Raw genomic sequence first — 56,004 nt, forward strand, 5'->3', positions numbered from 1 at the left:
GGCGCGGTCGCCGTCCTGCTCTGGCGCCCGCCGGATCGTGCGCGGTGGCTACTCCTTGCGGAGCATCGCGTCGACCACCCGGGCGGAGGCCTTGCCGTCGTCCAGGTCGCAGTAGGCCTCGCGGAACGCGGCGGCCCGGTCCGCGTACTTCGCCGCGACCTCGTCCACCCGGCCGAGCACCGAGAGGAGCTCCTCGGAGGTGGCCGGCATCGGGCCGGGCGCCTCGGCCTCGAAGTTCAGGCTGAAGCCGCGCAGGTTGTCCCGGTAGTGCTCCAGGTCGTGCGTGAAGAACACGATCGGCTTGCCGGTCGACGCGAAGTCGAACGCGCTCGCCGAGTAGTCGGTCACCAGGACGTCGGCGATCAGCAGCAGCTCCGCCATGTCGGGGTAGGTGCCGACGTCCCAGATGTAGCCGTTGCCGGCGCCCGGGATCTGGCCGCACATCAGGTGGTGCCGGCGCACCAGCAGCACCTGGTCGTCGCCGAGCGCGGCCTTGGCCGCCGCCAGGTCGATCCGCAGGTCGATCTGGTAGCCGCCCTGCGGCCGGCGCCGGTCCTCGCGCCAGGTCGGCGCGTACAGCACGACCTTCTTGCCCTCGGGCAGGCCGAGCCGCTCCCGGACCTGCTCGGCGGTCTTCTCCCGGTCGGTCGCGAACAGCAGGTCGTTGCGGGGCGAACCGCTCTCCAGGATCTCGCCCTTGAAGTCGAAGGCGCGCCGCAGCACCGGGGCCGACCAGCGGTTGCCGGCCACCAGCAGGCTCCAGTTCGGGACTTCCCGGGCCAGGCTCTTGAGGTACTTGGAGTCGGTGAACCAGACCTTCTCGAAGTCGAAGCCGATCTGCTTCAGCGGGGTGCCGTGCCAGGTCTGGACGACCACCTGGTCGGGGCGGCGGACGAAGAAGTCGGGCAGGTGGGTGCTGGCCACGACGTACTTGGCGGTGGCCAGCGCCTCGTACCACTCCGGGCTGCGGTACCGGAGCGCGGTCGCGCTCTGCGGCAGCTCGGCCTGCATGTCGTCGTTGCCCCACAGGTGCTCCAGCGACAGGCCGCGGCGGACCAGCTCCTCGTGCACCGCCCGGGGCGAGCCGGAGTACGTGCCGTACTTGCCCGTGTGGTACAGCACCGTGTCGCGCACCGGCAGCCGGCGGGCGGCCGGGTAGTCCACGCTCTGCAGCTGGCGCTGGCGGTAGCCGGCCCGCTCCTCGGGCAGCAGCACCGAGTGCGACTCCAACGACAGGGCGTCGTGGTCGCGGCGCTCCAGCACTATCCGCTTGCCGCGGGACTCCACCTCGACCGGCAGGACGTCGAAGCAGTCCGGGGTCACCAGCGCGGCGGCGTCCGGCAGTTCGGGCGCCGGCACGCCGACCGGGCGGAAGACGACGTTCCAGGTGCCCCGGGAGAGCGGCACCCGGCCGGCGAAGGAGGCCGTCGGCACGGCGGGCAGCGCGGTGCGGAAGCGGCCGTCGGAGATCTCCACCGGGTAGGCGTGCTCCTCCTCGCGCCACTCGTGACGGACCACCAGCTCCCAGCGGTGCGCGCCGGGCAGCGGGAACGAGCCGCTCAGCAGGAAGCCGTCGGCGCCGCGCGAGGAGACCTCGTCCACCAGCGGCTGGAGCACCTGGTCGGTGAACTGGAGGTGCCCGTGGGGGGAGGGCTTGGAGTAGAGCGCCCGGCGCTCGGCGACCGGGGCCTGCGGGTTCAGCGCCAGGTGCAGCCGCTCGGGCGCGTTGCGGTCGTCCCAGGCCAGCTGGACGGTGCTGCCGTCGGCCAGCAGCAGCGCGCCGTCCCAGTGGTCGCGGCTGCGTTCGGCGGCCACCGGGTCCAGCTCGGCCCAGGCCTCGCGGACGGCGGTCAGCTCGGCGACCGGGAAGGCCGCGGTGAACGGCTGGAGCGAGCCGACCGGAGCGCCCAGCTCCAGCGGGAAGGTCAGGTGGCGGTCCGACTCGGTGTGGGTGAGCCGCAGCCGCGCCCCGGCGAAGCTCGGGCCGGAGCGGGCCGCGCCCGAGACCTCCAGCCGGTCGCCGTGGGCGGCCAGGCCGGTCACCCGGGCCTTGACCGTCTCCACCCGGAGGTAGACGAAGTTGTCCCGGATCCACGGCACGATCCGCACGTCCGGCTCGACCCAGTGCGACGGGAGGTACAGCGCGCTGTCGCTCCACCCGGCCGAGATCCGGCCCTTGTAGACCCCGCCCTTGCCCGCGCCGGCCACCAGGAGGCGCCAGTTGCCGTCCTTCCACTGGCCGCGGTGCCTCAGCTTCTTCGGGTCTATGGCCACGGTGAAGCCGGACCAGTCGCAGCTGTACAGGTCGTGGTGGCAGCTCGCGGTGGCCTCGGGGCTGTACGTCGTCCGCATCGGCACCGCGATGACCCGGCGGCCCTTGGCCTCGCGCAGCACCAGGGTGCGGACCATGTCGTGCTTGCCGGCCGCGCCCAGCTGCTCCGGGTACGCGTGCCCGGTCAGCCGGAGCTTCCCGTCCTCCCAGGTGCTGCGGTACAGCCGGCTGCGGATCACCAGCGAGTTGTCCAGCTTGAGCACCCCGGCCGGCACGCTCTTGCGCCCGCCGCGCAGGAACGGGTAGTCGGCGTACGGGCGCAGCAGGCCGCGGGCCTGGACACCGCCGCCGCTCTCGCGCTCGTACGTGATCTGCTCGACCAGCTCGTCCATCCGGCCGGACAGGGTCAGGTGGTACTTCAGCCGCAGCGGTGCGCGCAGCCGGGCGACGTGCTCGGCGCCGATCGACCGGAGCAGCCGGCCGACGTGCTGGAGGTAGGCGTCCCGGTACTCCTTGTCCCCTTCGACGAGGGACGAGAAGAACATCGGGATCTCCTCGACGAGGGTGTTCTCGTCGTAGGAGCGCAGGTACTCGGCGAAGCGCGGCTCGGTCTGCTTCGTCAGCCAGGCGCGGACCAGCTCGACCGAGGCGACCCGGTCGATCAGGCCCCTGGGGTTGGTGCGCATCTGCGTGATCGACATCTCGCCGACCTCGCGCTCGCGCCAGTGGTAGATCGGCTCGGAGAGCACGTCCACGCTCTTGGCCAGGTAGTGGTGCGGCACGCTGACCGGCGCGTCCTCGTAGAGGATGCCCTCGGGGTAGAGCAGGCCGGCCGCGTCGAAGAACGAGCGGCGGTACACCTTGTTCCACGCGGTGCGGTCGGTGACCAGCGCCGGGATCTCGGTGATGTGGGTCTTGAGCCTGGTCTCCTTGAACGGCTTCAGGTGGCCGCCGGACTGGTAGTAGCCCACGGCGCGGAAGCGCAGCACGTTGCCGGTGCAGAAGTCCGAGCCGGTCTCGTCCAGCGTGTTGATCATCAGCTCGTACGCGCTCGGCGGCATCGAGTCGTCGCTGTCCACGAAGCACAGGAACTCGGAGTCCGGGTCGATGTGCCGGATGCCGGTGTTGCGGGCCGCGCCGAGGCCCTTGTTCACCTGCCGGACCAGCCGGAACCGGGAGTCCTGGGCCGCGTACGCCTCGGCGAGCGCCGCGCTGCCGTCCTTCGAACCGTCGTCGACCATGACGCACTCGAAGTCCGTGAAGGTCTGGGCGGCGATCGAGTCGAGGCATTCGACGAGGTAGCGCTCGACGTTGTAGATCGGGACGACGATGGAGAGGCGGGGAGCCATCGGCTACGCAGGCCTTTCTCTGGAGGAGCGTGGCAGCCCGTACGGGGTCTGACCGCACTTGGATCGGTGCGTACGTGCGCCCCCGATCCTACCTCCGGGGACCTCGCCCACCCGGGGACCACTACGCTGGGTCCGTGTCCCGTTTCAGCGTGATCGTCCCCGTGTACCAGGTCCAGGACTACCTCGCCGAGTGCCTCGATTCGGTGCTCGGCCAGGACGGCCCGGACGTCGAACTGATCGCGGTGGACGACCGCTCCCCGGACGGCTGCGGCGCGATCCTGGACGGGGCCGCCGCCGCCGACGCCCGGGTCCGGGTGCTGCACCTGCCGGAGAACGTCGGCCTCGGCCGGGCCCGCAACGCCGGCCTGGAGGTCGCCACCGGGGACTACGTGATCTTCCTCGACAGCGACGACACGCTGACCCCCGGATTGCTGAAGAGCATCGACGAGCGGCTCACCGCCACGGGTGACCCGGACATCCTGGTTTACGACTACGCCCGCACCTACGCCGACGGCCGGATCACCCGGGCCGCCTCCGCGCACGTCTTCGGCGCCGCCTCCCCGGACGTCTTCGACCTCGACGCCCGCCCCGACCTGCTCGACCTGCTCCAGGTCGTCTGGAACAAGGCCTACCGCCGTGACTTCATCACCGAGCAGCGGCTGGTCTTCCCGGCCGGCTACTACGAGGACACCCCCTGGACGTACCCGGCGCTGCTCGCCGCCGCCCGGATCACCCTGCTCGACCAGGTCGGCGTGCACTACCGCCAGCGCCAGGAGGGCGGCAACATCCTGGCCACCGCCAGCCGCAAGCACTTCGACGTGTTCGCCCAGTACGACCTGGTCTTCGCCTTCCTCGACGGCCGCCCCGACCTGGACCGCTGGCGCCCGGTCGTCTACGGGCGGATGCTGCACCACCTCAACACCGTGGTCTCCAAGCCCGGCCGGGTCCCGCCCGGCGACCGCCGCGAGTACTTCCGCCGGGCCGCCGAGCACTGCGCCCGGCTGCGCCCGGCCGGCTACCGGCCGCCGGCCGGCGTGGACGGCGTGCGCACCGAGCTGCTCAGCCACGGCCGCTACGGCGCCTACCAGGCCGTCCGGGCCCTCGCCAAGGCCCGGCGACTCGTCAAGCGCTGAGCGCGAACTGACGCCCGTTCGGGGGACGGACCGGCTATAACCGGTAGGTGGACTTCCTGACCCGCCTGCCGGTCGTCGGCCCGCTCGTGGCCCGGGTGCTGCGCAGCCGCCCGTACCGGGTGTACGAGTACTTCTCCGCCGCCCGGGGCAACCGGCTGGCCGGCGCCGTCACCTTCTTCGGCTTCCTCGCGCTCTTCCCGCTGCTCACGGTGGGCCTGGCGGTCGCCGCCGCGACGCTGAGCGACAGCCGGGTCCACGAGCTGCAGGAGCACATCTCCGACCAGCTGCCGGGGCTCTCGGACGCGCTCAACCTGCCCGCCCTGGTGGCCAACGCGGGCACCGTCGGGCTGGTCGGCGGGGCGCTGCTGCTGGTCTCCGGCCTCGGCTGGGTGGACACCATGCGCACCTCGATCCGCGACCTGTGGCAGCTGCCCCAGGAGGAGGGCAACCCGGTCCTGCGCAAGGGGTGGGACGTGGCGGTGCTGGCCGGCCTCGGCCTGGTGTCGCTGTTCTCGCTGGCCACCTCCGCCGCCGGCACCACGCTCGCCGGCCGGATCGCCGACGCGATCGGCCTCAACAGCGGGTACCTGCTGACCGCGGTCGGCGTGCTGATCGCCATAGCGTGCGACATGCTGCTCTTCGCCTACCTGCTGGCGCCCTTCCCCGGGATCACCGACCAGCGCCGGCGGGACCTGGTGCAGGCCGCGCTGATCGGCTCGGTCGGCTTCGAACTGCTGAAGCTGCTGCTCGCCTCCTACCTGGGCTCGGTCGCCGGACGGAGCCTGTACGGGGCGTTCGCCACCCCGGTGGCGCTGCTGCTGTGGATCAACTTCGTCTCCCGGCTGCTGATGTACTGCGTGGCCTGGACGGCGACGGCGGACCCGGTGGCCGCCCGGGACCGGACCAGGGCGCACGGGCGGGCGCTGCTGGAGGCGGCCGACGAGGCGGAGGCGGCGGCGGAGGCGGACGCGGTGGAGCGGGCCGCCCGGGCCGAGCAGCGGAAGAAGGAGAAGGAGAAGGAGCAGGAGCAGGAGAACGGGGAGGGCGAGGGCGGGGGGAGGGCCCGGCCCCGGGACTGAGGCCGAGCCCTCCCACCCGTCGGCGGGTCAGCCGGCGGAGCGCCGCCGCAGCAGCACCAGCGCGCCGTACCCGGCCGCGGCCCCGGCCAGCACCACGGCCGACCAGCCGCCGAGGCCGAGCCCGCCGCGCGTGCCCATCGCCGCCGTCGGGGCGGTGGTGGCCGCGGGGTGCGGCGGCGGTGCGGGCGTGCCCTCGGCGCCGCCGGCCTGGCCGGTCGGCTCGGCGCCGGCGGGCGGGAGCTCGTCGACCAGCCTGCCGACCGGCTGGACCTTGCCCGCCGCGGCGAAGCCCCAGTCCAGCAGGGCGGCCGTCTCGTCGTACACCCGCTGGTAGCTGGCCGGGTGCATCACCGTCACCAGCAGGGTGCGGCCGTCGCGCTCGGCGGCGCCGACGAAGGTCGAGCCGGCGTTGGTGGTGGTGCCGTTCTTCACCCCGATCAGGCCGGGGTACTTGCCCAGCAGCCGGTCGGTGTTGGCGATCCCGAAGCTGCCGCGCTGGCCGGTGTTCCGGTCGACGGCGCCCGGGAACATCGCGTCCCGGGTGGCGCAGTACGTCCGGAAGTCCGCGTTGCGCAGGCCGGCCCGGGCGAACAGCGACAGGTCGTAGGCCGAGGAGACCTGGCCGTCCATGTCGTAGCCGTCCGGGGAGATCACCCTGGTGTCCCGGGCCTGGAGCGCGTCGGCGCGCGCCTGCATCTCGGTGACGGTCTGCTGGACGCCGCCGTTCATGTGCGACAGGACGTGCACCGCGTCGTTGCCGGAGCTCAGGAACACCCCGCGCCACAGGTCCTCGACCCGGTAGTCCAGGTTCTCCTTGATGCCGACCAGGCTGCTGCCGGGGCCGATCCCCTGGATCTCCTCGTCGGCCACCCGGTGCACCGCGTTGCGGTCGAACTTGGGCAGCACGGTGTCCGCGAAGAGGATCTTCAGGGTGCTCGCCGGGGGCAGCCGCAGGTGCGGGTTGCTGGCCGCCAGCACGTCGCCCGACGCCGCGTCGGAGACTATCCAGGACTGGCCGGTGAGGTCGGAGGGCAGCGGCGGGGCACCCGCCATCGGGGCGACCTGGACCCCGGGGAGCCCGAGCCGCTCGCCGCCGACCGCGGCCGACGGGGGCGGCTGCTGCGGGGTCGCGCCCGCCGGGGCGGCGAGCAGGACCGGGAGGGCCGCGGTGACCGCGGCGCACAGGCGCGCGAACGTGAGTCGGGGTGTGGGCACCAGCTGACCGTACCCACTCGGGGCTCCCGCTGCCCTCCCCCCGGAGCCCGTCCTCCGCAGGAGGGGCCCGCCGTACGCCGATCGGCGGCCCGCGCATACTGGGGACGCACACCGCCTTCACAAGCCGAGGACCCCCATGAAGCTCAGCCGTCGCACCTCCTGGTTCCTGACCGCCTTCGGGGTCTGGTCGATCATCATCTGGACGACCTTCGTGAAGAACCTCTGGAAGGACTCCGGCGGCCAGGCGTTCACCAACGGCGACCACTCCCAGCCCACCGCCTTCTTCTGGGTCCACCTCCTCCTCGCCGTCACCTCCTTCGCCCTCGGCATCGCGGTCGGCGCCATCGGCCTGCGCGGCCTGCGCGCCACCCGCCGCACCCCGGCCACCGACTGACCCGGAGGACGGCAACGCGAAGGCCCCCGCCCGATCCGAGGATCGGGCGGGGGCCTCCGGTGTGGCGGGTGGGATCAGAAGCGGCGGGTCACCAGGGCCCGCTTCACTTCCTGGATCGCCTTGGTGACCTCGATGCCGCGCGGGCAGGCCTCCGAGCAGTTGAAGGTGGTGCGGCAGCGCCACACGCCCTCACGGTCGTTGAGGATCTCCAGGCGCTGCTCGGCACCCTCGTCGCGCGAGTCGAAGATGAAGCGGTGCGCGTTGACGATGGCGGCCGGGCCGAAGTACTGGCCGTCGTTCCAGAACACCGGGCAGGACGACGTGCACGCGGCGCACAGGATGCACTTGGTGGTGTCGTCGAAGCGCTCGCGGTCCTCGGCGGACTGCAGGCGCTCGCGGGTCGGCTCGTTCCCCTTGGTGATGAGGAACGGCATGACGTCCTTGTACGCCTGGAAGAACGGGTCCATGTCCACGACCAGGTCCTTGAGGACCGTGAGGCCCTTGATGGCCTCGATCGTGATCGGCTTCTCCGGGTTGACGTCCTTGATCAGGGTCTTGCACGCCAGCCGGTTGCGGCCGTTGATCCGCATGGCGTCGGAGCCGCAGATGCCGTGGGCGCAGGAACGGCGGTAGGTGAGGGTGCCGTCCTGCTCCCACTTGATCTTGTTGAGCGCGTCGAGGATGCGCTCCTTCGGGTCCATCGTCAGCTGGTAGTCGACCCACACCGGGTCCGGGTGCTCCTCCGGGTTGAACCGGCGGATCCGGACGGTGACGGTGATCGGCTGGACGGCACCGGCTTCGACCGCGTCCAGAGCGGCCGAGTGCTTCTCCACGGTCGGAGTGCTCATCAGTACTTACGCTCCATCGGCTGGTAGCGGGTCGTGACGACCGGCTTGTAGTCGAGGCGGATGGAGGTGCTGCCGTCGGCGGCGACCTCCTGGTACGCCATGGTGTGCTGCATGAACTTCACGTCGTCACGGGTCGGGAAGTCCTCGCGGTAGTGGCCGCCGCGGGACTCCTCGCGGGCCAGCGCGGAGACGGCCAGCACCTCGGCCAGGTCGAGCAGGTTGCCCAGCTCGACGGCCTCCAGGAGGTCCGTGTTGTAGCGGAAGCCCTTGTCCTGGATGGAGACGTTCTTGTAGCGCTCCTTCAGCGCGGCGATGTCCTCGACCGCCTGCTTCAGGGTGGCGCCGGTGCGGTACACCATGGCGTTGGTGTCCATGGTCTCCTGCAGCTCCTTGCGGATCTGCCCCACGGACTCGGTGCCGGTGCCCTCGCGCAGGCCGTCGACCAGGGCCTGGACCTTCTCGGCCGGGTTCTCGGGCAGCTCGACGAAGCCGTTCGCGTTGGCGTAGTCGGCGGCGGCGATGCCCGCGCGGCGGCCGAACACGTTGATGTCCAGCAGCGAGTTGGTGCCCAGGCGGTTGGCGCCGTGCACGGACACGCAGGCGACCTCGCCGGCCGCGTACAGGCCCGGGACGATGTCGGTGTTGTTGCGCAGGACCTCACCCTCGACGTTGGTCGGGATGCCGCCCATGGCGTAGTGCGCGGTGGGCTGGATCGGGATCGGGTCCGTGTAGGGCTCGATGCCGAGGTAGGTGCGCGCGAACTCGGTGATGTCCGGCAGCTTGGCGTCCAGCTGCTCCGGCGGCAGGTGGGTCAGGTCCAGGTAGACGTGGTCGCCGTCCGGACCGCAGCCGCGGCCTTCGCGGATCTCGGTGTAGATCGCGCGGGAGCAGACGTCACGGGACGCGAGGTCCTTCATGACGGGGGCGTAGCGCTCCATGAAGCGCTCGCCGTCCTTGTTGCGCAGGATGCCGCCCTCGCCGCGGGCGCCCTCGGTGAGCAGGATGCCCATGCGCCAGATGCCCGTCGGGTGGAACTGGAAGAACTCCATGTCCTCCAGCGGCAGGCCGCGGCGGTAGACCAGGGCCTGGCCGTCACCGGTGAGGGTGTGGGCGTTGGAGGAGACCTTGAAGAACTTGCCGGTGCCGCCGGAGGCGAACACGACCGACTTGGCCTGGAAGACGTGGATCTCGCCGGTGGCCAGCTCGTACGCGACGACGCCGGCCGTCTTGCCCTCGTTGATCAGCAGGTCGAGGACGTAGTACTCGTTGAAGAACTCGACGCCGTGCTTGACGCAGTTCTGGAACAGCGTCTGGAGGATCATGTGGCCGGTGCGGTCGGCCGCGTAGCACGAGCGGCGGACCGGGGCCTCGCCGTGGTTGCGGGAGTGGCCGCCGAAGCGGCGCTGGTCGATCCGGCCCTGCTCGGTGCGGGAGAAGGGAAGGCCCATCTTCTCCAGGTCGAGGACGGCGTCGATGGCCTCCTTGCACATGATCTCGGCGGCGTCCTGGTCGACCAGGTAGTCACCACCCTTGACCGTGTCGAAGGTGTGCCACTCCCAGTTGTCCTCCTCGACGTTGGCCAGGGCGGCGCACATGCCGCCCTGGGCCGCGCCGGTGTGGGACCGGGTCGGGTAGAGCTTGGTCAGGACGGCGGTGCGGCTGCGCTGCGTCGACTCGATGGCCGCGCGCATGCCGGCGCCGCCGGCGCCGACGATGACGGTGTCGTACTGGTGAATCTGCATGGGGGGTTAACTCGCCTCTGGCCTCTGCCGATGGTCGATGGTGCTCGCGGCTCAGATGTTGGGGTCGAAGGTGAAGATCACCAGGGTGCCGAGCAGCACGGTGAAGACCGTGGCGGTACCCATGAGCCCCTTGAGCCAGAGCCGGGTCGAGTCCTTCTCGGCATAGTCGTTGATCACCTGACGCATGCCGTTGGCGCCGTGCAGCATGGCGAGCCAGAGCATCAGGAGGTCCCAGCCCTGCCAGAACGGCGAGGCCCAGCGGCCAGCCACGAAGGCGAAGCCGATCTTGGAGACGCCGCCGTCGAGCACCAGCATGATCAGCAGGTGGCCGAGGATCAGCACGACCAGAACGACACCGGACAGGCGCATGAAGAGCCAGGCCAGCATCTCGAAGTTGGTGCGGGTGCGACGCGGGGTCTTCGTGGTCCGCTTGCGCGGAGGCTCGATGACGAACGCGTCGGCCGGGTTGCCGGTGCCCAGTCCCTTGCCGGTGTGCGCCTGCTTCGAGGGGACGACGATGGCGTCGGAGTATTCCGTGGACATGTCTCGGCTCACTTCCCGAACCAGGAGATCAGCGTGTGCTGGAGGATCCCGTAGAAGGAACCGGCCATCAGGACGACCCAGACGCCGACGACGCTCCAGAGCATCTGCTTCTGGTACTTCGGGCCCTTCGACCAGAAGTCCACTGCGACGACGCGCAGGCCGTTCAGGGCGTGGAACAGGATGGCGGCCACCAGGCCGTACTCCATCAGGTTCACGAGCGGAGTCTTGTACGTCTGGATGACGGTGTCGTAGGACTCCGGCGACACTCGCACGAGGGCGGTGTCGAGGACGTGGGCGAACAGGAAGAAGAAGATGAGGACGCCGGTGACTCGATGAGCCACCCAGCTCCACATGCCTTCCCGGCCGCGGTACAGCGTTCCAGCCGGCACGGAAAAACCCTCCGGAAGCGATTGGGGGCTCGGCCGGCTTCGGTGTCGGTCAGCCCGGCCGGGTACGGTCCACCGGCCGCCAGCATCCTATCGACGCCTTGTCGTGAACCGCCTCCGGGGGCCCCAGGTGTGATCAATCAGGCACTTCTGGCCTAGTGGGGCGGGAACCAAACCCGGAGTCATCACGATGGGTGACGGCATGCTCGCGCCCCGCGTCGGTGGGCGCGGGGCGCGGCGGTCGGATCCGGTGGCGGGGTCGGTTCACTCGTCCGGGCGGTTTCGTGATCGTTGTCACCCGGCAGGGTGAAGAGGGGGCGTGATGCGGGCTCAGCGCGCCGCGGTCTCCGGGTGGGTGGCGACCAGGTGCTCCAGTCGGGTGAGGGCGATCCGGCGGAGTTCGTCGGACGCGATCAGCCGCTCCTCGTCCGGGTCGTTGGCGAGGCGGGTGCGGATCGAGGAGAGCACGGTGTCGAGCATCTCCTCCGGGGCGACCCCTTCCAGGCAGACCACGAAGACGTGGCCGAACCGGGCCTCGTACGCGGCGTGCGCCGCCCGCAGCGCGGTGTGGGCGGCCTGGCTGCCGGGAGCCCGCATGCCGAGCAGCGGCTGCGGCATCCAGCTCTCGTCCGCCAGGGCCTCGGTGAGGTCGGCCGGTCGGAGGTCGTAGGAGGCCTCGCTGGCGGCGGCCAGCAGGGACTCGATGTCGGGGTAGGGCCGGTGCGCGGTCAGGCGCAGGGCCCAGCGGTGGCTGCCGCAGCAGGCCAGGAGGGCCTCCTCGGCGGCGCCGGCGTCGGCTTCGTTGAAGCGGTGCAGCCCGAGGAGGGTCGGCTCTGTTCTGACGTCGAGCCGCTGTGACGGGATGTCGCTGGCCAGCGGGTCCTCCTCGTGAGGGCGGGAAGGTGCCGGTGGAACGGGGTGGTGCGCAGGTGGGATGGGGGCTGCCGAGGGGCGCGCGAGCGCCGGTCGTTCAGCGCCTCAAAGGTAGTTGAGCGGTCATCAGTTGGGGAGGGCGCGCGCCGAATTCATCCGGACGAGCTATCAAGTTGTGACGTTGACACCTGCACGTCAGCGCCCTCCCCGCCGGTTCCCGGGCTCAGTCGCGGTGGACCTTGTGGTTGGCGGCCTGCGCCCTCGGGCGGACCACCAGCAGGTCGATGTTCACGTGCGAGGGCCGGGTGACCGCCCACGCCACGGTGTCCGCGATGTCCTCCGAGGTGAGCGGTTCGGCCACGCCCGCGTACACCGCGGCGGCCTTCTCCTCGTCGCCGCGGAAGCGGGTGACCGCGAAGCCCTCGGACTTCACCATGCCGGGGGCGATCTCGATCACCCGGATCGGCTCCCCGCACAGCTCCAGCCGTAGCGTGGCGGCGATGGTGTGCGCGGCGTGCTTGGCGGCGACGTACCCGCCGCCGCCCTCGTACGCGGCCAGCGCGGCGGTCGAGGAGAGCACCAGGACCGTGCCGTCGCCGGTCGCCCGCAGGGCCGGCAGCAGGGCCTGGGTCACCTGCAGCACGCCGAGCACGTTCACCTCGTACATGGCCCGCCAGTCGGCCGGGTCGCCGTGCTCGACGGTCTCGGCGCCGATCGCGCCGCCGGCGTTGTTCACCAGGACGTCCACCCGGCCGACGGCGGCCGCGAAGGCGTCCACCGCGGCCCGGTCGGTGACGTCCAGGGTGACGGCCCGGGCGGAGCCGCCCCGGTCGGCGATCTCCTTGGCCAGCGCCTCGACGCGGTCGGTGCGGCGGGCGGTCAGCACCACGTCGAAGCCCTCGGCGGCCAGCCGGCGGGCGGTCGCCGCGCCGATTCCGCTGCTGGCACCGGTGACCACGGCCACCTTCTGCTCGGTCATTGCCACTCCCTGGGGCTCGTCGGTCGTTCACCCGATCATCTCAACCGCGCCGCCGCTCCGGCGGGCCGGTCGCCTCCCACACGGCGGGGAGCCCGATAGTGCGAGGACCCCGTTCCCCCAGCCCCGGAGGGCCCCCATGGCAGCCGAGCCGCGCCGCGCCGAGTCCGGCTTCGAGATCGAGCCGGTGTACGGCCCCGGGTCGCCGGCCGGCTGGGACGCCGACGCCCGGCTGGGCCGGCCGGGGGAGTACCCCTACACCCGGGGCGTCTACCCGACGATGTACACCGGCCGCCCGTGGACGATGCGCCAGTACGCGGGCTTCGGCACCGCCGCCGAGTCCAACGCCCGCTACCGGCAGCTGATCGCGGGCGGCGGCACCGGCCTCTCGGTCGCCTTCGACCTGCCCACCCAGATGGGCTACGACTCGGACGCGCCGCTCGCCGCCGGGGAGGTCGGCCGGGTGGGCGTCGCCGTGGACAGCGTCGAGGACATGGCGGTGCTGTTCGACGGCATCCCGCTCGGCGGGGTGTCCACCTCGATGACCGTCAACGCGCCCGCCGCGCTGCTCCTGCTCCTCTACCAACTGGTCGGCGAGGCCCAGGGGGTGGCGCCGTCGGCGCTCACCGGGACGGTCCAGAACGACGTGCTGAAGGAGTACATCGCCCGCGGCACCTACATCTTCCCGCCGGAGCCCTCGCTGCGGCTGGCCGCCGACGTGTTCCGCTACTGCCGGGCCGAGGTCCCGCGCTGGAACACCATCTCGATCTCCGGCTACCACATGGCCGAGGCCGGGGCCGATCCCGCGCAGGAGGTCGCCTTCACCCTGGCCAACGGCATCGCCTACGTCCGTACCGCGCTTGCCGCCGGGATGGCCGTGGACGACTTCGCCCCCCGGCTCTCGTTCTTCTTCGTGGCCCGCACGACCCTGTTGGAGGAAGTGGCCAAGTTCCGCGCCGCACGCAGGATTTGGGCCAGAATCATGCGGGACGGATTCGGCGCCCGGGACCCGCGCTCGCAGATGCTGCGCTTCCACACCCAGACCGCGGGGGTGCAGCTCACCGCCCAGCAGCCCGAGGTCAACCTGGCCAGGGTCACCGTCCAGGCGCTCGCCGCGGTGCTCGGCGGCACCCAGTCGCTGCACACCAACGGCTTCGACGAGGCGATCGCGCTGCCCACCGAGAAGGCCGCCCGGCTCGCCCTGCGCACCCAGCAGGTGCTCGCGTACGAGACCGACGTGACGGCCACCGTCGACCCGTTCGCCGGCTCCTACGCCGTCGAGTCGCTCACCGACGGGGTGGAGGCCGCCGCGCGGGCGCTGATGGACCGGATCGAGGAGCAGGGCGGCGCGGTGGCCGCGATCGAACGCGGCTACCAGAAGGGCGAGATCGAGCGCACCGCCTACCGGCTCCAGCAGGAGACCGACTCCGGGGAGCGGACCGTGGTCGGGGTCAACCGCTTCCGGTCGGACACGGAGGAGCCGTACCAGCCGCTGCGGGTGGACCCGGCGATCGAGGAGCGGCAGGCGCGGCGGCTGGCCCGGCTGCGGGCCGGGCGCTCGGCCGGCGCCGTCACCCGGGCGCTGGACGGGCTGCGCCGCACCGCCGAGGGGACGGGGAACGTGCTGTACCCGATGAAGGAGGCGCTGGCCGCCCGGGCCACCGTCGGCGAGGTGTGCGACGCGCTGCGCGGGGTGTGGGGGACGTACGCCCCGGTGGAGCGCTTCTGACCACCAGCTGAACTGCCGTCAACCCGCCGGTGCCGTCAGGGGGGTTGGCGGCCGTGACCGCCGGCCCGGGGGATCGTTGCACAGGGCACGCAACCCGGGGAAGGCGGCTGAAACAAGATGTCATACCCACGTGTCCGGCCGGTATGCGCCCATCCGGGGACTAGTTTTCCGGAAGTCGGGCCAAATCCCCCCAACAGGCCTACGATTGGGGAGATGAACCGTCCTGAGCCCGCTCAGTCGGGCGCCACTCTGGCCGCCGTACGCCCCGCCGCCGATCTGCGCGACCGGGTCCGGGCGCTGGAGCCCGAGCTGATCGCCTTCCGTCGTGATCTGCACCGGCACCCGGAGCTGGGCCGCCAGGAGTTCCGAACCACCGGGCTGCTGCGCGACCGTCTGGTGGCCGCCGGCCTCGAACCCCGGGTGCTGCCCGGCGGCACCGGCATGCTCGTCGACATCGTCCCGCCCGGCACCACGCCGGGGACGGAGTTCCTGGCCTTCCGCGCCGACATCGACGCGCTGCCGATCGACGACGCCAAGACCGATGTGCCGTACCGCTCCACCGTCCCCGGCCGGGCCCACGCCTGCGGCCACGACGTGCACACCTCGGTGGTGCTCGGCACCGGCCTGGTGCTGGCGGAGGCCGTCCGCACCGGCGAGCTGCGCCGGCCCGTCCGGCTGGTGTTCCAGCCCGCCGAGGAGGTCATGCCGGGCGGCGCGCTGGACGTGATCAAGGCCGGCGGGATGGCGGGCGTCGGGCGGATCTTCGCGGTGCACTGCGACCCCAAGGTGGAGGTCGGCCGGATCGCGCTGCGGGTCGGGGCGATCACCTCGGCCTGCGACCGCCTGGTGCTCCACCTGGACGGCCCCGGCGGGCACACCGCCCGTCCGCACCTGACCACCGATCTGGTCACCGCGGTCGCCAGGATGGCCGCCGACCTCCCGGGCGCGCTGGCCCGCCGGATGGACCCGCGCTGGGGCGTCAGCCTGGTCTGGGGGCGGATCGCCTCCGGCTCCGCGCCCAACGTCATCCCGCAGCACGCCGAACTGGAGGGCACCGTCCGCTGCCTGGAGCTGGACGGCTGGCGCGAGGCGCCGGACCTGCTGCACGAGCTGATCGCCAAGGTGTCCGAGACCTACCGGGCCAAGTGGACGCTGGACTACCACCGCGGGGTGCCGCCGGTGGTCAACGAGGCGGTCTCGGTCGCGCGGTTGGACGAGGCGATGAACGCCCGCTTCGGCGCGGACGGGGCCCAGGTGGTCGAGGGAACCGAGCAGAGCCTGGGCGGCGAGGACTTCTCCTGGTACCTGGAGCACGCCCCGGGCGCGCTGGCCCGGCTCGGTGTCCGGGCGCCCGGCGACGCCACCGTCCGGGACCTCCACCAGGGCCGGTTCGACGTGGACGAGCGGGCGATCGGCATCGGGGTGGAGCTGTTCTCGGCGCTGGCCCTGGAGGCGGACGGCAGCTGACGGCGGGCCGGGCGCGGCGGAGCGGGGTGACGGTTCCGGGGGCGGCGCGGGTGAAGCGGAACGGTCGGATCCGGGGGGCCCGGAACGGTTCCGTAAACTGGGCCGCACCGACCTCGGATCACCGTCCGCGCATGGGATAGAGCCTCAGGAAGAACATCAGACCACGGTTTGATAACAACCCGAACGCTCTGGCACCCCGTAACACAACCGTGTTCTACGCGCGTTACGGTGGCGACCGACCACGCCAAACGGTTGCGTGTAGAAGGAGATATCCCCTTGCGCCGTTCAATGAAGCTCGCCGCGGTTGTGCTCTCGGGTTCCCTGGGCATGGCCTCGCTCGCCGCTTGCGGCGCAAAGAGCACCGACAACTCCTCCTCCGCCGGCTCGGGCGACGGTTCGCTCAAGGTCGGCATGGCCTACGACATCGGCGGCCGCGGCGACCAGTCGTTCAACGACTCCGCCGCCCGTGGCCTCGACAAGGCCAAGTCCGAGCTGGGCGTCTCCGTGACCGAGGCCGAGGCCAAGCAGGGCGAGGCCGAGGCCGACAAGGAGACCCGTCTCAAGAACCTGATCGACGCGGGCTACAAGACGATCGTCGCGGTCGGCTTCGTCTACCAGCCGGCCGTCAACAAGGTCGCCAAGGACAACCCGAACGTGAAGTTCGCGATCATCGACTCGAACGACAAGGACCAGCCGGCCAACGTCACCTCGCTGCTCTTCGCCGAGCAGGAGGGTTCGTACCTGGCCGGTGTCGCCGCCGCGAACAAGTCGAAGGCCAAGCACGTCGGCTTCATCGGCGGTGTGCAGTCCGAGCTGATCAAGAAGTTCGAGGCCGGCTACAAGGCGGGTGTGAAGTCCGTCGACCCGAACATCACGGTCGAGACCACCTACCTGAGCACCCCGCCGGACTTCACCGGCTTCGCCTCGCCCGACAAGGGCAAGGAGTCCGCCCAGGGCCAGCTCGACAAGGGCGCGGACGTCATCTACACCGCCGCCGGCTCCTCCGGCAACGGCGCCATCGAGGCCGTCGCCAACAAGCAGGGCGCCTGGGCCATCGGCGTCGACTCCGACCAGGCCAGCCAGCCGGCCCTGGCGAAGTACAAGAACAGCATCCTGACCTCGATGGTCAAGAACGTCGACACCGCGGTGTTCTCGTACGTCCAGTCGGTCAAGCAGGGCCAGACCCCGACCGGCATCAAGCTGTTCGACCTGAAGGCCGACGGCGTCTCGCTCGCCAAGACCGGCAACAAGATCGACGACATCCAGGACAAGCTGAAGGCCGCCGAGGACGCGATCAAGTCCGGCGCCACCACGATCCCGACCGCGCCGGCCGGCCAGTAAGGCCCGCGCGTCCCGGACGCCGCAGCGCCTGCCGCCTGCCCGGCAGCGCGACGCAACACGACACAGTTCACGGGAGGGGCCCGGCAGGGTGCGCTCAACGCGTACCCCCGGGCCCTGTTCCGTCTCCCCATGTTCCCCCTTGGCCCTCCCAGCGCAACGACGCGCCTCCAGACCACCAGGAGATCGCCATCACCGCATCCGACCCCGTCCCCCCGCGCGAGGACGGCACCCCCAGCGCGGGGACGGCGACACCGGCCGTCGAGCTGCGCGGCATCACCAAGCGCTTCCCGGGTGTCGTGGCCAACCACGACATCAACCTGACCGTCCGCACCGGCACCGTGCACGCCCTGATGGGTGAGAACGGCGCCGGCAAGTCGACGCTGATGAAGATCCTCTACGGCATGCAGAAGCCGGACGAGGGCACCATCGCGATCAACGGCGAGCTGTGCGAGTTCCACACCCCCGGCGACGCCATCTCCCGCGGCATCGGCATGGTGCACCAGCACTTCATGCTCGCCGACAACCTCACGGTGTGGGAGAACGTCGTCCTCGGCGGCGAGAAGCTCCACGGCATCGGCGCCAAGGCGAAGGCGAAGATCAAGGAGATCTCCGACCAGTACGGCCTGGGCGTGCGCCCGGACGCCCTGGTCGAGGACCTCGGCGTCGCCGACCGCCAGCGCGTCGAGATCCTCAAGGTGCTGTACCGCGGCGCCAAGATCCTGATCCTGGACGAGCCCACGGCCGTGCTCGTCCCGCAGGAGGTCGACGCGCTGTTCGACAACCTGCGGGACCTCAAGTCCGAGGGCGTCACCGTCATCTTCATCTCGCACAAGCTGCACGAGGTGCTCGCGGTGGCCGACGCGATCAGCGTCATCCGGCGCGGCACGACGGTCGGCGACGCCGACCCGAAGGCCGTCACCGCCCGCCAGCTCGCCGAGCTGATGGTCGGCGCCGAGCTGCCCTCCCCGGAGAGCCGCGAGTCGACCGTCACCGACACCGTGATGCTCGACGTCGAGGGCCTGCGGATCGCCAAGACCGACGCCGAGGGCATCGAGCGCGTCGTCCTGGACGACATCTCGCTGCGCATCCGCAAGGGCGAGATCCTCGGCATCGCCGGTGTCGAGGGCAACGGCCAGGCCGAGCTGGTCGAGGCCGTCATGGGCATGCTGACGCTGAACGCCGGCACCGTCACCCTGGACGGCAAGGACCTCTCCGGCACCCTGACCCGGGCCCGCCGCGAGGCCGGCATCGGCTACATCCCCGAGGACCGCCACAAGCACGGCCTGCTGCTGGAGGCCCCGCTCTGGGAGAACCGCATCCTCGGCCACGTCACCGAGGCGCCCAACTCCAAGGGCCTGCTGCTGGACCCGGCCGCCGCCCGGACGGACACCTGGCGGATCGTCGAGGAGTACGACGTCCGCACCCCCGGCATCGAGGTCACCGCGGCCTCGCTCTCCGGCGGCAACCAGCAGAAGCTGATCATCGGCCGCGAGATGAGCCACCAGCCCAAGCTCCTGATCGCCGCCCACCCCACCCGTGGCGTGGACGTCGGCGCGCAGGCGCAGATCTGGGAGCACATCCGGGTCGCCCAGCGGGCCGGCCTGGCCGTCCTGCTGATCTCCGCGGACCTGGACGAGCTGATCGGCCTGTCCGACACCATCCGGGTCATCTACCGCGGCCGCCTGGTCGCCGACGCCGACCCGGCCACCGTCACCGCCGAGGACCTCGGTACCGCGATGACCGGTGCCGCCAGCGGCCACCTGGAGTCCGAGCCGGAGGCCGTCGCCGAGGCGCAGGCCGTCGCGGCCGAGGGCACCGGGGCCGAGGCCGGGCACCAGCCCACCGACACCGCCGACGACCCGCAGGCGGGGGAGTAACCCATGACCAGTCCCAATCCCGCAGCCGCGAAGCCCGGCCTGGCCCAGCGGTTCAGCGGTGAGCGGATCGTGCTCGCGCTGGCGGCGCCGGTGCTCGCGGTCCTGCTCTCCGTGGCGATCTGTTCCGTCCTGCTGGCGACCTCGGGCAAGAACCCGTTCGACGCCTGGAACGTGATGCTCACGTACGCCAGCAAGTCGGACGGCCAGGTGGGCATCCTCAACCGGTCCACCACCTACTACCTGGCCGCCGCGGCCGCCGCGTTCGGGTTCCGGATGAACCTGTTCAACATCGGCGTCGAGGGCCAGTACAAGGTCGCGGCGCTGTTCGCGGCCTTCGTCGGCGCCAAGGTGGACCTGCCGGCCTTCATCCAGATCCCGCTGCTGCTGGTCACCGCCATGCTGGTCGGCGGCCTGTACGCGAGCGTCGCCGGTCTGCTGAAGGTCTACCGCGGCGTCAGCGAGGTCATCTCGACCATCATGCTGAACTCGATCGCGACCGCGATCATCGGTCTGCTGCTCGTCCCCGGCATCTTCGCGCCGAAGACCAGCGGCACCACCAACTCGATCCAGACCGAGCCGATCTCGCAGTCCAGCCACTTCTTCGCGATGGAGACGGCCGGCGGGACGCTCTGGGGCTTCATCTTCGTCGCCGCCCTGGTCGGCGTGGTCTTCCAGTTCGTGCTGACCCGCACCCGCTTCGGCTTCGACCTGCGCGCCACCGGCCGCTCGGAGTCCGCCGCGACCGCCTCCGGCGTGAACGTCAAGCGCATGGTGGTCATCTCGATGGTCGTCTCCGGCGCCATCGCCGGTCTGATCGGCCTGCCGGAGCTCCTGCAGAACTCGCACTACTTCGGCCAGAGCTTCCAGCCCGGCCTGGGCTTCCTGGGCATCTCGATCGCCCTGCTCGGCCGGAACAGCCCGATCGGCATCGCCTTCGCGGCGCTGCTGTTCGCCTTCCTGGACGTCACCGGCTCGGTGCTGCCGCTCCAGGGCGGCTTCCCCTTCGAGATCGTCGACGTCATGAAGGGCACCATCGTCATCTGCGTCGTCGTCGCGTACGAGCTGGTGCGCCGCTACGGCCTGAAGCGCCAGCAGCAGAAGGTCGGCGCCCAGCTCGCCGCCCAGGCCGCCGCGACCAGCAACAAGGAGGTTGCGGCATGAGCCAGAACTTCACGGTCGATTACTGGAAGCGGATCGTTTTTCCGCTCGGAGAGCCGTCGGGCGGACCCGCGAAGAAGCGCAAGCTGTCCTGGCCGGTCGTCCTGCTGCTGATCGCGGGCGCCCTGGTGCTGTTCTCCGCCGTGGGCATGGCCACCGGCAACCACTCGCTGACCTCCTCCGGGCAGATCACCGCCGCGCTCGGCGCGGCCGTGCCGATCGGCATGGCCGGTCTGGGCGGTCTCTGGTCCGAGCGGGCCGGCGTGGTCAACATCGGTCTCGAAGGCATGATGGTCGCCGGCACCTTCTGCGGTGCCTGGGCGGGCTACCTGGTCAACCCGTGGGTCGGCCTGCTGGCCGGCATGCTGGGCGGGGCGCTCGGCGGCCTGCTGCACGCGGTCGTCACCGTCACCTTCGGCGTCGACCACATCGTCTCCGGCGTCGGCATCAACCTGCTGATCCCCGGCATCTGCGCGTACGTCAACCGGATCTACTACAAGGACTACGTCTCGGCCGGTGCCGGCCAGAACCAGTCCCCGCCGGCGGACCCGCTGCCGTACATCACCGTCCCGGGCCTGTCCTCCGGGCTGAAGAGCATCGAGAACCACCACTGGTTCCTGGTCTCGGACGTCGCGGGCGTGCTCGGCGGCCTGGTCACCAACATCTCGGTGGTCGTGCTGGTGGCCGGCGCGCTGATCGTGGTCAGCTACTTCGCGCTCTGGCGCACGGTGTTCGGCCTGCGGCTGCGCTCCTGCGGCGAGAACCCGACCGCCGCCGAGTCGCTGGGCGTCAACGTCTACAAGTACAAGTACCTCGCGGTCATCGCCTCCGGTGCCTTCGCGGGCCTCGGCGGGGCGTACCTCTCGCTGGTCGCGGCGCACTTCTACAAGGACGGCCAGACCCTCGGCCGCGGCTTCATCGGCCTCGCCGCGATGATCTTCGGCAACTGGATGCCGGGCGGCCTCGCCATGGGCGCGGGCCTGTTCGGCTTCACCGACAGCCTCCAGCTGCGCGACCCGGAGTCGGTGCACGTGATGATCCTGATCGTGGGCATCGCGATGGTGCTGCTCGCGCTCTGGCACCTGTACCGCCGCAAGTACACCGCGACGGTGGCCTCCTTCGTGGTGGCGGCCGGCCTGATCGCCTGGTACTCGTTCACCGACGAGGTGCAGCGCCCGCTGATCGTCGCCACGCCGTACCTGATCACCCTGGTGGTGCTCTCGCTGGCCGCGCAACGGCTGCGGATGCCGAAGGCGGACGGCCAGATCTACCGCAAGGGCCAGGGCAAGTGACCGCCGACGGGCCCGCGGCGCCGCCCGCGATCGACTGGGAGCTGCTGCGTTCGGCGGCGCGCGAGGCCATGGGCCGCGCGTACGCGCCGTACAGCAGGTTCCCGGTCGGCGCGGCCGCGCTGGTGGACGACGGCCGGGTGGTCACGGGCTGCAACGTCGAGAACGCCTCGTACGGGCTGGGGCTGTGCGCCGAGTGCGGGCTGGTGTCCGCGCTGCACTCCTCCGGCGGCGGCCGGCTGGTCGCCTTCACCTGCGTGGACGGCGCCGGCGAACTGCTGATGCCGTGCGGGCGCTGCCGCCAGCTGCTGTACGAGCACGGCGGGCCGGGGCTGCTGATCGAACTGGCCTCGGGCATCAAGCCGATGAGCGAGGTCCTGCCCGACGCGTTCGGGCCGGAACGGCTCTAGCCTCCCTTTCTGTTACGCGCGTAGAGTGTCGCGAGTGGGCCGGAACCCGGTCATCTCGCGACACTCTTCGCTTTTGAAACCCCTCTTGGAGCACGCATGGACGCCATCTCCGTCATCAGGACCAAGCGCGATCGCGGAGAACTGAGCGACGCTCAGATCGACTGGGTCATCGACGCCTACACCCGCGGCGAGGTCGCCGACGAGCAGATGTCCGCACTGGCGATGGCGATCCTGCTGAACGGCATGAAGCCGCACGAGATCAGCCGCTGGACCGACGCCATGATCCGCTCCGGTGTCCGGATGGACTTCTCCTCGCTGCCGCTGCCCACCAGCGACAAGCACTCCACCGGCGGCGTCGGCGACAAGATCACCCTGCCGCTCGCCCCGCTGGTCGCCGCCTGCGGCGCCGCCGTCCCGCAGCTCTCCGGCCGGGGCCTCGGCCACACCGGCGGCACCCTGGACAAGCTGGAGTCCATCCCCGGCTGGCGCGCCCTGCTCTCCAACGAGGAGATGATGGACGTGCTGGGCTCCGTCGGCGCGGTGATCTGCGCGGCCGGCGACGGCCTCGCGCCCGCCGACAAGAAGCTGTACGCGCTGCGCGACGTCACCGGCACCGTCGAGGCCATCCCGCTGATCGCCTCCTCGATCATGTCGAAGAAGATCGCCGAGGGCACCGGCGCGCTCGTCCTGGACGTCAAGGTCGGCTCCGGGGCGTTCATGAAGAACCTGGACGACGCCCGCGAACTCGCCCGCACCATGGTCGGCCTGGGCACCACCGCCGGGGTCAACACCGTCGCCCTGCTCACCGACATGTCCACCCCGCTCGGCCTCACCGCGGGCAACGCGCTGGAGGTCCGCGAGTCCGTCGAGGTGCTCGCCGGCGGCGGCCCGGCCGACGTCGTCGAGCTCACCCTCGCGCTCGCCCGCGAGATGCTCGCCGCGGCCGGCGTCCACGGCAAGGACCCGGCGGACGCGCTGCGCGACGGCACCGCGATGGACCACTGGCGCCGCATGATCGCCGCCCAGGGCGGCGACGTCGACGCCCCGCTCCCGGTCGCCCGCGAGCAGCACGTCATCCCGGCCCCCGCCTCCGGCGTGCTCACCACGCTGGACGCCTACGCGATCGGCGTCAGCGCCTGGCGCCTGGGCGCCGGCCGCGCCCGCAAGGAGGACCCGGTGCAGGCCGGCGCCGGCATCGAGATGCACGCCAAGCCCGGCGACACCGTGGTGGCCGGCCAGCCCCTGCTGACCCTGCACACCGACACCCCCGAGCGCTTCGACTACGCCGTCGAGGCCCTGGCCGGCGGCATCGAGGTCGCCCCGGCGGGCACCGCCTTCACCCCGAACCCGATCGTCCTCGACCGCATCGCGTAGTCATACGGCCACCGCGTGTGCGGCAGCGTGCTCTACGCTGCCGCACACGGGAGTCGACCGCTTCAAGAGGCGTATGCGGGGGACTGCCGAGGTCACCCGGGCGCTGTGGGCCCGGAAGGTCTGCGAGCCGGGTGACGAGGAGCCCGCACCCGCCACCCGGGTGCGGGCTCCTGTGCGTCAGGCGTACGTGAGCAGACTGCCGGTGTCGAGCGTCCAGGGGCCGACGGCGATCGTGTCGCCGAAGGCGAACTTCTCCCGGGACTCGTAGCCGGGTTCCGAGTGCACGACGCCCGTGCCCGTGCGGGGATCGACGAGCAGGTAGAACGGGATCCCCATGGCCGAGTAGTCGCGCACCTTGTCGTGGTAGTCGTTCTCCGGGTTGGACTTGGAGACGATCTCCACGACGAGCAGAACCTCGTGCGGGAGGACCGCCCGCTGCTCGCCCTCCAGGGTCGCCTCGGGGAACACCATCAGGTCCGGGTTGCGCAGTCGGCCGAGCCCCGCGTCCTGGAGGTCCGCGCCGTGGTAGGCGATGTGACCCGGGTGGGTCGTCGGCAACTGGGCGTTGAGCTGCCGGGAGAGGCGCAGCACGGCGAGCTCGTGGCGCTTCACGGGCGACATCATCATGACGATCTGGCCGTCGGCGATCTCGATCTTCCCTATCCCCGGCACCTTCGGCAGCTGATCCGCGATCTCGAGCAACCGGGCGTACACAGCAGGATCGATGCTCATATTCCGGAGTGTATCGGCGGCCGCCGTCAAGCGTCCGCGACCGTTCGCCGGGCGGTGGTGTGGGCCTGGCGGGTGGCGTAGAGGGTGACGGCGGCGGCGAGGGCCATGGCGGTGAGGCCGACGGTGGCGGCGCCGGGCCAGCCGGTGGCGTGGTAGGCGTCGGCGCCGAGGGTGCCGCCGAGGCTGTTGCCGAGGTAGTAGGCGATCAGGTAGAGGGCGGAGGCCTGGGCGCGGCCCTCGGTGGCGGTGCGGCCGACGGAGGAGGAGGCGGTGGCGTGGCCGGCGAAGAAGCCGGCGGTGATCAGGACCAGGCCGAGCAGGGCGCAGGTGAGGGATTCGGCGAGGGAGAGCAGCAGGCCGGCCGCGGTCACGCCGATGGAGACGTAGAGGGCGCCGCGCCGGCCGAGGCGGCCGGCGAGCCGGCCGGCCGCGGCGGAGGTGCCGGTGCCGACCAGGTAGACCACGAAGATCGAGGCGGCGATCGACTCCGGCAGGTGGAAGGGTGCGGCGATCAGCCGGTAGCCGACGGTGTTGTAGACCGCGCCGAACACCGCCATGAACAGCATGCCGAGCAGGTACAGCCGTAGCAGCAGCGGGTTGCGCAGGTGCCGTCCGACGGTGCGGGTGAGCGCGCGGGCGTCCACCGGGGCCGGGGTGAAGTGCCGGGCGGCGGGGATCAGCAGCCGGAAGGCGAGGGTGGCGAGCAGGGCGAGGACGGCGGAGGCGGCGAGGCCCCAGCGCCAGCCGAGTCCGGCGGCGGTCCAGCCGGAGAGCAGTCGGCCGCCCATGCCGCCGATGCTGTTGCCGGCCACGTACAGGCCCATCGCGGAGGGCAGGGCGCTGGGGTGGACCTCCTCGGCGAGGTAGGCCATGGCGGTGGCGGGGAGCCCGGCGAGGACGGCGCCCTGGAGGACGCGCAGGACGACGAGGGTGGTGAGGTCCGGCGCGAAGGGCAGGGCGAGGGCGAACGCGGAGGCGGCGAGGGTGGAGGCCGTCATCACCGCGGTGCGGCCGTACCGGTCGGAGAGCGCGCTGGCCGGGAGCAGCCCGAGGGCGAGGCCGAGGGTGGCGGCGGAGGCCGTCCAGCTGGCCTGGCCGGGGGTGAGGTCGAGGTCGGCCGAGAGGATCGGCAGCAGGCCCTGGGTGGAGTAGAGCAGGACGAAGGTCGCGACCCCGGCGGCGAACAGGGCGAGGTTGGCGCGGCGGAAGGCGCGCTGGCCGGGGCGGTGGCGGTCGTCGGCGGTGAGGGTGGTGGGGGCGGTGGCGGGGGCATCCGGGGTGGTCACGGATGCCCCGGTATCGGCGGGCTGCATGTCGTCGACCGTAGGCCTGTCGGCGTTGATGCGTCCAATGCATGAAGTGTGGATGATCGATGCACTGGCGTATGAGTCGAGGTGGTGCGGGGATGTCCGGTCCGGAATCGGTGGACGGTGGGGAACAGCGGTACCGGGTGGCCGAGTTGGGGCCGGAGGAGCCGGCCGTGCTGCTGGCGCCCCGGCTGGCCCGGTTCGCGGCGGTGGCCCGGCTGGAGCACGTGACCCAGGCGGCCGCGCTGCTCGGGGTGCCGCAGCCGACGCTGTCGCGCGCGGTGGCCGGGCTGGAGGAGGAGCTGGGGGTGGACCTGCTGGCCCGCCAGGGCCGTACGGTCCGGCTGACCAGGGCGGGCCGGCTGCTGCTGGCCTCGGTGGAGCGGGCGCTGGCCGAGCTGGAGCGGGGTGCGGAGGCGGCCCGGGCGGAGGCGGATCCGGCGGTGGGCCTGGTGGCCTTCGGCTTCCTGCACACGATGGGGCCGGACGCGGTGCCGGCGCTGCTGCGCGGCTTCCGCGCGGAGCACCCGCGGGTGCGGTTCCAGTTGGTGCAGGACTACGGCGCGGCGATGCTGGAGCGGCTGCGGGCCGGGGAGTTGGACCTCTGCCTGGTCGCGCCGCTGCCGGAGGACCCGGCGTTCGCCGCCCGGCCGCTGGACGAGCAGCGGCTGCACCTGGTCGTCCCGGCGGACCACCGGCTGGCCGGGCGGCGGCGGATCCGGCTGGCGGAGGTGGCCGAGGAGCCGTTCGTCGGGCTGGAGCAGGGGTACGGGCTGCGCGCGATCACGGACGGCTTCTGCGCGGAGGCCGGGTTCGTCCCCCGGCTGGCGTTCGAGGGGGAGGAGGCGGAGACGCTGCGCGGGCTGGTGGCGGCCGGGCTGGGGGTGGCGCTGCTGCCGCCGGCCCTGGTGCCGCGGCCGGGGGTGGTGGAGCTGGAGGTGACGGCGCCGCGGACCCGGCGGGCGATCGGGTTGGCCTGGGCGGCGGGGCGGCCGCTGGCCCCGCCGGCGCGGGCGTTCCGGGACTTCGTGCTGTCCCGGCGCGGGCGGCTGCTGCAGCACGACTGAGAACGCCGTCGTGCGGCGCGACTGACGCCGTGGTGCGGCGCGACCGGGCCCGCGGCGGCGGGCGGTTGACGCTTTGGTGGATCGTATGGACCGGTCGGTGGAATTCCGGGTGGAGTTTGGACCATCCGGCGGTGTTCGCGGTGGTCGGTCTACGCGCGTAGGGGCTATATTTCCGCAATGGAACAGCAGATCCCCGTCACCACCGCGGGCACCGGCCCGCGCATCCCCACTCCCGACCAGATCCGCCGCGCGCCGAAGGTCCTCCTGCACGACCACCTGGACGGCGGGCTGCGCCCGGAGACCGTGGTCGAGCTGGCCGCCGCCTGCGGCTACCAGGGCCTGCCCACCACCGAGCCCAAGGAGCTCGGCGAGTGGTTCCGCGAGGCCGCCGACTCCGGCTCGCTGGTCCGCTACCTGGAGACCTTCGCGCACACCTGCGCCGTGATGCAGACCCGTGAGGCGCTGATCAAGGTCGCCGCGGACTGCGCCGAGGACCTGGCCGCCGACGGCGTCGTGTACGCCGAGGTCCGCTACGCCCCCGAGCAGCACCTGGAGGCCGGACTGAGCCTGGACGAGGTCGTCGAGGCCGTCCAGGAGGGCTTCCGCCTCGGCGAGGCCAACGCCCGCGCGGCCGGCCACCGGATCCGCGTCGGCACCCTGATCACCGCGATGCGGCACGCCGCCCGCTCGCAGGAGATCGCCGAACTGGCCAACCGCCACCGGGACTCGGGCGTCGTCGGCTTCGACATCGCCGGTGCCGAGGCCGGCTACCCGCCCACCCGCCACCAGGCCGCCTTCGACTACCTCAAGGGCGAGAACAACCACTTCACCATCCACGCGGGCGAGGCCTTCGGCCTGCCGTCGATCTGGGAGGCCCTGCAGTGCTGCGGCGCCGACCGGCTCGGCCACGGCGTGCGGATCGTCGACGACATCACGGTGGGCGAGGACGGCACGGTCGAGCTCGGCCGGCTGGCCGCGTACGTGCGCGACAAGCGCATCCCGCTGGAGATGTGCCCGACCTCCAACATCCAGACCGGCGCCGCCGCCTCGTACGCCGAGCACCCGATCGGGCTGCTCAGCCGGCTGAAGTTCCGGGTCACCGTGAACACCGACAACCGGCTGATGAGCGGCACCAGCATGAGCCGGGAGTTCGGCCACGTGGTGGACGCCTTCGGCTACACCCTGGGCGACCTGGAGTGGTTCACGGTGAACGCGATGAAGTCCGCGTTCCTGCCCTTCGACGAGCGGCTGGCGATGATCAGCGACGTGATCAAGCCGGGCTACGCCGAGCTGAAGGCGGAGTGGCTGTTCAGCGCGGGCACCGGCGGCAACTGAGCCTCCGGGGCGCGGCGCCCCGGCGCGCGCCGGTCGGATGAACTCCAGGCTCCTGCAAGGGGGTTGGTGTTCATCCGACTACTCACTCGGGTGAGTGAACGCCCTTTGGCTCCCGCGTGACCTGCTCACTACGGTGTGCCAGTCATGCCGAAACGTCGCGGCGGCGGTCGCCCGTCCGCCGGTCCCGTGCGCGAAGTCGGCGACCGACGAGGACCCAAAGGGGACCAACCATGAAGCAGGCTCTCAAGGCCGCCGGTACCGCGGCGCTCGGCATCGCCATCGTGGCGGTCGGCGCCGGTGCCGCCTCCGCGGCCGACGGCCAGGCGGCCGGCGGCCTCGGGCTGCCCACCGGCGCGTTGACGAACCCGGCGGTGACCGGTGCGGTCACCGACACCGCCGCCAAGCTGCCCGCCGCCGGCAAGGTGACCGAGACGCTGGGCACCCTCGCCCCGAGCGTCGGCAAGGCCGTCCCCGCCGGGGACACCCCGCTGGCCGGCGTCACCGAGCAGCGCGCCGCCCAGCAGCGCGCCGCGCTCCCGACCATCCCCGGTCTGGACAAGACCCCGATCGGCGGGCTGACCAGCACCCTCCCGGCCATCCCCGGCCTGACCGGCTGAGCCACGGCCCACGGCACGGCGACGGGCCGCCCACCCCGGAGACCCCGGGGCGGGCGGCCCGTCGCCGTGCGGTGAGGCCCGGTCGCCCCGGGCCGCCGGGCCGAGGACGGGCCCCGGGCCGCCGGGCTTACGGCTCCTGGGGGAGCAGCACCCAGAGGGCCAGGTAGAGCAGGAACTGGGGGCCGGGCAGCAGGCAGGAGAGCAGGAAGATCACGCGGACGGTCCACGGGGTCAGGCCGAAGCGTTCGGCGATCCCGGCGCAGACACCGGCGAGGACGCGGTTGCGGCGAGGACGGGCGAGGCGCGCACTCATGATTCTCTCCCTGGGGTGGCGGCCCGGTCCGGCAGGTCCGGTGGGCTGGTTCCATCCTCCGCCGCCGTCGGCCCCCGGGCCTCAGCCCGGCAGGTGATTCCCGGCCCCGAAGGGTCACCGGGGAGTCGTAGCCGGATGTCGGGGTTCCCTCGGGGTGGTCCCGGGGAACCGAGCGCGGTCCTCGGTCCGGACCGCCGGACGGGGCTCGGTAGGATGCTGCCGATCGCGGTCGGCCGGGGGGCGGACGAAAGCCCGACACTGTTGCGAAACGATCTCCCGTGCAAGCGATTTCACGTCCTGATGGGTTCTTTCCCGCATTCTCCCGTGAGGTTGGATTGCACATTCGGCAGCGCAGATTCCTGACCGCGACCACCGCCGTCACCCTGGCCTCCGGCCTGGCCGCCGTCGGGGTCGCGGCCGTCTTCGCCGCGCCGGAGGCCGTCGCGCTGTCCCCGGGCGCCCGGACCCGCCCCTCGCCGGTCACGATTGCCTTCGGCGGCCTTCCCGGCACCGTCACGGCGGGGGGCGCGCCGGTGGAGTTCACCGCGACGCTCCGGAACACCGCCGACCACCGGCTGGACGTGCCGTCCTCGGCCTTCGTCGTCGCGGACGCCGGCGCCGGCGCGGGGCAGGGCCACTTCCGGCTGGAGTACCGGGCGCCCGGCGGCACCCGGTGGCAGGACGCCAGGGCGAACCCCGCGGGCACGGGCGCCGTCTGGGCGCTCGACCAGCCCGCCGTGCTGTCGCTGCCGGCCGGCGCCGAGGCCGTCTACCGGCTGCGGCTCACCGTCACCGCCGACGCCCCGGCCGGCCGGGTGGCACCGGGCTTCGACTCCGTGGTCTCGGACCCGGCCCTGCCGCCGGAGCAGCGCGCCACCGACGCGAGCAGCGGCCGCCCGGAGCTGGTCATCGTTCCGGCGGGGGCGCCGACCACCGCGCCGACCACCGCACCGGCCACGGCGCCGCCCGCCCCGGCGGCCACCGCGGAGGTCGGGCTCCACGGCGTGCCCGTCGTGTTCACGGTGGGCGGCGAGGCGAAGCCGTTCACACTGGTCCTCACCAACCGGAGCGGCCGGGAGCTGCGGGTCGTGCCCGCGGTCGTGTTCCAGGGGGCGGCCGAACTTCCTTCGGACACGGTCGAGTTGGAGTTCCGTGGCGCCGACGGGCAGTGGCGGGGCGCCACCCCGGGCCGCGGCCCGGAGCACCCGAACCGGCTCGACTTCGCGCTGCGGACCGGGGACGGGGACGCCGACGTCATCACGCTGGCGAAGGGCGAGAGCCGCACCGTCGACCTCCGGCTGGCCTTCACCAAGGACGCGCCGATCCTGTTCGAGTCCCTGACGGCCGTGTCGCGCACCCTGCCGGAGCGGGGCGAGAGCGCGGCCGAGGCGGCCGGTCCGGCGGCCGACTTCATCACCGTGGCCGCGACGGGCGCCACCGCCGCACCCGCTCCGACCTTCGTGGACTCCGCCCCGGACCCGGACCTGCCGGAGCGGGCCGCCGCCCCGGTCCTCCCGGTCGTGCGGGCCACCGGCACGTCGCCGAGCCCGGCGGGGGCCGGCTCGCCGGTGGTCACCGCCGCCGCCCCGGCCGGGGACGGCGGGCTGGCCTCCACCGGCGGCGGCAGGGCCACGGAGCCGATGGCGATCACCGGGGCGACCGCGATCGCCCTCGGCCTCGGCACCCTGGTGGTGGCGTGGCGCCGCAACCGCGTGCGGGGCGGCACCGGGGACTGAGCCGGACACGCCGGAAGGCCCGTCCGTCGCCGCTTCGCAGCGGGTGACGGGCGGGCCTTCCGGCGTTCGTACGGCGGTACGGCTCGGCTCGGCGCGATCAGCCGGCCGGGTGCTGCGGCGGCTGCGGCTGCGCGTACGGGTTGTCCGCCACCGGCTGCGGCGGGACACCCGGCTGGTACGGCGAGGCGCCCGGCGCCGGGGCGGGCGGCACGGGGGCACCGGCCGGCGGCGGGACGGGCGCGCCCGGCTGCGCGGCGTACGGGGCCTGCGGGGCGTTGGGGTTGAACGGCGCGTTGGGGTTGAACGGCGCCTGCTGGGCGGCGTTCGGGTTGAACGGCGCGTTCGGGTTGAACGCCCCCTGCGGCGCGTTCGGGTCGAACGGGGCGGCCGCCTGCGCGGGCTGCTTCTTGGCGTTGCTGCGCTCCACCAGCGCCTTCACCGAGGCGACGATCATGCCGACCGGCAGGATGAACGCCTTGAAGAAGATGGTGTACGTGCCGCCCTCGAAGACGAACGCCAGGTAGTAGGCGTACCCCAGGAACGCGAGGCCGAGGACGAGGTTGAGGATGCGCAGGCCGACCTTCAGTCCGCCGGCCGCGACCCCGAGGGCCACCATGATGGCGCCGCTGAGGGCCAGCAGTACGACGTACCAGGAGAAGAGCGGTTCGGCGCTGAAGTCGAGATTGTTCACGGGGGCTTTCCTGGGAAGGGAAGGAGAAAAACGGCGGGAACCGTTCGGGGACGACAGCGCACAGTACTGGAGGCGGCCGACATCCGTCGCCGCCTTTGTGTCACGGTGTCATTGCGCCGGTCCGGAGCGGGAGTAGACGAGGTGGGGAAATGACGGGGTTTGAGGTGCTGCGGGTCTTTTGCGGGCCCGACGGGAGCCACGGGAACGCGCTCGGGGTGGTGCGCGACGGCGCCGCCGTGCCGGGTCGCGCGGACCGGCAGCGGGTCGCGCGCGAACTGGGCTTCAGCGAGACGGTGTTCGTCGACGACCCGGAGCGCGGGGAGATCGACATCTACACCCCGTCGGTGCGCCTGCCGTTCGCCGGCCACCCGTGCGTGGGCGCCGCCTGGCTGCTCGGGGTGGACCGGTTGGTCACGGCCGCCGGCGAGGTGGCCGTGCGGCGCGAGGGCGGGCTGATCCGGATCGAGGCCCGGCCCGAGTGGGCCCCGGGGCGCACGCTGCGGCCGTACGGTTCGGCGGCCGAGGTGGAGGCGCTGGAGGTGCCGCCGCCGGGGGAGTGGGTCTACGCCTGGGCCTGGCAGGACGAGGCGGCCGGCACCGTCCGGGCCCGGGCCTTCCCCGGGCGGGGCGACGGGATCGACGAGGACGAGGCGACCGGTGCGGCCGCCCTGCTGCTGGCCGCGCACCTCGGCCGGGCGCTGACCATCACCCAGGGCCGGGGCTCGCGGCTGCTGGCCGGGCCGCGCCCGGGTGGGCTGGTCGAGGTCGGCGGCCGGGTGGTCCGGGACCCGGGGCCGGTTCAGCCGGCCGGGGGCGTCGGCTCCGCGTAGGCGCGCCGCCGGGCGGCGGGCGTGACGGCGGCGACCGAGGTGGCGGCCGCGGCCGAGGTGGCGGCGGCGACCGAGGCGACGGCCGGCGGCACCGAGAGCACCGTCATCCGGGGCACCCGCGGCCGCCGGTCCCGCAGCAGGTGCCGCAGGCCCGGGACGAGCGCGAGGTGGACGACGGCCACGCCGACCACGGCGAGCAGGATGTGGTCCACGTTGAGGACGTGCCCGGGTGCCCAGGAGGAGAGGAACTCCAGCGCGGTCGCCAGCAGCGCGGAGGCGCCGGTGGTGCGCAGGAAGGACGGCAGCCAGGGGGCCCGGAGCCGGCCGCCGGCCAGCGGCAGCAGGACCCCGAGCGGGGCCAGCAGCAGGAGTTCGCCGACCACCTGCCAGCCGCTGGAGGAGCGGAGCGAGGCGAACGGCGTCAGGTTGGCGTCGTACACCCAGGCCACCGGCAGCGGTCTCAGCACCAGCCAGAGCACCAGTGCCAGGTGGCCGGTGAGGCCCGCCAGTCCGGCCAACCGGAGGGGACGGTGGACGGCCGCCGCCGGGTTGCTCTCGGTCCCCGCGCCGGAACGCTCGTCGCGTGTCCTGGTGCCATCTCGCTGCACGGGGGGAAGGACGTGGGCCGACGTCACGTCGGTTCCACACCCGGCGTGAACATTCCCAAACGCGCCCCCGAACCCCCTTCCCGCCCCCTCCCGCCCCTTGCCGGCGGCCCACCCGCCGGGCGGCCCACCCCCAGGGCGGGCTACCGGCAGGGCGAGGCCGTCGGCACCGCGCTGAACACGTTGTCCGGCGGCGGGCTGCCCGGCGCCACCGGGGTGGGCGACGGGCTCGGGCTCACGCCCGCCTTGGTGCCGCGGGTCGGGGACACGGTCGGGGCCGGGCCCGGCGGGGTGGCCAGGGCCGCCGGTATGTGCGGGGAGGTCGGGCAGGCCGTCCGGCTGGCGGGCGCGCCGGCGTCGACCGGCACGGCGGTCGGCCGGATGCCGCAGCCGGAGGCCAGCGCGACCAGCAGCAGCACGCCGGCGCCGCGGCGCAGGACGGTGCGGGGGACAACGGTGTCGGTGGGGCTGGTCACGTGGCGTCCTTGTCCTCGGCGGCGTCGCCGGCGGGGCCGCCCTCGGCCTCGCCCGCGGACGGCGGAGGCGGCGGGGCCAGCGGCAGCGTCAGGGTGAACACCGCGCCGACCTCCCCGTTCGCCGCCGTGATCGTTCCCCCGTGTATCTGCGCGTTGGCCATCGCGATCGACAGGCCGAGGCCGCTGCCCTCCGAGCGGGCCCGCCCCCGGTCCGCCTTGTAGAAGCGGTCGAAGACGTGCGGCAGCACGTCCTCCGGGATGCCCGGGCCGCTGTCGGAGACCTCGACCACGACCGACTCCCCGTCCTGCCGGACCTTGACCCGCACCGGCGAGCCGCCGTGCTTCAGCGCGTTGCCGATCAGGTTGGCGAAGACCACGTCGAGCCGGCGCGGGTCGACCACGGCCAGGATGCCGCGCGGGGCGTCCAGTTCGACCGCGTCGTACCAGGCCCGCCCGTCGATGCAGGACATGATCAGGTCGGCGATGTCCACCTCGTCGGCGACCAGCCTGGCGGTACCGGCGTCGAAGCGGGTCACCTCCATCAGGTTCTCCACCAGGTCGGACAGCCGCCGGGTCTCGCTGACCACGAGCCGGACGGCCGGCTCGATCATCGGGTCCAGCGACTCGGCCTCGTCCTCCAGGATGTCCGTCACGGCGGTCATCGCGGTCAGCGGGGTGCGCAGCTCGTGCGACATGTCGGCGACGAACCGCCGGCTCTGCGCCTCGCGCGCGCTCAGCTCCTCGACCTGCTCGTGCAGCTGCTCCGCCGTCCGGTTGAAGGTCCTCGCCAGGTCGGCGAGCTCGTCCGAGCCGTCGACCTCCAGCCGGGTGTCCAGGTGCCCCTCGCCGAGCCGCCGGGCGGCGTCGCCGAGCCGCTTGACCGGCCGCAGCACGGTGGCCGAGGCGGCCTGGGCGAGCAGCGCCGAGCCGATCAGCGCGAACAGCGTGGCGATCGCCAGGGACCAGCCCAGGGTGTTGAGGTCGGCCCGCTCGTTCTCCAGCGACTTGAACATGTACGCCGTCGGGCCGTTCGGCACCACCTTGGTGCCGCCGATCACGAACGGCCGGCCCTCCAGGTTCTGCCGCTGCCAGTACAGGTGGTACGGGTACGGGTTGTTCTCGGTGATCTCGCGCGGCTTGGCGACGGTGGACTGCAGCGCGGTCGGCACGTCGGCCAGGGTGAAGTGCGCGGGGTCGGAGGAGGCCGGGCACTCCGGGTGCGCCGCGTCGACCACCACCACGTCGTACGTCAGGCCGGAGCTGGCCACGGTGGACGCCAGCGAGGCCAGCTCCTGGCAGGTCGCGTTCAGCGGCAGGTCGGAGACGTTGCGGGTGAGCGAGACCCGGAAGTCGTTCAGCACGGTGTTCTGGGCGCGCTTGAGCACCGCGTCGCGGTTCAGCCAGTACGCGATGCCGGAGGCCGAGACGGCGGCGAGCAGCGCGACGGCCGCGAACACCGCGATCAGCCGCACCCGCAGGGAGCGCAGCCGACGCCACCGGCCCGTCGAGAACCGCCGGGCAGTCGTCTGATGGTCAGTCACAAGAGCCTGTCGTGGTACGGGAGTTCAGAGGTCGGGGGAGGGGCCGGCGGCCGGGTCGCGGGGTCAGGCCGGCGGGTCCAGCCGGTAGCCCACCCCGCGGACGGTGCGGATCAGCGTCGGCGCGGACGGCACGTCCTCGACCTTGGCCCGCAGCCGCTGCACGCACGCGTCCACCAGGCGGGAGTCGCCGAGGTAGTCGTGCTCCCAGACCAGCCGCAGCAGCTGCTGGCGGGAGAGCGCCTGGCCGGGGCGGCGGCTGAGCTCCAGCAGCAGCCGCAGCTCGGTCGGGGTGAGCTGGAGGTCGAGTCCGTCCTTGGTGACGGTCATCGCCGCGCGGTCGATCACCACGGTGCCGTAGGCCGAGGAGTCCGAGCTCTCCCGCTCGCCGCGCCGCAGCACCGCCCGGATCCGGGCGTCCAGCACCCGCGGCTGCACCGGTTTCACGACGTAGTCGTCCGCGCCGGACTCCAGACCCACCACCACGTCGATGTCGTCCGAGCGGGCGGTCAGCAGGATGATCGGCAGCTGGTCGGTGCGGCGGATCCGGCGGCACACCTCGAAGCCGTCGATGCCGGGCAGCATCACGTCGAGCACGATCAGGTCGGGCCGCTGCTCCTTGAAGAGACGCAGACCGTCCTCACCGGAGGCAGCGGTGGCCACGCGGTGGCCCTGGCGGGTGAGGGCGAGTTCGAGGCCGGTCCGGATGGCGTCGTCGTCCTCGATCAGAAGGAGGAAAGGCACGGCCCCATTTTGGCCCACCGGCAGCGCCGAATCACCCCCCGGACCACCCACCGTCCCTTCTGGAACCGGAACGCGTGCCACCGGCGTCAGGTTCACAGGGGGGCGGTCCGGGACTTTCGGACGGCTCCTGTGACACCCCTGTGACAGTCGGCGGACAGCGCCATCACAACCGGCGGGCAGGATTTTCCATGTCGCCGCAGGACAGCGGGCCGCAAGGCCGGCTGAAGGGCGGCTACCGGAACCGCTCGTACCGACCCAGGGGGCGCACGATGAACGCCACGCTTCAGACCCGGACCAACCCGGCTGTCCGCACCGCGCGTTCGTCAGCCACGTCCCACCGGACCCGGTACGAGGTCAGGACCGACGAGAACTCCGGTGCCGTGACCGTGCGGGGGTGCGCGCACAGCACCGGTGGAAACCCTGTCGCCCGTCGGGTGAGCGGCGGCGGCAGGACGGGGGAGCTGTACGGGATCGGCCGTCTGGGGAGTTCGGCCGACTCCGCCACCACCCTCACGCTGCGGGGGATCCTCCCCGTCCGCGTCGAGGGCAAGGACGCCCCGGGGGGGAACCGGGGGACCGGGGGGAACGGTCTGCGGACGGTCGGTTCGGGGGAGCCGACCGGTCGCGAGGCCGCCGGTGCGACGCTGCTGCGGCTGAACCCCGCGGCGGCCCGCACCACCGAGGCCGGGCAGGGAGGCGCGCAGGGGGAGCACCCGGCCGTCGCGGAGGACCACATCACGGAGTTCACCGCGTACGTGCGCGAGCGCCGCGCCTCCCTGTACGCCACGGCCTACCACCTGACCGGTGACCGCTACGAGGCCGAGGACCTGCTGCAGAGCGCGCTCTTCAGCACCTACCGGGCCTGGGGCCGGATCACCGACAAGGCCGCGGTCGGGGGCTACCTCCGCCGCACCATGACCAACCTGCACATCTCCGCCTGGCGGCGCCGCAAGGTCAACGAGTACCCGACCGAGGAGCTGCCGGAGACGGCCGGCGACACCGACGCGATGGGCGGCACCGAGCTGCGCACCGTGCTCTGGCAGGCGCTGGCGAAGCTGCCGGAGAACCAGCGCACCATGCTGGTGCTGCGGTACTACGAGGGCAAGACCGACCCGGAGATCGCCGGCGTGCTGGGGATCAGCGTCGGCACGGTCAAGAGCAGCATCTGGCGCGCCCTGCGCCGGCTGCGCGAGGACGAGCACCTGAACAAGTCCGGCGACACCGTCCGGGCGTTCGGCGAGCTGGTCGCGTAACGAGGACTCCCGTCGGGGGACGGGAAGCGGACGGTCACGGTCCGGGGGCAGCGGCTCGGGGGAGCACGCCCGTGGGGGAGCCGAAGACCGTTCGGGGAAGGCGAAGGGCCCGGTGCGGGGGAGACGCACCGGGCCCTTCGTCATGCCCTGGGGGTTCGGCCGTACCGGGCTCGGCCGTACGGGGTTCAGGCGGCGGAGAGCTCGCCGGCCCGGGTCGCGGCGCGGATCCGCCGCTCGGCCTCCGGCCCGGCGCACGCGTACGAGCCGAGCGCGACCTGCCGTCCGACGATGGACCGCTCGGCCCGCATCAGCCGCAGGCCCCGGCGCAGCAGCACCGGCAGCGACTTGCGGCCCTCCCGGACGTCCCGGCGCAGCCGGCGCCAGGCCGTGGTGAGCGCGCCGTTGCGCAGGCACAGGGCGTCGCCGAGCAGGCCCTGGTCGGCGCACTCGGCGGTGATCTCGGCGGCGAAGATGCCCTCCGCGATGAACGCGTCCGCCCCGTCCAGCTCCAGGCCGCGGGTGCCGATCCGGCCGTTGTCCGGGATCGAGTACACCGGGACGTCGGTGCGGCCGTGCTCGTGCAGGGCGCGGATCGCGGCGACGGCCTGGTCGCGGTGCCAGGCCAGCGGGGAGTCCCAGTCGACGGCGCCGTCCGGCAGCCGCGGCAGGGTCGGGTCGTCCCCGTCCTTGTAGAAGTCGTCGAGCTGGAGCACCGGCAGGCCGCTGCGCTCGGCGAGCGAGGACTTCCCCGACCCGGAGGGCCCGGAGAGCAGGATCACCCGGGCATGCCCGGTCGGTGCGGGGTTCATGGGGGAGTCACTCACGGGACACCAGTCTGACGCATCCCGGCCGGTTGCCGAAACCGGCCGGGGCGGACCTTCTACCGTGCCCCTGGCTTCGACTGTGACGCCGGGTCGGCGAGGGCGACGTGGACCATCGGCAGGTAGCGGCTGTCCACCTGGAGGTAGACCGGTTCGTCGGCGCCGGGCGGCCGGTAGGCGGTGGCGGCCCAGTCCGGGCTGTGCCAGGTGTCGGGCTCGGGCTCGTGGAAGGTCCCGCCGGCGGGCAGTTCGCACCGGCCGGTGTCGCGGGTGACCAGGGCCACGGTGTCGGCGCCGGGCCTGATGCGCAGGCTGCCGTTGACGTAGTCGGGCTGCCGCTCGGACCGGGCCGAGCAGGGCACCCTGACCGGGCGGCCCGCGGCCAGCCGCCGCCTGGTGCGGGCCACGTGCCACGTGCGGTAGAAGCCGTCCGCGAACAGTGCCGTCAGCTCGCCGATGAACTCGCCCATGCGTCCCCCCGGTCGTTCCCCCGGCCGTCTCCGTCACCGGTGATTCTGGCCGGGCCGGTGGGGCGGGCGGGAGCGTCGAAAGTCGGCGGCGCGGGTGACGAAAGTCGACGGGCCGACGGCGGGAGCACCCCGGGAACGCCGACGGACCCGCGCCAGGGGGGGAGAGGCGCGGGTCCGTCCTGTGACCGTCCGGGCCCTGGGGGGGTGAGGGCACTGGGGACGGCCAGTCTGTGGAGTTGTTACCCGGAGTGCCGGAGGTCAGATCCCCTTCGGGTGCCAGACCGTCTTCGTCTCCAGGAACGAGAGTAGCCGCTTTGTACCCGGCGCATTGGTCCAGTCCTGGGCGAACGGGTCCAGCGCCGGACGGACCACCCTCTTCAGGGTATCCGCGGCGGCCGCCTCCAGCGCGTACGCCGCGCCGGGACCGTCGGCGGCGATGGCCCCGGTGAGGTCCAGCGCGTTGACGTCCTGGTGCGAGGCCAGGGTGGGGGCGATGTCCGCGGTCCGGCCCGAGACGATGTTGACCACGCCGCCTGGGACGTCCGAGGTGGCCAGCACCTCGCCCAGCGACAGCGCGGGCAGCGGGGCGTCCGCGGCGGCCGCGACCACGACCGTGTTCCCGGTGGCGATCGCCGGGGCGATCACCGAGACCAGGCCGAGCAGCGAGTGCCCGTACCCGGCCTGCGGGGCGACGACCCCGACCACACCGGTCGGCTCCGGGGAGGAGAGGTTGAAGTACGGACCGGCGACCGGGTTGGCGCCGCCCGCGATCTGGGCGACCTTGTCGGTCCAGCCCGCGTACCAGACCCAGCGGTCGATCGCGGCGTCCACCAGCGCGGCGGCCTTCTTCGGGCCGATGCCCTCGGAGACGGCCACCTCGGCGGCGAACTGCTCGCGCCGGCCCTGGAGCATCTCGGCCACCCGGTACAGCACCTGGCCGCGGTTGTACGCGGTGGTGCCGGCCCAGCCCTTGACCGCCTTGCGGGCGGCCAGGACGGCGTCACGGGTGTCCTTGCGGGTGCCCAGCGGGACGTTGGCGAGCCACTCGCGCTTGCCCGCCGCGCCAGCGGCAGATGTCGCCTTGGTCACCTCGTACACCCGCCCGCTCTCGGAGCGCGGGAACTTCCCGCCGACGTACAGCTTGTAGGTCTTGAAGACGTCAAGACGCGTTGCGACATCAGACATCGAGGGCCTCGACATTCAGGTAGGGCTCCAGACCGTGGCGGCCACCCTCGCGGCCGTAGCCCGACTCCTTGTAGCCGCCGAACGGCGAGGTCGGGTCGAACTTGTTGAAGGTGTTGGCCCAGACCACGCCGGCCCTGAGGCGGTCCGCCATCCAGAGGATGCGCGAGCCCTTCTCCGTCCAGATGCCGGCGGAGAGGCCGTACGGGGTGTTGTTGGCCTTCTCGACCGCCTCGGCGGGGGTGCGGAAGGTCAGCACCGACAGGACCGGGCCGAAGATCTCCTCCTGGGCGATCCGGTGGGCCTGGCTGACGCCGGTGAACAGGGTCGGCTTGAACCAGAAGCCGGTGCCCGGGAGTTCGCACTCCGGCGACCAGCGCTCGGCGCCCTCGGCCTCGCCGGCGTCGGTCAGCGCGGTGATCCGGGCCAGCTGCGCGGCGGAGTTGATGGCGCCGATGTCGGTGTTCTTGTCCAGCGGGTCGCCGACCCGCAGGGTGCCCATCCGGCGCTTCAGGGCGTCCAGCAGCTCGTCCTGGACGGACTCCTGGACCAGCAGGCGCGAACCGGCGCAGCAGACGTGGCCCTGGTTGAAGAAGATGCCGTTGACGATGCCCTCGACGGCCTGGTCGATCGGCGCGTCGTCGAAGACGATGTTCGCGGCCTTGCCGCCCAGCTCCAGCGAGAGCTTCTTGCGGGTGCCGGCCAGCTGCTTGGCGATGGCGCGGCCGACCGGGGTGGAGCCGGTGAACGCGACCTTGTTGACGTCCGGGTGGGAGGTCAGCGCGGCGCCGGTGCGGCCGTCGCCGGTGACGATGTTGACGACGCCCTTCGGCAGACCGGCCTGGCGGCAGATCTCGGCGAAGCGCAGCGCGGTCAGCGGGGTGGTCTCGGCCGGCTTCAGGACGACCGTGTTGCCGGTCGCCAGCGCGGGCGCGATCTTCCACGCCAGCATCAGCAGCGGGAAGTTCCACGGGATGACCTGGCCGGCCACGCCCAGCGGCTTCGGGTTGGGACCGAAGCCGGCGTAGTCCAGCTTGTCGGCCCAGCCCGCGTAGTAGAAGAAGTGGGCGGCGACCAGCGGCAGGTCGACGTCGCGGGTCTCGCGGATCGGCTTGCCGTTGTCGATCGACTCCAGCACGGCCAGCTCGCGGCTGCGCTCCTGGATGATCCGGGCGATCCGGAACAGGTACTTGGCGCGCTCGCTGCCGGGCAGCGCCGACCAGTCGGCGAAGGCCTTGCGGGCGGCGGCGACCGCGCGGTCCACGTCCTCCTCGGTGCCCTGGGCGAACTCGGCGAGCACCTGCTCGGTGGCCGGGTTGACCGTCTTCAGGGCCTCGTTGCCGGAGGAGTCGACGAACTCGCCGCCGATGAAGTGGCCGTAGGAGGTGGCGATGTCGCCCGCGGCGGCCGGCGACTCGGGGGCCGGGGCGTAGGCGAAGAGGCCGCCGGCGGGCTTGGCCACGGGCTCCTCGGTGTTCTTCTTCTTGGCCATGGTGATCAGTCCACCGTCACGTAGTCGGGGCCGGAGTAGCGGCCGGTGGCCAGCTTCTGGCGCTGCATCAGCAGGTCGTTGAGCAGGCTGGAGGCGCCGAAGCGGAACCAGTGCTGGGTCAGCCAGTCGTCGCCGAGGGTCTCGTTGACCATCACCAGGTACTTCATGGCGTCCTTGGTGGTGCGGATGCCGCCGGCGGGCTTGACGCCGACCTGGACGCCGGTGGCCGCGCGGAAGTCGCGGACCGCCTCCAGCATCAGCAGGGTGACCGGCGGGGTCGCGTTGACGGCGACCTTCCCGGTGGAGGTCTTGATGAAGTCGGCGCCGGCCAGCATCGCCAGCCAGGAGACCCGGCGGACGTTGTCGTAGGTCTGGAGCTCGCCGGTCTCGAAGATCACCTTGAGGTGGGCGGAGCTGCCGTCGGGGCGCTTGCACGCCTCCTTGACGGCCACGATCTCGTTGAAGACGTCGAGGTAGCGGCCGGAGAGGAAGGCACCGCGGTCGATCACCATGTCGATCTCGTCGGCGCCCGCGGCCACCGCGTCGGCGGTGTCGGCGAGCTTGACCGGGAGGGCGGCGCGGCCGGCCGGGAAGGCGGTGGCCACGGAGGCGACCTGGATGTCGGTGCCCTCCAGGGCGGCCTTCGCGGTGGCGACCATGTCCGGGTAGACGCAGATGGCGGCGACGCGGGGGGTGGTCGGGTCGGTCGGGTCGGGGGTCCTGCCCTTGGCGCACAGCGCGCGCACCTTGCCGACCGTGTCCGCGCCCTCCAGCGTGGTCAGGTCGATCATCGAGATCGCCAGGTCGATGGCGTACGCCTTCGCCGTGGTCTTGATCGAGCGGGTACCGAGAGCGGCGGCACGCGCCTCCAGGCCGACCTGGTCGACGCCGGGCAGGCCGTGCAGGAACCGGCGGAGCGAGGCCTCGGACGCAGCAACGTCCTGAAGGCCGCTGCCCGCAACGCCGAGGGCATTGGCTGCAACAGTGGACATAGTCACCAGAGCAGCATATCTACGCGCGTAGTGGGCCGCCAGGGCACCTGCCATTCGTGGCCGGACCGAGACCTCAGGGTGAGGGGCATGGGGCAGAATCGTCGACATGACCGATTCCGACGGCAAGCCCGGCCAGGGCCCCGCCGCCCCCGACGGGGAGCCCGAGTACGCGGACCGCGTGTACCGCTCTGTCCCCGGTGTGATCTCCGGAGTGCTGCTGCTGGTGGTCGCCGCCTGGCTGATCGGCGACGCGGTGGTGAGCGGGACGGGCAAGACGCCGTACGTCTCGCTCGCCGCGGTGCCGGTGTTCGCCTTCCCGGTGATCGCGTACACGCTGCGCCCGGCCGTGACGGCCGGCCGCGACCGGCTGGTGGTGCGCAACCCGTGGCGGACCGTCGTCGCGCCGTGGGCCTCGGTGGACGCGCTGCGCGCGGGGTACTCGGTCGAGCTGCTCGCGGGCGGGAAGAAGTTCCAGGTCTGGGCGGTGCCGGTGTCGCTGCGGCAGCGCAAGCGGGCCACCCGGGCGCAGAACCCCAGCGCCGCCGAGCACGCCTCCCGGACCGGTCTGGGGCTGGGGATGGCCAAGCGGACCAACCCGGTCGTCCAGGGCTCGCCCGACCCCACCCGCGCCTGGTCCGACCAGGTCACCGCCGTCCTCCAGGAGCTGGCCGAGCGCAACGCCGCCCGCCCCGCCGCCGCGGGCCCGGTCGAGGTCCGCTGGTGCTGGTGGGTCATCGCCCCCACCCTGCTCGGCCTGGTCGCGCTGATCACCGTCATCGCGGTCTGACACCGCGCCAACGCGACGGAGGGGCCCGCCGGTCACGACCGGCGGGCCCCTCCACGTGTGCGCGGGGATCAGGCGGTGATGCCCGCCGCGTCGGCGAGGTCCCGCTTGACGGTGGCGAGCAGGGCGGCGGCGCGCTCGCGGACCGGGGCCAGGTCGGCGGCCGAGGCGACCGGGAGGACGACCTCCAGGTAGCACTTGAGCTTGGGCTCGGTGCCGGAGGGGCGGACCACGATGCGGGCGGAGCGGACGCCCTCGCCGGCCAGGTAGTAGCGCAGGCCGTCGGTGGGCGGCAGCTCGGCGGAGCCGGCCGACAGGTCGTCGGCGCGGGTCACCCGGAGGCCGGCCAGCACGGTCGGCGGCTGCTCGCGCAGGCGGCGCATGGCGTCGGCGATCAGCGAGAGGTCCTGGACCCGGACGGAGAGCTGGTCGGTGGCGTGCAGGCCGTGCTCCAGCGCCAGGTCGTCCAGCAGGTCGGACAGGGTGCGGCCGGACTTCTTGAGGGTGGCGGCCAGCTCGGCGACCAGCAGGGCGGCGGTGATGCCGTCCTTGTCCCGGACGCCCTGCGGGTCGACGCAGTAGCCGAGCGCCTCCTCGTAGCCGTAGCGCAGGCCCTGGGCGCGGGAGATCCACTTGAAGCCGGTCAGCGTCTCGGCGTAGCCCAGGCCCGCGGCCTCGGCGATCCGGCCCAGCAGGGTGGCGGAGACGATGGTGGTGGCGAAGGTGCCCTCGGCCTTCTTCGCGACCAGGGCCGAGCCGAGCAGCGCGCCGACCTCGTCGCCGCGCAGCATCCGCCAGCCGGAGGTGCCGTTGCCGGCGCCGGCCGCGTTGCCGTTGACGGGGACGGCCACCGCGCAGCGGTCGGCGTCCGGGTCGTTGGCGATCACGATGTCCGGGCCGACGGTGGCGGCGGTGCGGAAGGCGAGGTCCATCGCCCCCGGCTCCTCCGGGTTGGGGAAGGCCACGGTCGGGAAGTCCGGGTCGGGCTCGGCCTGCTCGGCGACCACGGTGGGCGCGGGGAAGCCGGCCCGGCGGAACGCGGCGACCAGGGTGTCGCGGCCGACGCCGTGCATCGGGGTGTAGACCACCTCCAGGTCGCGCGGGCCGTGCTCGTCGACGATGGAGACGGCCCGGTCCAGGTAGGCCTCGACGACCTCCTCGCCGAGCACCTCCCAGCCCGACGCGGCGCGCGGGACGTCGTCCAGCGAGCCGATCGCGTCGATCCTGGCGGCGATCCCGGCGTCGGCCGGCGGGACGATCTGCGAGCCGTCGCCCAGGTAGACCTTGTAGCCGTTGTCCTGCGGCGGGTTGTGGCTGGCGGTGACGGTGACGCCGGCGGCCGCGCCCAGGTGGCGGACGGCGAAGGCGAGCACCGGGGTCGGCAGCGGGCGCGGCAGCAGCGCGGCGCGCAGGCCGGCGCCGACCACCACGGCCGCGGTGTCGCGGGCGAAGTCGTACGACTTGTGGCGGGCGTCGTAGCCGATGACGACCAGGTCGCCCAGGCCCTGCTGCTTGACGTACGCGACCAGGCCGGCGGCGGCCCGGATCACCACGGCGCGGTTCATCCGCATCGGACCGGCACCGAGTTCGCCGCGCAGGCCGGCGGTGCCGAACTGGAGCCGGTCGGAGAAGCGCTCGGCGAGCTCCGCCCAGGCGAGCTTGCCGTCGGTCTCGACCTCCGGGGCCTCGGCCCGGGCCAGCAGGGCGGCGAGCTCCTCGCGGGTCTGCGGGTCGGGGTCCTCGGCCAGCCAGGTCCGGGCCCGGGCGAGGAGGTCGGTGGTGGGTGCCTGCGTCATGCCAGCTCCATGGGGACGTGCGTCGGTGTGTCGGCCGGAGGTTCCGCTGTGGGTCGGGAGGGTTCCGCTGGGACCGGAGGGTTCCGCAAGGAAGGGGGTCGCGCATGCGGACGGGGCCCACGGGAGGGCGTGATCAGCGGATCACGCCGCCCGTGGGCCCCGTCAGTCATGATTCTGCGCCCGCCGGGCGTCAGATCCGCTCAAGGACCTTCGCCAGCAGCTCGCCCATGCGCTCGGCGGAGGCCTTGCCGGCCTCCAGCACCTCGGCGTGGTTGAGCGGTTCGCCGGTCATGCCGGCGGCCAGGTTGGTGACCAGGGAGATGCCGAGCACCTCGCTGCCGGCCTCGCGGGCGGCGATGGCCTCCAGGGTGGTGGACATGCCGACCAGCTCGCCGCCGATGACCCGGGCCATGTTGACCTCGGCCGGGGTCTCGTAGTGCGGGCCGCGGAACTGGACGTAGACGGCCTCGTCCAGGGACGGGTCGATCTCGCGGCAGAGCTCGCGCAGGCGCTTGGAGTACAGGTCGGTGAGGTCGACGAAGTTCGCGCCGACGATCGGGGAGTCCGCCGTCAGGTTGATGTGGTCGCTGATCAGGACCGGCTGACCCGGGGTCCAGCCCTGGCGCAGGCCGCCACAGCCGTTGGTCAGCACGATGATGCCGCAGCCGGCCGCGGCGGCGGTGCGCACGCCGTGGACGACGGTGGCCACGCCGTGGCCCTCGTAGTAGTGGTTGCGGCCGAGGAAGATCAGGGCGCGCTTGTCGCCGATCTTCACCGAACGGATCGTGCCGGCGTGGCCGGCGACGGCGGGGGCGGGGAAGCCCGGGAGCTCGGTGACCGGGAACTCGGCCACGGTCTCGCCCAGGGCGTCGGCGGCCGGCACCCAGCCGGAGCCCATCACCAGGGCGACGTCGTGCCGCTCGGCACCGGTCAGCTCGCGCAGGCGCTCGGCGGCGGCCTGGGCGGCGGCGTAGGGGTCGGCGGAGACGACCGACTGAGGAGAAGCGTTCACGGGTCAGAGGATAGACGGGTTTCGGCTACGCGCGTAGAAATTCAGCCGCGGCATGCCGGATCGTTACCCGGTTGACCCGAAAACACAGCTCGGTGACGCTTTTCGGGTGAGCGGGCCGTCGGATCGCACACAACCCGGGTGCCGCGCCGGGCCTTTCCCTCCGGGCGGTCGCTTCGTGCGCGTGCCGTCGTGGCCCGTTTCCCGGCGGGCCGGTCCGGGGCCGGCGGCGTTACGGTGACGGTCGGGGCCCGAGGGGCCGAGGGGGCCGATCCTTCGTCGCCGGTCCGGTCCGCGGCTCCGGCGGGGCGCCAGGACGGGGTCGACCTCCATGGGGAACACGGACAGCCGGTACCCGCCGCCCGCGGCGCCGCCCGGGCCCGCGCCGGTGGACCTGGCGGCCCGGGTGGACGCGTTCACCGCGGACTTCTTCCCGAGCGGCCGGTACACCGTGCCGGGCGCGGCCCAGCGCCGGGCGGTGGCCGACGGCGTGCTCGGCGTGCTGGACGGCCGGACCGGGGACGCCGAACGGGCGCTGGCCCGGGCCGGCTACCGGTTCACCGGGTTCACCGAAGCCGTGACCGGCCGCCCGGTCACCGAGATCGCCGAGACGGGCGCGACCGCCGCCGACGACGGCGGCAGCGGGGACGGCCGCGGCTGGGGCCGGGTCTACCTGGACCGCTCGGTCCGTCCCGCCTGGTCCGTACAGGTGCCCCACCCGGCCTCGGACGTCCGCACCGAGGCGCTCGGGGTGGAGCTGTTCCGGGCCGTGCCGGGCGGCGTGCTGGTGCTCGCCGGGGCGCACCGCCGGGCCGGGGCGGACGGCTCCTCGGACGTCGCGCACCGCAGCGACACCGTCTTCGCCGCCGTGGTCGAGGCGCTCACCCTGCGCGGCCTGCCCGGCATCCAGCTGCACGGCTTCGGCGCGGCCGGCCTGCCCGGGCGGGACGCGGTGGTCTCCAGCGGCGCCGGCCAGCCGGGCCCGGCCGCCGAGCTGACCGCCGCGGGGCTCGGCGGGGCCGGCCTCGTGGTCCGCCGGGCCTGGCGGGAGCCGGGTGCGCGGCTGGCCGGCGCCACCAACGTGGCCGGCCTGTTCGCGGCCGGGCTCGGGGTGCCGTGGCTGCACATCGAACTGGCGTACGGGGTGCGCGCCGACCCGGCCCGGCGCGCGGCGGTGGCGCGGGTGCTCGCGGAGACCGTGCGCGGCTGGGACGCGGATCAGCAGGGGCGGCGGCGCAGGTCCATCACGTAGTCGTGCGGGGCGCCGGCGCTCTCCGCGGCGTCGGCGACCAGGCCGAGGTAGCGGGCCGCGGGCAGGCCGCCCTCGTAGTCGTTGAGCACGTACGTCCAGACCGGGATGTCCCCGTCCAGGGTCTGCGCGCGCAGCTTGATCTTGCGGTAGATGCCGAGCTGGACGCCCTCCCAGCGGTCCAGCCCCTCCTCGTCCATCGGCGCGACGTCGTACAGCGAGACGAAGACCTGGTCCTTCTCGTCCTCGACCACGGTGGCCAGCGAGCCCTCCCAACCCAGCTGCTCGCCACCGAAGGTGAGCCGCCATCCGGCTAGCCACCCCGTGCCGCGCAGCGGGGAGTGCGGGGCTCGGCGGGTCATCTGCCGGGCATCGAGGTTGGTGGCATACGCGGCGTAAAGGGGCATGGGGGCCAGGGTAGCCCGGGCGGCGGGCGGGCCGGGGCGACTGGACGAACGTACGGGAGCCCCGACCCCGGCGTGGCGGCGCCGCGGGCGTGCGGGACAATGGGGAACGTGACTCGGATCGTGATCATCGGTGGCGGACCCGGCGGCTACGAGGCGGCCCTGGTCGCCGCACAGCTCGGCGCGGAGGTGACCGTCGTCGACACCGACGGTCTGGGCGGATCGGCGGTGCTCACGGACTGCGTTCCGTCGAAGACCCTGATCGCGACCGCGGAGGTGATGACCACCTTCGACAGCTCGTACGAGGAGCTGGGCATCCTGGTCGCGGACGACACCCCGCCCGTCGAGCAGGCGGCCCGGGTGATCGGCGTGGACCTGGGCAAGGTCAACCGCCGTGTGAAGCGCCTGGCGATCGCGCAGTCCCACGACATCACCCAGTCCGTCACCCGGGCCGGCGTCACCGTGCTGCGCGGCCGGGGCCGGCTCGGCACCGGCGGGCAGGCCGTGGACGGCTCCCGCGAGGTGCTGGTGGACGCGCCCGACGGCACCGTGCAGTCGCTGCACGCCGACGCGGTGCTGATCGCCACCGGCGCCCACCCGCGCGAGCTGCCGGACGCCCAGCCGGACGGCGAGCGGATCCTCACCTGGACCCAGGTGTACGACCTGGAGGAGCTGCCCCGCGAGCTGATCGTGGTCGGCTCCGGTGTGACCGGCGCCGAGTTCGCCGGCGCGTACCAGGCGCTCGGCTCCAAGGTGACCCTGGTGTCCAGCCGCGACCGGGTGCTGCCGGGCGAGGACCCGGACGCCGCCGAGGTGCTGGAGGACGTCTTCCGCCGCCGCGGCATGAACGTCATGGGCCGCTCGCGCGCCGAGAGCGTCAAGCGGATCGGCGACCGGGTCGAGGTCATGCTGGCCGACGGCAAGGTGATCGAGGGCACCCACTGCCTGATGGCGGTCGGCTCCGTCCCCAACACCTCCGAGATGGGCCTGGAGGAGGCCGGGGTCAAGCTCAACGACTGGGGCCAGATCCAGGTCGACCGGGTCTCCCGCACCACCGCCCCCGGCGTGTACGCGGCGGGCGACTGCACCGGCGTCTTCATGCTCGCCTCGGTGGCGGCCATGCAGGGCCGGATCGCGATGTACCACGCGCTCGGCGACGCGGTGCAGCCGCTGAACCTCAAGACCGTGGCCTCCAACGTCTTCACCGACCCGGAGATCGCCACCGTCGGCTACACGGCGGCCGACGTGGAGTGCGGCAAGATGGACGCCGTCGTGGTCAAGCTCCCGCTGCGCGGCAACCCGCGGGCGAAGATGCAGGGCATCCGGGACGGCTTCGTGAAGCTGTTCTGCCGCCCGGGCACCGGCATCGTGGTCGGCGGCGTGGTCGTCGCCCCGCGGGCCAGCGAGCTGATCCACCCGATCTCGCTCGCGGTGGACGCCAATCTGACGGTCGAACAGGTGGCCAGCGCCTTCACCGTCTACCCGTCGGTCTCCGGCTCGACCGCCGAGGCCGCCCGGCAGCTGCACATCCGCAAGCGGGTCGACGGCGAATCCTGAGCGTCCGGCGCACAGTTGAGGGCGGTTGCCGATCGGCGACCGCCCTTCGCGCGGGCATGGCCGTCACCCGGACGGCGGGCGCAGTTCCGGGCCATTGACGGCGCGTATTCTACGGTCACGCGCCGCTCGTGCGTGAGCAATTCCCGCTACTAGCTGCAAACGCCTGAAAGCAGACGGTCACGCAGGTTACCGTCGGTTCTGTGTTTGCAGCAGAACGTCGCCAGTTGATCCTCGAAATGGTGCGCGCCAACGGAGCCGTCTCGCTCCGGGAGTTGGCCCGCGTCGTCCAGACCTCCGAAGTGACCGTGCGCCGTGACGTGCGGGCGCTGGAGGCAGAAGGGCTCCTCGACCGCCGGCACGGCGGCGCGGTGCTCCCCGGCGGCTTCAGCCGCGAACCCGGATACCCGCAGAAGACCCACCTGTCCGCGGCGGAGAAGAGCGCCATCGCGGACTTCGCCGCCGGCCTGGTGGAGGAGGGGGACGCGGTGGTGGTCGGCGCCGGCACCACCACCCAGGAGCTGGCCCGCCGGCTGGCCCGGGTGCCCGGGCTGACGGTGGTCACCAACTCGCTGCTCGTCGCCCAGGCCCTGGCGCACGCCAACCGGGTCGAGGTGGTGATGACCGGCGGCACCCTGCGCGGCTCCAACTACGCGCTGGTGGGCAGCGGCGCGGAGCAGTCCCTGCAGGGGTTGAGGGTCAACAAGGCCTTCATCTCCGGCAGCGGTCTGACGGCCGAGCGCGGGCTGTCGACGGCGAACATGCTGTCCGCGAGCGTGGACCGGGCCATGGTGCTGGCGGCCGCCGAGGTGATCGTCCTCGCCGACCACACCAAGCTCGGCGCGGCCGGCATGTTCCAGACCGTCGCCACCGAGACCATCACCCGCCTGGTCACCGACGAGCAGGCCACCGCGGACGACAGCACCGTCCGCGAGCTGGACGCGCTCGCCGACTGCGGGGTGCAGGTCGACCTGGCCCCGCTGGGCGCCGGCCCGGGCGGTGACGCCCCGGTGCACGGCACCGGCAGCGGCCCGATGCACCAGCCCCAGCCCGGCCCGATGGCCCGCCGCGGCGGCCCGCCCCCCAGCGGCGCCCCGCTGCCCGGCCAGCGCCGCCCCGGCGCGCACGGCGGGCCCGTCGCCCCGGGCGGCATGCCGGCCAGGCTGGCCGAACTGGGCCTGCCGCGCGGGCGCTGAGCCCGTACGGTCCGCGGAAACGGGACCGGTCCGCACACCCCCGAGGGGCGTACGGACCGGTCCGGGGACAGGGACGGTGTCAGTCCTTGATCTCGCAGAGCGCGGCGCCGCTGCTGACGCTCGCGCCGACCTCGGCCTTGAGGCCGGTGACGGTGCCCGCCTTGTGGGCGTTCAGCGGCTGCTCCATCTTCATCGCCTCCAGGACCACGATCAGCTCGCCCTCGGCGACGACCTGGCCCTCCTCCACGGCGACCTTGACGATGGTGCCCTGCATCGGCGAGGCCAGGGTGTCGCCGCTGACGGCCGAGCCGGCCTTCTTGGCGCCCACCCGGCGCTTGGCCTTGGCGGAGCCCGCCGCACCGGCCGCCGGGGCCGCCGTGACGCCCAGCGAGGACGGCAGCGAGACCTCGATCCGCTTGCCGCCGACCTCGACCACCACGGTCTCCCGGGTCTCGGCCTCCTCGCCGTCACCGGCCGCGCCGGCGAACGGCGGGATGGTGTTGTCGAACTCGGTCTCGATCCACCGGGTGAAGACCGTGAACGGCCCGTCGCCGCCGTGCACCTCGGGCGCGAACGCCGGGTCGGTGACGACCGCCCGGTGGAACGGGATGGCGGTGGCCATGCCCTCCACCTTGAACTCGGCCAGCGCGCGGCGGGCCCGCTCCAGGGCCTGCTTGCGGTCGCGGCCGCTGACGACCAGCTTGGCCAGCAGCGAGTCCCAGGCCGGGCCGATGACCGAGCCGGTCTCCACGCCCGAGTCCAGGCGCACGCCCGGGCCGGACGGCGGGGCGAACAGCGTCACGGTGCCGGGCGCGGGCAGGAAGTTCCGGCCCGGGTCCTCGCCGTTGATGCGGAACTCGAAGGAGTGGCCGCGGACCTCGGGGTCGCCGTAGCCGAGCTCCTCGCCGTCGGCGATCCGGAACATCTCGCGGACCAGGTCGAGGCCGGTGACCTCCTCGGTGACCGGGTGCTCCACCTGGAGACGGGTGTTGACCTCCAGGAAGGAGATCGTGCCGTCCAGCGCGACCAGGAACTCGCAGGTCCCGGCGCCCTCGTAGCCGGCCTCCTTCAGGATGGCCTTGGACGCCCGGTACAGCTCGGCGTTCTGCTCGGCGGTCAGGAACGGCGCGGGCGCCTCCTCGACCAGCTTCTGGTGGCGGCGCTGGAGCGAGCAGTCACGGGTGGAGACGACCACCACGTTGCCGTGCTTGTCGGCCAGGCACTGGGTCTCCACGTGCCGCGGGTTGTCCAGGTAGCGCTCGACGAAGCACTCGCCGCGGCCGAAGGCGGCGACGGCCTCGCGCACCGCGGACTCGTACAGCTCGGGGATCTCCTCCAGCGTGCGGGCGACCTTGAGGCCGCGTCCGCCGCCGCCGAAGGCCGCCTTGATGGCGACCGGCAGGCCGTGCTCCCGGGCGAAGACGACGACCTCGTCGGCGCCCGAGACCGGGTCCGGCGTGCCGGCCACCAGCGGGGCACCGGCCCGCTGGGCGACGTGCCGGGCGGTCACCTTGTCGCCGAGGTCGCGGATGGCCTGCGGCGGCGGGCCGATCCAGATCAGACCCGCGTCGAGGACGGCCTGGGCGAAGTCGGCGTTCTCCGACAGGAACCCGTAGCCGGGGTGGACGGCGTCCGCACCGGAGTCGGCGGCCGCCTTGAGGACCTTGGCGATGTCCAGGTAGCTGGTAGCGGGGGTGTCACCGCCCAGCGCGTAAGCCTCGTCGGCCGCGCGGACGTGCAGCGCATCCCGGTCCGGCTCGGCGTAGACGGCGACGCTGGCGATACCGGCGTCCGAGCAGGCACGGGCGACGCGGACAGCGATTTCCCCGCGGTTGGCGATGAGCACCTTGCGCACTGTGGCTCCCTTCTTGAACCTCGTTGAGTTTATGGATTCCTGGGCAGTACCGGCGAGTAGCCCCGGGTTGTGAACTATCCCACACGCTCGGTGATGGGTTTTCCGGGCCCGTGGGCGGCCCCGTGGACGACGTCGCAGGTCGGCGCCGGTCCGCCCGGATCGGCGGGGGCCACAGCGGGTGACCGGCCCGCGGCGCGGCGGGAGGGTGGCATGGGCCACAGTCTCGCGCGGGCCGCTCAAGCGGCGCCGGAGCGGGCGGCGGGCCGCCGCAGCGCCTCGGCCGTCACGTCGGCCGCCACCTCGACCATGTCCGGCCCGTACGCCTCCGGGTTGACCACCCGCAGGACGAGCGCGAAGGTGCCGTCCTGCCCGTGCCTCCGGGCGAGTTCGCGGTGGTGGGCGACCAGGTAGCGCACCCCGGCCTGGTTGGCGGTGCCGGTCTGGCCGGAGACCAGGAACACCGGGCGGCCGCCGTCCGGGGTGGCGATCCGGGCGAGCAGGACGTGCGTCTCGTCCGGGCCGGCGGTGAAGTCCCGCTCGCCCACCACGAGGACGTTGCTGCCCGGGCCCGGCCCCGAGGTGATCAGCACGCCCGGCAGGCCCCAGGCGAGGTGCGCGGCCATCCGCTCGTTGCTGACCGGACCGCCCAGGCACAGCTCGGTCTTGGCGCCCAGGCCGCGGTGCGCGGCGTCGTGGGCCACCAGCTCGGGCCGCGCCCCGCACTCCTCGACCAGCCCGGCCAGCCACATCAGGGCGTACGCGTCGCGCCGGGTCACGGTGTGGGCGTGCGAGCCCGTCCCGATGCTGCGCGGCACCACGATCAGGCACTCGCTGCCGCCCGGCAGTCCGAAGAACGCCCGCACCCGTTCGACCCTGCGGCGCCGCCGCAGCGCCTGGGCGAGCCAGCCGAGGCCGGCGCTGATCGCGCTGGCCACCAGGCCGAGCACCACGTTGAGCACGCTGTCGGTCATCTGCCGCGTCCCCTCCCCCCGTTCGAGACCGCGGTCAGCTTAGGGCCACGACCGCGGGCTCCGGGAGGTCAGTTGGCCCACAGGTCCGTGATGCGCACGTCGAGGTCGGCGAGCAGCCGGCGCAGCAGCGGCAGGGAGAGGCCGATGACGTTGCCCGGGTCGCCGTCGATGCCGTCGATGAAGGGCGCGGAGCGGCCGTCCAGGGTGAACGCCCCGGCCACGTACAGCGGTTCGCCGGAGGCCACGTACGCGGCGATCTCGGCGTCGTCCGGGGTGCCGAAGCGGACGGTGGTGGAGGCGGTGGCCGAGGACTGCCGGCCGGTCGCGGTGTCGATCACGCAGTGGCCGGTGCGCAGCACGCCGGAACGTCCGCGCATCGACTGCCAGCGGGCCAGCGCCTCGGTGGCGTCCGCGGGCTTGCCGAGGGCCCGGCCGTCCAGTTCCAGGACGGAGTCGCAGCCGATCACCAGCTCGCCGTCGGCGAGTTCGGCGGCGACGGCCTTCGCCTTGGCCTCGGCCAGGACGAGGGCGAGCTCGGCGGGGGTGGCGGCGGTGATCGCGTCCTCGTCGACGCCGCTGACCACCACGCGCGGGTCGAGGCCCGCCTGGCGCAGCAGCCCGAGGCGGGCGGGGGAGGCGGAGGCGAGGACGAGGGGGCGCTGGTCGGTCATGTCCACCAGCGTAGGGGGTGCCGGTGTCCGCCGTTCGGGTGAACGGCTCAGGTGAAGGAGCGGGAGATCATGATCAGCACGGCGCCGACCAGCACGAGGGCGGCGAGCACCTTGCCGGCCCGCTGCATCCGCTCCTGCATCCGACGGGCCTCGGGCGAGGGCTCGTCACGGGGGTCTGACCAGAGCACCCGTCCAGAGTGCGCCGCGCGGGGGTGCGGGCGCCTGAGTATCCGTACTCAGGTTTCGGGCAAAGCGGGCGCCGGGCGCCCGGTACGGCACGGAGGGGGAGGGCGGCGGGGCCGTCCTCCCCCTCCACGCCGCGGAGTTCAGTGCGCCCAGCCCGAGGTCCGCCAGGCGTTCGGGCCCGGACGGGCGGCGAGACGGAGCCGGCGGGCGCGGTCGCCCCAGGGGGAGTCCGGGCCGGCGCCGGCCCTGCGGGCCGCCTCGGCGGCGGCCTGTGCGGCGGCGGCCCGGGCCTGGACCACCGCCAGGACGGTGGCCAGCTCCTCGGGGGTCGGCTGCCCGTGCAGCACGTGGATCGACATGGCTGGTTCTCTCCCGACAGGGACGGGGCCTACAGGGGGATGTTGCCGTGCTTCTTCGGCGGCAGCACCTCGCGCTTGCCGCGCAGCGCCCGCAGGCCGCGGACGATGTGCCGGCGGGTCTCGCTCGGCGCGATCACCGCGTCCACGTAGCCGCGTTCGGCGGCCAGGTAGGGGTTCAGCAGGGTTTCCTCGTACGAGGCGATCAGCTCGGCCCGCTTCTCCTCGGCGGTGCCGGCCGCCTCGGCCTCGGCGATCTCCCGGCGGTGCAGGATGTTGACCGCGCCCTGCGCGCCCATCACGGCGATCTGCGCGGTCGGCCAGGCCAGGTTGAGGTCGGCGCCCAGGTGCTTGGAGCCCATGACGTCGTAGGCGCCGCCGAAGGCCTTGCGGGTGATCACGGTGATCAGCGGGACGGTGGCCTCGGCGTAGGCGTAGATCAGCTTGGCGCCGCGCCGGATGATGCCGTCCCACTCCTGCTCGGTGCCGGGCAGGAAGCCGGGCACGTCCACGAAGGTCAGCACCGGGACGTTGAAGGAGTCGCAGGTGCGGATGAAGCGGGCGGCCTTCTCGCTGGCGTTGATGTCCAGGCAGCCGGCCAGGTCCATCGGCTGGCTGCCGACGATGCCGACGGACTGGCCCTCGACCCGGCCGAAGCCGGTGATGATGTTGCCCGCGAACAGCGGCTGGGTCTCCAGGAACTCGCCGTCGTCGACGATGTGCTCGATCACCTTGCGCATGTCGTACGGCTGGTTCGCCGAGTCCGGCACGATGGTGTCGAGTTCGAGGTCCTGCGCTGTGACGGTGAGGTCGGCCTGCTCGGGGTAGGACGGCGGGTCGCTCAGGTTGTTGGAGGGCAGGTACGAGAGCAGGCTCTTGACGTACTCGATCGCCTCCTTCTCGTCCGCGGCCAGGTAGTGGGCGTTGCCCGACTTGGTGTTGTGGGTGCGCGCGCCGCCCAGCTCCTCCATCGCGACGTCCTCGCCGGTGACGGTCTTGATCACGTCGGGGCCGGTGATGAACATGTGCGAGGTCCGGTCGGCCATCACCACGAAGTCGGTGATCGCGGGGGAGTACACCGCGCCGCCCGCGCAGGGGCCCATGATCAGCGAGATCTGCGGGATGACGCCGGAGGCGTGCACGTTGCGGCGGAAGATCTCGCCGTACAGGCCGAGCGAGACCACGCCCTCCTGGATCCGGGCGCCGCCGGAGTCGTTGATGCCGATGACCGGGCAGCCGGTCTTCAGCGCGAAGTCCATCACCTTGACGATCTTCTCGCCGAAGACCTCGCCGAGCGAGCCGCCGAAGACGGTGAAGTCCTGGGCGAACACGGCGACCTGGCGGCCGTCCACGGTGCCGTAGCCGGTCACCACGCCGTCGCCGTACGGCCGGTTCCTCTCCTGGCCGAAGTTGGTCGAGCGGTGCCGGGCGAACTCGTCGAACTCCACGAAGGAGTCCTCGTCCAGCAGTTCCACGACCCGTTCACGGGCGGTCAGCTTGCCCTTGGCGTGCTGCTTCTCCACGGCCTTGGACGAGCCGGAGTGCACCGCCTCGTCCAGCCTGCGCCGCAGGTCGGCGAGCTTGCCGGCGGTGGTGTGGGGGTCGTACGGCGCCTCGGTCATCCGGTGGCTCTCCCTGATCCATGGCCGCGACCTGTTTCGAGTGCGCGCGGGGCCGGGTGGTGGGCCCGCGCATGAGGGCAGGGCGGCGCTACGAACTACCGCTGGGTAGCGTAGCCAGCGCGGAGGGCTATCCGGCACGTCCCGGCGTCATGACCATCGACACAGTTCTGTTGACGGGTGTTCTGCGGGACGATGGGGCGGCCTACGTCCCGGACCCGCTCTAGGGTTTTCCCATGACCGCACCCGAGACCCCCCGCCGCAGCGGACTGCGCGGCTTCGGCCACGCCGGACCGTCGCCCTGGACCGACCTGGACCGTCCGCCGCTGGACGAGGAGGCGCTGCGCCGCGACCTGCTCGTCCCGGGCGGCCTGTGGACCTCCCTGGACGTCGTCGCCGAGACCGGCTCCACCAACAGCGACCTCGCCGCCCGGGCCGCGGCGGGCGCCGGGCAGGGCGCGGTGCTGGTGGCCGAGGCGCAGAGCGCCGCCCGCGGCCGGCTGGACCGGCGGTGGACCGCACCGCCCCGCTCCGGGCTGTTCCTGTCCCTGCTGCTGCGCCCCGAGGAGGTGCCGGTCGAGCGGTACGGCTGGCTGCCGATCCTGGTCGGGGTGGCCGCGGCCAGCACGCTGGGCCGGGTCGCCGGGGTCGAGGTCGGGCTGAAGTGGCCCAACGACCTCCAGACGGAGATCGACGGC

General features: G+C 72.8%; 52 protein-coding genes (1 of these 52 only partly in view). 22 read left to right on the forward strand and 30 right to left on the reverse strand.

Annotation, left to right across the window (positions count from 1 at the left end):
- Positions 1-48: 48 nt before the first annotated feature.
- Positions 49-3,621, reverse strand: a complete 3,573-nt coding sequence (locus ACWDCZ_RS08240) for a bifunctional glycosyltransferase/CDP-glycerol:glycerophosphate glycerophosphotransferase (protein WP_449815543.1) — start codon at positions 3,619-3,621, stop codon at positions 49-51.
- Positions 3,622-3,755: 134 nt separating this feature from the next.
- Here ACWDCZ_RS08240 and ACWDCZ_RS08245 point away from each other — a divergent pair, with 134 nt between their 5' ends.
- Positions 3,756-4,754 carry a glycosyltransferase family 2 protein gene (locus ACWDCZ_RS08245; RefSeq protein ID WP_449815544.1) on the forward strand — a complete coding sequence of 333 codons (999 nt, stop codon included), beginning with the start codon at positions 3,756-3,758 and terminating at the stop codon, positions 4,752-4,754.
- A gap of 47 nt (positions 4,755-4,801) precedes the next feature.
- Positions 4,802-5,833: a YihY/virulence factor BrkB family protein gene (locus tag ACWDCZ_RS08250; protein WP_449815545.1), complete on the forward strand. Its 1,032-nt coding sequence runs from the start codon at positions 4,802-4,804 to the stop codon at positions 5,831-5,833.
- A gap of 27 nt (positions 5,834-5,860) precedes the next feature.
- Here the strand turns inward: ACWDCZ_RS08250 and ACWDCZ_RS08255 are convergent, their stop codons facing one another.
- Positions 5,861-7,048, reverse strand: a complete 1,188-nt coding sequence (locus tag ACWDCZ_RS08255) for a D-alanyl-D-alanine carboxypeptidase family protein (protein WP_375877440.1) — start codon at positions 7,046-7,048, stop codon at positions 5,861-5,863.
- A 136-nt stretch (positions 7,049-7,184) separates the two neighbouring features.
- Here ACWDCZ_RS08255 and ACWDCZ_RS08260 point away from each other — a divergent pair, with 136 nt between their 5' ends.
- A complete protein-coding gene (locus ACWDCZ_RS08260; RefSeq protein WP_049649180.1) occupies positions 7,185-7,442 on the forward strand; it encodes an SCO4848 family membrane protein in 258 nt (85 codons plus the stop codon).
- 74 nt (positions 7,443-7,516) lie between these two features.
- On the opposite strand, the gene ACWDCZ_RS08265 is transcribed toward ACWDCZ_RS08260, so the two are convergent.
- The 6 genes from ACWDCZ_RS08265 to ACWDCZ_RS08290 form a co-directional block, all read right to left on the reverse strand.
- Positions 7,517-8,290, reverse strand: a complete 774-nt coding sequence (locus ACWDCZ_RS08265; protein ID WP_049649181.1) for a succinate dehydrogenase iron-sulfur subunit — start codon at positions 8,288-8,290, stop codon at positions 7,517-7,519.
- On the reverse strand, positions 8,290-10,032 hold the full coding sequence (gene sdhA, locus ACWDCZ_RS08270) for a succinate dehydrogenase flavoprotein subunit (RefSeq protein ID WP_049649182.1): 1,743 nt from the start codon (positions 10,030-10,032) through the stop codon (positions 8,290-8,292). The genes ACWDCZ_RS08265 and sdhA overlap by 1 nt, the downstream gene beginning before the upstream one ends.
- A gap of 51 nt (positions 10,033-10,083) precedes the next feature.
- Positions 10,084-10,575 (reverse strand): succinate dehydrogenase, hydrophobic membrane anchor protein, encoded by a 492-nt coding sequence (gene sdhD / locus ACWDCZ_RS08275; protein ID WP_049649183.1) that lies wholly within the window; start codon positions 10,573-10,575, stop codon positions 10,084-10,086.
- A gap of 8 nt (positions 10,576-10,583) precedes the next feature.
- Positions 10,584-10,964: a succinate dehydrogenase, cytochrome b556 subunit gene (sdhC, locus tag ACWDCZ_RS08280; RefSeq protein ID WP_074003919.1), complete on the reverse strand. Its 381-nt coding sequence runs from the start codon at positions 10,962-10,964 to the stop codon at positions 10,584-10,586.
- A 327-nt stretch (positions 10,965-11,291) separates the two neighbouring features.
- Positions 11,292-11,729, reverse strand: a complete 438-nt coding sequence (locus ACWDCZ_RS08285) for a 2-oxo-4-hydroxy-4-carboxy-5-ureidoimidazoline decarboxylase (protein ID WP_369808249.1) — start codon at positions 11,727-11,729, stop codon at positions 11,292-11,294.
- Between the two features lie 328 nt (positions 11,730-12,057).
- Complete coding sequence (locus ACWDCZ_RS08290; protein WP_449815546.1) at positions 12,058-12,813, reverse strand: SDR family oxidoreductase; 756 nt, start codon at positions 12,811-12,813, stop codon at positions 12,058-12,060.
- Positions 12,814-12,949: 136 nt separating this feature from the next.
- On the opposite strand from ACWDCZ_RS08290, the gene ACWDCZ_RS08295 reads away from it, so the two are divergent.
- From ACWDCZ_RS08295 to ACWDCZ_RS08330, 8 genes are all read left to right on the forward strand, one after another.
- Positions 12,950-14,539, forward strand: a complete 1,590-nt coding sequence (locus ACWDCZ_RS08295; protein ID WP_449815547.1) for an acyl-CoA mutase large subunit family protein — start codon at positions 12,950-12,952, stop codon at positions 14,537-14,539.
- A gap of 213 nt (positions 14,540-14,752) precedes the next feature.
- Entirely contained in the window at positions 14,753-16,006 is a 1,254-nt protein-coding gene (locus tag ACWDCZ_RS08300) for an amidohydrolase (protein ID WP_079272373.1), read from the forward strand.
- Positions 16,007-16,282: 276 nt separating this feature from the next.
- Complete coding sequence (locus ACWDCZ_RS08305; protein WP_049649188.1) at positions 16,283-17,347, forward strand: BMP family lipoprotein; 1,065 nt, start codon at positions 16,283-16,285, stop codon at positions 17,345-17,347.
- Between the two features lie 296 nt (positions 17,348-17,643).
- A complete protein-coding gene (locus tag ACWDCZ_RS08310) occupies positions 17,644-19,224 on the forward strand; it encodes an ABC transporter ATP-binding protein (RefSeq protein WP_449815548.1) in 1,581 nt (526 codons plus the stop codon).
- A gap of 3 nt (positions 19,225-19,227) precedes the next feature.
- Positions 19,228-20,385, forward strand: coding sequence for an ABC transporter permease (locus ACWDCZ_RS08315; protein ID WP_375877438.1), 1,158 nt, complete (start codon positions 19,228-19,230; stop codon positions 20,383-20,385).
- Positions 20,382-21,674 (forward strand): ABC transporter permease, encoded by a 1,293-nt coding sequence (locus ACWDCZ_RS08320; RefSeq protein ID WP_049649191.1) that lies wholly within the window; start codon positions 20,382-20,384, stop codon positions 21,672-21,674. Before ACWDCZ_RS08315 ends, ACWDCZ_RS08320 begins: the two co-directional genes overlap by 4 nt.
- The gene (locus ACWDCZ_RS08325) at positions 21,671-22,081 is read left to right on the forward strand and encodes a cytidine deaminase (RefSeq protein ID WP_049649192.1); all 411 of its coding nucleotides are present in this window, start codon (positions 21,671-21,673) and stop codon (positions 22,079-22,081) included. The genes ACWDCZ_RS08320 and ACWDCZ_RS08325 overlap by 4 nt, the downstream gene beginning before the upstream one ends.
- Before the next feature lie 96 nt (positions 22,082-22,177).
- Positions 22,178-23,455: a thymidine phosphorylase gene (locus tag ACWDCZ_RS08330; RefSeq protein ID WP_049649193.1), complete on the forward strand. Its 1,278-nt coding sequence runs from the start codon at positions 22,178-22,180 to the stop codon at positions 23,453-23,455.
- A gap of 177 nt (positions 23,456-23,632) precedes the next feature.
- Here ACWDCZ_RS08330 and ACWDCZ_RS08335 read toward each other — a convergent pair whose 3' ends face one another.
- Entirely contained in the window at positions 23,633-24,187 is a 555-nt protein-coding gene (locus ACWDCZ_RS08335) for a Uma2 family endonuclease (RefSeq protein WP_063780018.1), read from the reverse strand.
- 26 nt (positions 24,188-24,213) lie between these two features.
- Positions 24,214-25,500 carry an MFS transporter gene (locus ACWDCZ_RS08340; RefSeq protein ID WP_449815549.1) on the reverse strand — a complete coding sequence of 429 codons (1,287 nt, stop codon included), beginning with the start codon at positions 25,498-25,500 and terminating at the stop codon, positions 24,214-24,216.
- A gap of 92 nt (positions 25,501-25,592) precedes the next feature.
- On the opposite strand from ACWDCZ_RS08340, the gene ACWDCZ_RS08345 reads away from it, so the two are divergent.
- The 3 genes from ACWDCZ_RS08345 to ACWDCZ_RS08355 all read left to right on the forward strand — a co-directional run bounded on the left by ACWDCZ_RS08345 (position 25,593) and on the right by ACWDCZ_RS08355 (position 28,513).
- The gene (locus ACWDCZ_RS08345) at positions 25,593-26,561 is read left to right on the forward strand and encodes a LysR family transcriptional regulator (protein WP_082345153.1); all 969 of its coding nucleotides are present in this window, start codon (positions 25,593-25,595) and stop codon (positions 26,559-26,561) included.
- A 177-nt stretch (positions 26,562-26,738) separates the two neighbouring features.
- Positions 26,739-27,896: an adenosine deaminase gene (locus tag ACWDCZ_RS08350; protein ID WP_449815550.1), complete on the forward strand. Its 1,158-nt coding sequence runs from the start codon at positions 26,739-26,741 to the stop codon at positions 27,894-27,896.
- Positions 27,897-28,126: 230 nt separating this feature from the next.
- Complete coding sequence (locus ACWDCZ_RS08355) at positions 28,127-28,513, forward strand: hypothetical protein (RefSeq protein WP_049649197.1); 387 nt, start codon at positions 28,127-28,129, stop codon at positions 28,511-28,513.
- A 127-nt stretch (positions 28,514-28,640) separates the two neighbouring features.
- Here ACWDCZ_RS08355 and ACWDCZ_RS08360 read toward each other — a convergent pair whose 3' ends face one another.
- Entirely contained in the window at positions 28,641-28,826 is a 186-nt protein-coding gene (locus tag ACWDCZ_RS08360) for a PspC domain-containing protein (protein ID WP_049649198.1), read from the reverse strand.
- 335 nt (positions 28,827-29,161) lie between these two features.
- Between ACWDCZ_RS08360 and ACWDCZ_RS08365 the strand changes: the two genes are divergently transcribed.
- Positions 29,162-30,562: a hypothetical protein gene (locus ACWDCZ_RS08365; RefSeq protein ID WP_449815551.1), complete on the forward strand. Its 1,401-nt coding sequence runs from the start codon at positions 29,162-29,164 to the stop codon at positions 30,560-30,562.
- A gap of 97 nt (positions 30,563-30,659) precedes the next feature.
- On the opposite strand, the gene ACWDCZ_RS08370 is transcribed toward ACWDCZ_RS08365, so the two are convergent.
- Complete coding sequence (locus tag ACWDCZ_RS08370; protein WP_117488165.1) at positions 30,660-31,253, reverse strand: hypothetical protein; 594 nt, start codon at positions 31,251-31,253, stop codon at positions 30,660-30,662.
- Positions 31,254-31,402: 149 nt separating this feature from the next.
- On the opposite strand from ACWDCZ_RS08370, the gene ACWDCZ_RS08375 reads away from it, so the two are divergent.
- A complete protein-coding gene (locus ACWDCZ_RS08375) occupies positions 31,403-32,083 on the forward strand; it encodes a PhzF family phenazine biosynthesis protein (protein ID WP_074003909.1) in 681 nt (226 codons plus the stop codon).
- On the opposite strand, the gene ACWDCZ_RS08380 is transcribed toward ACWDCZ_RS08375, so the two are convergent.
- The 4 genes from ACWDCZ_RS08380 to ACWDCZ_RS08395 form a co-directional block, all read right to left on the reverse strand.
- Positions 32,053-32,691: a VanZ family protein gene (locus ACWDCZ_RS08380; RefSeq protein ID WP_158077740.1), complete on the reverse strand. Its 639-nt coding sequence runs from the start codon at positions 32,689-32,691 to the stop codon at positions 32,053-32,055. The two genes, ACWDCZ_RS08375 and ACWDCZ_RS08380, sit on opposite strands and share 31 nt — an antisense overlap.
- A gap of 140 nt (positions 32,692-32,831) precedes the next feature.
- Positions 32,832-33,164 carry a hypothetical protein gene (locus ACWDCZ_RS08385; protein ID WP_074003907.1) on the reverse strand — a complete coding sequence of 111 codons (333 nt, stop codon included), beginning with the start codon at positions 33,162-33,164 and terminating at the stop codon, positions 32,832-32,834.
- Positions 33,161-34,705 carry a sensor histidine kinase gene (locus ACWDCZ_RS08390; RefSeq protein WP_049654103.1) on the reverse strand — a complete coding sequence of 515 codons (1,545 nt, stop codon included), beginning with the start codon at positions 34,703-34,705 and terminating at the stop codon, positions 33,161-33,163. Before ACWDCZ_RS08390 ends, ACWDCZ_RS08385 begins: the two co-directional genes overlap by 4 nt.
- A 63-nt stretch (positions 34,706-34,768) precedes the next feature.
- Positions 34,769-35,446 carry a response regulator transcription factor gene (locus tag ACWDCZ_RS08395; protein ID WP_049654100.1) on the reverse strand — a complete coding sequence of 226 codons (678 nt, stop codon included), beginning with the start codon at positions 35,444-35,446 and terminating at the stop codon, positions 34,769-34,771.
- A 380-nt stretch (positions 35,447-35,826) separates the two neighbouring features.
- Here ACWDCZ_RS08395 and ACWDCZ_RS08400 point away from each other — a divergent pair, with 380 nt between their 5' ends.
- Positions 35,827-36,699, forward strand: coding sequence for a SigE family RNA polymerase sigma factor (locus ACWDCZ_RS08400; protein WP_416873751.1), 873 nt, complete (start codon positions 35,827-35,829; stop codon positions 36,697-36,699).
- 185 nt (positions 36,700-36,884) lie between these two features.
- Here ACWDCZ_RS08400 and ACWDCZ_RS08405 read toward each other — a convergent pair whose 3' ends face one another.
- The 5 genes from ACWDCZ_RS08405 to deoC all read right to left on the reverse strand — a co-directional run bounded on the left by ACWDCZ_RS08405 (position 36,885) and on the right by deoC (position 41,656).
- Entirely contained in the window at positions 36,885-37,523 is a 639-nt protein-coding gene (locus ACWDCZ_RS08405; protein ID WP_375876652.1) for an ATP-binding protein, read from the reverse strand.
- Between the two features lie 56 nt (positions 37,524-37,579).
- Positions 37,580-37,990, reverse strand: coding sequence for a hypothetical protein (locus tag ACWDCZ_RS08410; protein WP_449815552.1), 411 nt, complete (start codon positions 37,988-37,990; stop codon positions 37,580-37,582).
- Between the two features lie 258 nt (positions 37,991-38,248).
- On the reverse strand, positions 38,249-39,175 hold the full coding sequence (locus tag ACWDCZ_RS08415) for an aldehyde dehydrogenase family protein (protein WP_449815553.1): 927 nt from the start codon (positions 39,173-39,175) through the stop codon (positions 38,249-38,251).
- Positions 39,168-40,664, reverse strand: a complete 1,497-nt coding sequence (locus ACWDCZ_RS08420) for an aldehyde dehydrogenase family protein (protein WP_074003903.1) — start codon at positions 40,662-40,664, stop codon at positions 39,168-39,170. Before ACWDCZ_RS08420 ends, ACWDCZ_RS08415 begins: the two co-directional genes overlap by 8 nt.
- Positions 40,665-40,669: 5 nt before the next feature.
- On the reverse strand, positions 40,670-41,656 hold the full coding sequence (gene deoC / locus ACWDCZ_RS08425; protein WP_079272367.1) for a deoxyribose-phosphate aldolase: 987 nt from the start codon (positions 41,654-41,656) through the stop codon (positions 40,670-40,672).
- A gap of 106 nt (positions 41,657-41,762) precedes the next feature.
- Here deoC and ACWDCZ_RS08430 point away from each other — a divergent pair, with 106 nt between their 5' ends.
- Positions 41,763-42,443, forward strand: coding sequence for a PH domain-containing protein (locus ACWDCZ_RS08430; RefSeq protein WP_049654090.1), 681 nt, complete (start codon positions 41,763-41,765; stop codon positions 42,441-42,443).
- A gap of 68 nt (positions 42,444-42,511) precedes the next feature.
- On the opposite strand, the gene ACWDCZ_RS08435 is transcribed toward ACWDCZ_RS08430, so the two are convergent.
- Both ACWDCZ_RS08435 and ACWDCZ_RS08440 read right to left on the reverse strand, forming a co-directional pair.
- Entirely contained in the window at positions 42,512-44,236 is a 1,725-nt protein-coding gene (locus ACWDCZ_RS08435) for a phospho-sugar mutase (RefSeq protein ID WP_049654088.1), read from the reverse strand.
- Between the two features lie 190 nt (positions 44,237-44,426).
- Positions 44,427-45,248, reverse strand: a complete 822-nt coding sequence (locus tag ACWDCZ_RS08440; protein WP_049654087.1) for a purine-nucleoside phosphorylase — start codon at positions 45,246-45,248, stop codon at positions 44,427-44,429.
- A 328-nt stretch (positions 45,249-45,576) separates the two neighbouring features.
- Here ACWDCZ_RS08440 and ACWDCZ_RS08445 point away from each other — a divergent pair, with 328 nt between their 5' ends.
- Complete coding sequence (locus ACWDCZ_RS08445) at positions 45,577-46,497, forward strand: hypothetical protein (RefSeq protein WP_449815554.1); 921 nt, start codon at positions 45,577-45,579, stop codon at positions 46,495-46,497.
- On the opposite strand, the gene ACWDCZ_RS08450 is transcribed toward ACWDCZ_RS08445, so the two are convergent.
- Positions 46,464-46,901: a gamma-glutamylcyclotransferase gene (locus ACWDCZ_RS08450; RefSeq protein ID WP_049660023.1), complete on the reverse strand. Its 438-nt coding sequence runs from the start codon at positions 46,899-46,901 to the stop codon at positions 46,464-46,466. The genes ACWDCZ_RS08445 and ACWDCZ_RS08450 overlap by 34 nt on opposite strands.
- Before the next feature lie 99 nt (positions 46,902-47,000).
- Here ACWDCZ_RS08450 and ACWDCZ_RS08455 point away from each other — a divergent pair, with 99 nt between their 5' ends.
- Positions 47,001-48,455, forward strand: coding sequence for an NAD(P)H-quinone dehydrogenase (locus tag ACWDCZ_RS08455; protein ID WP_049660024.1), 1,455 nt, complete (start codon positions 47,001-47,003; stop codon positions 48,453-48,455).
- A gap of 236 nt (positions 48,456-48,691) precedes the next feature.
- The gene (locus ACWDCZ_RS08460) at positions 48,692-49,648 is read left to right on the forward strand and encodes a DeoR family transcriptional regulator (protein ID WP_449815565.1); all 957 of its coding nucleotides are present in this window, start codon (positions 48,692-48,694) and stop codon (positions 49,646-49,648) included.
- Between the two features lie 79 nt (positions 49,649-49,727).
- Here ACWDCZ_RS08460 and ACWDCZ_RS08465 read toward each other — a convergent pair whose 3' ends face one another.
- From ACWDCZ_RS08465 to ACWDCZ_RS08490, 6 genes are all read right to left on the reverse strand, one after another.
- Complete coding sequence (locus ACWDCZ_RS08465; RefSeq protein ID WP_049655764.1) at positions 49,728-51,503, reverse strand: acetyl/propionyl/methylcrotonyl-CoA carboxylase subunit alpha; 1,776 nt, start codon at positions 51,501-51,503, stop codon at positions 49,728-49,730.
- Between the two features lie 236 nt (positions 51,504-51,739).
- Positions 51,740-52,474 (reverse strand): hypothetical protein, encoded by a 735-nt coding sequence (locus tag ACWDCZ_RS08470; protein WP_049655766.1) that lies wholly within the window; start codon positions 52,472-52,474, stop codon positions 51,740-51,742.
- Between the two features lie 68 nt (positions 52,475-52,542).
- Positions 52,543-53,145, reverse strand: coding sequence for a nucleoside triphosphate pyrophosphatase (locus ACWDCZ_RS08475; protein WP_074003898.1), 603 nt, complete (start codon positions 53,143-53,145; stop codon positions 52,543-52,545).
- 47 nt (positions 53,146-53,192) lie between these two features.
- Positions 53,193-53,333 carry a morphogenic membrane protein MmpB gene (gene mmpB, locus ACWDCZ_RS08480; RefSeq protein ID WP_181970605.1) on the reverse strand — a complete coding sequence of 47 codons (141 nt, stop codon included), beginning with the start codon at positions 53,331-53,333 and terminating at the stop codon, positions 53,193-53,195.
- A gap of 138 nt (positions 53,334-53,471) precedes the next feature.
- Positions 53,472-53,690 carry an acyl-CoA carboxylase epsilon subunit gene (locus ACWDCZ_RS08485; protein ID WP_049655770.1) on the reverse strand — a complete coding sequence of 73 codons (219 nt, stop codon included), beginning with the start codon at positions 53,688-53,690 and terminating at the stop codon, positions 53,472-53,474.
- A gap of 29 nt (positions 53,691-53,719) precedes the next feature.
- Positions 53,720-55,309, reverse strand: a complete 1,590-nt coding sequence (locus ACWDCZ_RS08490) for an acyl-CoA carboxylase subunit beta (protein ID WP_049655771.1) — start codon at positions 55,307-55,309, stop codon at positions 53,720-53,722.
- 233 nt (positions 55,310-55,542) lie between these two features.
- Here ACWDCZ_RS08490 and ACWDCZ_RS08495 point away from each other — a divergent pair, with 233 nt between their 5' ends.
- Positions 55,543-56,004 carry the 5' portion of a biotin--[acetyl-CoA-carboxylase] ligase gene (locus ACWDCZ_RS08495; RefSeq protein WP_074003897.1) on the forward strand. It continues 432 nt past the right edge of the window, so only the first 462 of its 894 coding nucleotides appear in the window; it begins with the start codon at positions 55,543-55,545; its stop codon lies beyond the right edge, outside the window.

The organism is Kitasatospora sp. NPDC001225, assembly GCF_053597855.1.

Bases quoted from the DNA above. Each gene is read 5' to 3' on its own strand.
- ACWDCZ_RS08300 (WP_079272373.1), top strand. From the start codon at position 14,753: ATGAACCGTCCTGAGCCCGCTCAGTCGGGCGCCACTCTGGCCGCCGTA.
- ACWDCZ_RS08410 (WP_449815552.1), bottom strand. From the start codon at position 37,990: ATGGGCGAGTTCATCGGCGAGCTGACGGCACTGTTCGCGGACGGCTTC.
- ACWDCZ_RS08320 (WP_049649191.1), top strand. From the start codon at position 20,382: ATGAGCCAGAACTTCACGGTCGATTACTGGAAGCGGATCGTTTTTCCG.
- ACWDCZ_RS08470 (WP_049655766.1), bottom strand. From the start codon at position 52,474: ATGACCGACAGCGTGCTCAACGTGGTGCTCGGCCTGGTGGCCAGCGCG.
- ACWDCZ_RS08445 (WP_449815554.1), top strand. From the start codon at position 45,577: ATGGGGAACACGGACAGCCGGTACCCGCCGCCCGCGGCGCCGCCCGGG.
- ACWDCZ_RS08330 (WP_049649193.1), top strand. From the start codon at position 22,178: ATGGACGCCATCTCCGTCATCAGGACCAAGCGCGATCGCGGAGAACTG.
- sdhA (WP_049649182.1), bottom strand. From the start codon at position 10,032: ATGCAGATTCACCAGTACGACACCGTCATCGTCGGCGCCGGCGGCGCC.
- ACWDCZ_RS08435 (WP_049654088.1), bottom strand. From the start codon at position 44,236: ATGACGCAGGCACCCACCACCGACCTCCTCGCCCGGGCCCGGACCTGG.
- ACWDCZ_RS08315 (WP_375877438.1), top strand. From the start codon at position 19,228: ATGACCAGTCCCAATCCCGCAGCCGCGAAGCCCGGCCTGGCCCAGCGG.
- ACWDCZ_RS08460 (WP_449815565.1), top strand. From the start codon at position 48,692: ATGGTGCGCGCCAACGGAGCCGTCTCGCTCCGGGAGTTGGCCCGCGTC.
- ACWDCZ_RS08455 (WP_049660024.1), top strand. From the start codon at position 47,001: ATGGGGAACGTGACTCGGATCGTGATCATCGGTGGCGGACCCGGCGGC.
- ACWDCZ_RS08415 (WP_449815553.1), bottom strand. From the start codon at position 39,175: ATGTCTGATGTCGCAACGCGTCTTGACGTCTTCAAGACCTACAAGCTG.
- ACWDCZ_RS08240 (WP_449815543.1), bottom strand. From the start codon at position 3,621: ATGGCTCCCCGCCTCTCCATCGTCGTCCCGATCTACAACGTCGAGCGC.
- ACWDCZ_RS08360 (WP_049649198.1), bottom strand. From the start codon at position 28,826: ATGAGTGCGCGCCTCGCCCGTCCTCGCCGCAACCGCGTCCTCGCCGGT.
- ACWDCZ_RS08420 (WP_074003903.1), bottom strand. From the start codon at position 40,664: ATGGCCAAGAAGAAGAACACCGAGGAGCCCGTGGCCAAGCCCGCCGGC.
- deoC (WP_079272367.1), bottom strand. From the start codon at position 41,656: ATGTCCACTGTTGCAGCCAATGCCCTCGGCGTTGCGGGCAGCGGCCTT.
- ACWDCZ_RS08450 (WP_049660023.1), bottom strand. From the start codon at position 46,901: ATGCCCCTTTACGCCGCGTATGCCACCAACCTCGATGCCCGGCAGATG.
- ACWDCZ_RS08295 (WP_449815547.1), top strand. From the start codon at position 12,950: ATGGCAGCCGAGCCGCGCCGCGCCGAGTCCGGCTTCGAGATCGAGCCG.
- ACWDCZ_RS08265 (WP_049649181.1), bottom strand. From the start codon at position 8,290: ATGAGCACTCCGACCGTGGAGAAGCACTCGGCCGCTCTGGACGCGGTC.
- ACWDCZ_RS08490 (WP_049655771.1), bottom strand. From the start codon at position 55,309: ATGACCGAGGCGCCGTACGACCCCCACACCACCGCCGGCAAGCTCGCC.
- ACWDCZ_RS08430 (WP_049654090.1), top strand. From the start codon at position 41,763: ATGACCGATTCCGACGGCAAGCCCGGCCAGGGCCCCGCCGCCCCCGAC.
- ACWDCZ_RS08485 (WP_049655770.1), bottom strand. From the start codon at position 53,690: ATGTCGATCCACGTGCTGCACGGGCAGCCGACCCCCGAGGAGCTGGCC.
- sdhD (WP_049649183.1), bottom strand. From the start codon at position 10,575: ATGTCCACGGAATACTCCGACGCCATCGTCGTCCCCTCGAAGCAGGCG.
- ACWDCZ_RS08345 (WP_082345153.1), top strand. From the start codon at position 25,593: ATGTCCGGTCCGGAATCGGTGGACGGTGGGGAACAGCGGTACCGGGTG.
- ACWDCZ_RS08375 (WP_074003909.1), top strand. From the start codon at position 31,403: ATGACGGGGTTTGAGGTGCTGCGGGTCTTTTGCGGGCCCGACGGGAGC.
- ACWDCZ_RS08290 (WP_449815546.1), bottom strand. From the start codon at position 12,813: ATGACCGAGCAGAAGGTGGCCGTGGTCACCGGTGCCAGCAGCGGAATC.
- ACWDCZ_RS08475 (WP_074003898.1), bottom strand. From the start codon at position 53,145: ATGACCGACCAGCGCCCCCTCGTCCTCGCCTCCGCCTCCCCCGCCCGC.
- ACWDCZ_RS08260 (WP_049649180.1), top strand. From the start codon at position 7,185: ATGAAGCTCAGCCGTCGCACCTCCTGGTTCCTGACCGCCTTCGGGGTC.
- ACWDCZ_RS08335 (WP_063780018.1), bottom strand. From the start codon at position 24,187: ATGAGCATCGATCCTGCTGTGTACGCCCGGTTGCTCGAGATCGCGGAT.
- ACWDCZ_RS08355 (WP_049649197.1), top strand. From the start codon at position 28,127: ATGAAGCAGGCTCTCAAGGCCGCCGGTACCGCGGCGCTCGGCATCGCC.
- ACWDCZ_RS08340 (WP_449815549.1), bottom strand. From the start codon at position 25,500: ATGCAGCCCGCCGATACCGGGGCATCCGTGACCACCCCGGATGCCCCC.
- ACWDCZ_RS08350 (WP_449815550.1), top strand. From the start codon at position 26,739: ATGGAACAGCAGATCCCCGTCACCACCGCGGGCACCGGCCCGCGCATC.